The 57,671-nt window shown below is 66.4% G+C and carries 40 protein-coding genes and 1 tRNA gene (2 of these 41 running past the window's edge); 21 read left to right on the top strand and 20 right to left on the bottom strand.

The window, feature by feature from the left end:
- The 11 genes from kdpA to ABIC35_RS12565 form a co-directional block, all read left to right on the top strand.
- Window positions 1-1,433, top strand: partial view of a potassium-transporting ATPase subunit KdpA gene (gene kdpA, locus ABIC35_RS12615; protein ID WP_121072295.1) — the 3' portion only. The gene continues 271 nt to the left of window position 1, outside the view; only the last 1,433 of its 1,704 coding nucleotides appear in the window; the start codon falls outside the window, past its left edge; the stop codon is at window positions 1,431-1,433.
- A 10-nt stretch (window positions 1,434-1,443) separates the two neighbouring features.
- On the top strand, window positions 1,444-3,462 hold the full coding sequence (gene kdpB, locus ABIC35_RS12610; RefSeq protein WP_121072293.1) for a potassium-transporting ATPase subunit KdpB: 2,019 nt from the start codon (window positions 1,444-1,446) through the stop codon (window positions 3,460-3,462).
- Window positions 3,463-3,476: 14 nt separating this feature from the next.
- Window positions 3,477-4,301, top strand: coding sequence for a transporter (locus ABIC35_RS12605; RefSeq protein WP_121072291.1), 825 nt, complete (start codon window positions 3,477-3,479; stop codon window positions 4,299-4,301).
- 13 nt (window positions 4,302-4,314) lie between these two features.
- Window positions 4,315-4,887: a potassium-transporting ATPase subunit KdpC gene (kdpC, locus tag ABIC35_RS12600; RefSeq protein ID WP_121072289.1), complete on the top strand. Its 573-nt coding sequence runs from the start codon at window positions 4,315-4,317 to the stop codon at window positions 4,885-4,887.
- 8 nt (window positions 4,888-4,895) lie between these two features.
- Window positions 4,896-5,582, top strand: a complete 687-nt coding sequence (locus tag ABIC35_RS12595) for a response regulator (protein ID WP_121072287.1) — start codon at window positions 4,896-4,898, stop codon at window positions 5,580-5,582.
- 276 nt (window positions 5,583-5,858) lie between these two features.
- Entirely contained in the window at window positions 5,859-8,858 is a 3,000-nt protein-coding gene (locus tag ABIC35_RS12590) for a TonB-dependent receptor (protein ID WP_354278465.1), read from the top strand.
- An 89-nt stretch (window positions 8,859-8,947) separates the two neighbouring features.
- A complete protein-coding gene (locus ABIC35_RS12585) occupies window positions 8,948-10,006 on the top strand; it encodes a glycoside hydrolase family 43 protein (protein ID WP_121072285.1) in 1,059 nt (352 codons plus the stop codon).
- Between the two features lie 26 nt (window positions 10,007-10,032).
- Window positions 10,033-12,369, top strand: a complete 2,337-nt coding sequence (locus ABIC35_RS12580; protein ID WP_121072283.1) for a GH92 family glycosyl hydrolase — start codon at window positions 10,033-10,035, stop codon at window positions 12,367-12,369.
- A gap of 17 nt (window positions 12,370-12,386) precedes the next feature.
- Window positions 12,387-13,823: a glycoside hydrolase family 125 protein gene (locus ABIC35_RS12575; protein ID WP_121078957.1), complete on the top strand. Its 1,437-nt coding sequence runs from the start codon at window positions 12,387-12,389 to the stop codon at window positions 13,821-13,823.
- Between the two features lie 28 nt (window positions 13,824-13,851).
- The gene (locus ABIC35_RS12570) at window positions 13,852-16,173 is read left to right on the top strand and encodes a GH92 family glycosyl hydrolase (RefSeq protein ID WP_121078955.1); all 2,322 of its coding nucleotides are present in this window, start codon (window positions 13,852-13,854) and stop codon (window positions 16,171-16,173) included.
- Between the two features lie 316 nt (window positions 16,174-16,489).
- Window positions 16,490-19,498, top strand: coding sequence for a TonB-dependent receptor plug domain-containing protein (locus tag ABIC35_RS12565; protein WP_354278464.1), 3,009 nt, complete (start codon window positions 16,490-16,492; stop codon window positions 19,496-19,498).
- 503 nt (window positions 19,499-20,001) lie between these two features.
- Here ABIC35_RS12565 and ABIC35_RS12560 read toward each other — a convergent pair.
- The 12 genes from ABIC35_RS12560 to ABIC35_RS12505 all read right to left on the bottom strand — a co-directional run bounded on the left by ABIC35_RS12560 (window position 20,002) and on the right by ABIC35_RS12505 (window position 40,095).
- A complete protein-coding gene (locus tag ABIC35_RS12560; RefSeq protein ID WP_121072281.1) occupies window positions 20,002-21,831 on the bottom strand; it encodes an FISUMP domain-containing protein in 1,830 nt (609 codons plus the stop codon).
- A gap of 11 nt (window positions 21,832-21,842) precedes the next feature.
- Window positions 21,843-26,099, bottom strand: a complete 4,257-nt coding sequence (locus tag ABIC35_RS12555) for a hypothetical protein (RefSeq protein WP_121072279.1) — start codon at window positions 26,097-26,099, stop codon at window positions 21,843-21,845.
- Window positions 26,096-27,028: a hypothetical protein gene (locus tag ABIC35_RS12550; RefSeq protein WP_121072277.1), complete on the bottom strand. Its 933-nt coding sequence runs from the start codon at window positions 27,026-27,028 to the stop codon at window positions 26,096-26,098. The genes ABIC35_RS12555 and ABIC35_RS12550 overlap by 4 nt, the downstream gene beginning before the upstream one ends.
- A gap of 1 nt (window position 27,029) precedes the next feature.
- A complete protein-coding gene (locus ABIC35_RS12545; protein WP_121072275.1) occupies window positions 27,030-28,481 on the bottom strand; it encodes a hypothetical protein in 1,452 nt (483 codons plus the stop codon).
- Between the two features lie 16 nt (window positions 28,482-28,497).
- Window positions 28,498-33,303 (bottom strand): DUF6603 domain-containing protein, encoded by a 4,806-nt coding sequence (locus ABIC35_RS12540; RefSeq protein WP_354278463.1) that lies wholly within the window; start codon window positions 33,301-33,303, stop codon window positions 28,498-28,500.
- A 16-nt stretch (window positions 33,304-33,319) separates the two neighbouring features.
- A complete protein-coding gene (locus ABIC35_RS12535) occupies window positions 33,320-34,921 on the bottom strand; it encodes a hypothetical protein (protein ID WP_121072271.1) in 1,602 nt (533 codons plus the stop codon).
- A gap of 68 nt (window positions 34,922-34,989) precedes the next feature.
- Window positions 34,990-36,159 (bottom strand): hypothetical protein, encoded by a 1,170-nt coding sequence (locus ABIC35_RS12530; protein ID WP_183049258.1) that lies wholly within the window; start codon window positions 36,157-36,159, stop codon window positions 34,990-34,992.
- Window positions 36,156-37,487 carry a hypothetical protein gene (locus ABIC35_RS12525; RefSeq protein ID WP_147425805.1) on the bottom strand — a complete coding sequence of 444 codons (1,332 nt, stop codon included), beginning with the start codon at window positions 37,485-37,487 and terminating at the stop codon, window positions 36,156-36,158. The genes ABIC35_RS12530 and ABIC35_RS12525 overlap by 4 nt, the downstream gene beginning before the upstream one ends.
- Window positions 37,488-38,144: 657 nt before the next feature.
- Window positions 38,145-38,221: transfer RNA gene (locus ABIC35_RS12520), tRNA-Arg, on the bottom strand.
- Between the two features lie 70 nt (window positions 38,222-38,291).
- Entirely contained in the window at window positions 38,292-38,957 is a 666-nt protein-coding gene (nth, locus tag ABIC35_RS12515; protein ID WP_121072267.1) for an endonuclease III, read from the bottom strand.
- The gene (gene dapB / locus ABIC35_RS12510) at window positions 38,954-39,682 is read right to left on the bottom strand and encodes a 4-hydroxy-tetrahydrodipicolinate reductase (protein ID WP_121072265.1); all 729 of its coding nucleotides are present in this window, start codon (window positions 39,680-39,682) and stop codon (window positions 38,954-38,956) included. The genes nth and dapB overlap by 4 nt, the downstream gene beginning before the upstream one ends.
- 41 nt (window positions 39,683-39,723) lie before the next feature.
- Window positions 39,724-40,095, bottom strand: a complete 372-nt coding sequence (locus ABIC35_RS12505; protein WP_121072263.1) for a hypothetical protein — start codon at window positions 40,093-40,095, stop codon at window positions 39,724-39,726.
- Window positions 40,096-40,171: 76 nt separating this feature from the next.
- Here ABIC35_RS12505 and ABIC35_RS12500 point away from each other — a divergent pair, with 76 nt between their 5' ends.
- The 3 genes from ABIC35_RS12500 to ABIC35_RS12490 all read left to right on the top strand — a co-directional run bounded on the left by ABIC35_RS12500 (window position 40,172) and on the right by ABIC35_RS12490 (window position 42,305).
- A complete protein-coding gene (locus tag ABIC35_RS12500; protein ID WP_121072261.1) occupies window positions 40,172-40,876 on the top strand; it encodes an NAD-dependent deacylase in 705 nt (234 codons plus the stop codon).
- A 95-nt stretch (window positions 40,877-40,971) separates the two neighbouring features.
- The gene (locus tag ABIC35_RS12495; protein ID WP_121072259.1) at window positions 40,972-41,766 is read left to right on the top strand and encodes an SDR family oxidoreductase; all 795 of its coding nucleotides are present in this window, start codon (window positions 40,972-40,974) and stop codon (window positions 41,764-41,766) included.
- Window positions 41,767-41,831: 65 nt separating this feature from the next.
- The gene (locus ABIC35_RS12490; protein WP_121072257.1) at window positions 41,832-42,305 is read left to right on the top strand and encodes a YbjN domain-containing protein; all 474 of its coding nucleotides are present in this window, start codon (window positions 41,832-41,834) and stop codon (window positions 42,303-42,305) included.
- 17 nt (window positions 42,306-42,322) lie between these two features.
- On the opposite strand, the gene ABIC35_RS12485 is transcribed toward ABIC35_RS12490, so the two are convergent.
- On the bottom strand, window positions 42,323-44,023 hold the full coding sequence (locus ABIC35_RS12485) for a methyl-accepting chemotaxis protein (protein ID WP_121072254.1): 1,701 nt from the start codon (window positions 44,021-44,023) through the stop codon (window positions 42,323-42,325).
- Between the two features lie 269 nt (window positions 44,024-44,292).
- Here ABIC35_RS12485 and ABIC35_RS12480 point away from each other — a divergent pair, with 269 nt between their 5' ends.
- Window positions 44,293-46,167 (top strand): ABC-F family ATP-binding cassette domain-containing protein, encoded by a 1,875-nt coding sequence (locus tag ABIC35_RS12480; protein ID WP_121072251.1) that lies wholly within the window; start codon window positions 44,293-44,295, stop codon window positions 46,165-46,167.
- Window positions 46,168-46,225: 58 nt separating this feature from the next.
- On the opposite strand, the gene ABIC35_RS12475 is transcribed toward ABIC35_RS12480, so the two are convergent.
- Window positions 46,226-47,011: an SDR family NAD(P)-dependent oxidoreductase gene (locus ABIC35_RS12475; protein WP_121072249.1), complete on the bottom strand. Its 786-nt coding sequence runs from the start codon at window positions 47,009-47,011 to the stop codon at window positions 46,226-46,228.
- Window positions 47,012-47,108: 97 nt separating this feature from the next.
- Between ABIC35_RS12475 and ABIC35_RS12470 the strand changes: the two genes are divergently transcribed.
- The 4 genes from ABIC35_RS12470 to ABIC35_RS12455 all read left to right on the top strand — a co-directional run bounded on the left by ABIC35_RS12470 (window position 47,109) and on the right by ABIC35_RS12455 (window position 51,323).
- Window positions 47,109-47,996, top strand: a complete 888-nt coding sequence (locus ABIC35_RS12470) for a LysR family transcriptional regulator (protein WP_121072247.1) — start codon at window positions 47,109-47,111, stop codon at window positions 47,994-47,996.
- A gap of 64 nt (window positions 47,997-48,060) precedes the next feature.
- Window positions 48,061-48,639 (top strand): 2OG-Fe(II) oxygenase, encoded by a 579-nt coding sequence (locus ABIC35_RS12465; protein ID WP_183049257.1) that lies wholly within the window; start codon window positions 48,061-48,063, stop codon window positions 48,637-48,639.
- Window positions 48,640-48,700: 61 nt separating this feature from the next.
- Window positions 48,701-50,287, top strand: a complete 1,587-nt coding sequence (locus ABIC35_RS12460) for an MFS transporter (RefSeq protein WP_121072243.1) — start codon at window positions 48,701-48,703, stop codon at window positions 50,285-50,287.
- A 10-nt stretch (window positions 50,288-50,297) separates the two neighbouring features.
- On the top strand, window positions 50,298-51,323 hold the full coding sequence (locus ABIC35_RS12455) for an alanine racemase (protein WP_121072241.1): 1,026 nt from the start codon (window positions 50,298-50,300) through the stop codon (window positions 51,321-51,323).
- Between the two features lie 60 nt (window positions 51,324-51,383).
- On the opposite strand, the gene ABIC35_RS12450 is transcribed toward ABIC35_RS12455, so the two are convergent.
- Both ABIC35_RS12450 and ABIC35_RS12445 read right to left on the bottom strand, forming a co-directional pair.
- Window positions 51,384-52,559: an acetyl-CoA C-acetyltransferase gene (locus ABIC35_RS12450; protein WP_121072239.1), complete on the bottom strand. Its 1,176-nt coding sequence runs from the start codon at window positions 52,557-52,559 to the stop codon at window positions 51,384-51,386.
- Window positions 52,560-52,586: 27 nt separating this feature from the next.
- Window positions 52,587-53,597: an alpha/beta fold hydrolase gene (locus ABIC35_RS12445; RefSeq protein ID WP_121072237.1), complete on the bottom strand. Its 1,011-nt coding sequence runs from the start codon at window positions 53,595-53,597 to the stop codon at window positions 52,587-52,589.
- 71 nt (window positions 53,598-53,668) lie between these two features.
- Between ABIC35_RS12445 and phaR the strand changes: the two genes are divergently transcribed.
- Window positions 53,669-54,256 (top strand): polyhydroxyalkanoate synthesis repressor PhaR, encoded by a 588-nt coding sequence (gene phaR, locus ABIC35_RS12440; protein ID WP_121072235.1) that lies wholly within the window; start codon window positions 53,669-53,671, stop codon window positions 54,254-54,256.
- Between the two features lie 178 nt (window positions 54,257-54,434).
- On the opposite strand, the gene ABIC35_RS12435 is transcribed toward phaR, so the two are convergent.
- Window positions 54,435-55,244, bottom strand: coding sequence for a class I SAM-dependent methyltransferase (locus tag ABIC35_RS12435; protein WP_121072233.1), 810 nt, complete (start codon window positions 55,242-55,244; stop codon window positions 54,435-54,437).
- 51 nt (window positions 55,245-55,295) lie between these two features.
- On the opposite strand from ABIC35_RS12435, the gene ABIC35_RS12430 reads away from it, so the two are divergent.
- A complete protein-coding gene (locus tag ABIC35_RS12430; RefSeq protein ID WP_093297316.1) occupies window positions 55,296-55,484 on the top strand; it encodes a hypothetical protein in 189 nt (62 codons plus the stop codon).
- A 3-nt stretch (window positions 55,485-55,487) separates the two neighbouring features.
- Here the strand turns inward: ABIC35_RS12430 and ABIC35_RS12425 are convergent, their stop codons facing one another.
- The 3 genes from ABIC35_RS12425 to atpD all read right to left on the bottom strand — a co-directional run.
- Complete coding sequence (locus ABIC35_RS12425; RefSeq protein WP_121072231.1) at window positions 55,488-57,041, bottom strand: CpaF family protein; 1,554 nt, start codon at window positions 57,039-57,041, stop codon at window positions 55,488-55,490.
- 136 nt (window positions 57,042-57,177) lie between these two features.
- Complete coding sequence (locus ABIC35_RS12420) at window positions 57,178-57,429, bottom strand: ATP synthase F1 subunit epsilon (protein ID WP_121072229.1); 252 nt, start codon at window positions 57,427-57,429, stop codon at window positions 57,178-57,180.
- Window positions 57,430-57,581: 152 nt separating this feature from the next.
- Window positions 57,582-57,671: the final stretch of a F0F1 ATP synthase subunit beta gene (atpD, locus tag ABIC35_RS12415; protein ID WP_121072227.1), read on the bottom strand. The gene runs 1,383 nt beyond the window's last position; the window shows 90 of its 1,473 coding nt (coding positions 1,384-1,473); its start codon lies beyond the right edge, outside the window; its stop codon occupies window positions 57,582-57,584.

The following is a 57,671-nucleotide window of genomic DNA, read 5'->3' as shown; positions in this document are numbered from 1 at the left end:
TGCCGTGGAACCCGCGCGGGCTTGCCGGCATGGGCGCGGACGGTGCGTTCAACACCGCGATCAGCTTCGCCACCAATACCAACTGGCAGGGCTATGCGGGCGAATCGACCCTCTCCAACCTGTCGCAGGCGCTGGGGCTGACGCTGCATAACTTCACTTCGGCCGCGACTGGCATCGCCATCGCGTTCGCGCTGTTCCGCGGTTTCGCGCGGAAGGAAGCGCGCGGCATCGGCAATTTCTGGGCCGATTTCACCCGCATTGTCCTATACCTGCTGCTGCCGATCTGCCTCGTCTACGCGCTGTTCCTGGTGGCGAGCGGCGTTCCGCAGACGCTGGCCAGCAGCATCGATGCGACCACGTTGGAAGGCGCGCGCCAGACGATCGTGCTGGGCCCCGTCGCCAGCCAGGAAGCGATCAAGATGCTTGGCACCAACGGCGGCGGCTTCTTCAACGCCAACTCCGCGCATCCCTTCGAGAACCCGAGCGCGCTAACCAATCTGGTGCAGATGCTGTCGATCTTTCTCGTCGGCGTCGGGCTAACCTGGACCTTCGGCAAGGCGGTGGGCGACACCCGTCAGGGCTGGGCCATCCTCGCCGCGATGGCGGTGCTGTTCCTCGGCGGCGTCGCGGTGACCTATGCGGCGGAGTCCGCCGGTAACCCGGCGCTACACGCGCTCCATGTCGCGGGTGCGAACATGGAGGGCAAGGAGACCCGCTTCGGCATCGTCGCCAGTTCGCTGTTCGCCGTAGTGACGACGGCAGCCTCGTGCGGCGCGGTCAATGCGATGCATGACAGCTTCACCGCGCTGGGCGGGCTGATCCCGCTGTTCAACATCCAGCTTGGCGAGATCGTCGTCGGCGGCGTCGGCGCGGGTATCTACGGCTTCCTGCTGTTCGCGATCCTCTCGGTGTTCGTCGCCGGGCTTATGGTGGGGCGCACCCCCGAATATGTCGGCAAGAAGATCGAGGCGCGCGAAGTGAAGCTGGCGGTGCTCGCCGTCGCGGTGCTGCCGCTGTGCATCCTGGGCGGCGCTGCGCTGGCCTCGGTGCTGCCGGCCGGCCTTGCAGGCATCGCCAACAACGGCCCGCACGGCTTCTCGGAAATCCTCTACGCCTTCACCTCCGCGACCGGCAACAACGGCTCGGCCTTTGCCGGCCTCTCGGCGAACACGCCCTTCTACAACGCCATGCTGGGCATCGCGATGTGGCTCGGCCGCTTCTTCGTGATCGTGCCGGTGCTGGCGATCGCCGGCAGCCTCGCCGCCAAGAAGCAGGTGGCGGGCGGCGTCGGCGCCTTCCCGACCACCGGCGTGCTGTGGGTGGGGCTGCTCGTCGGCATCATCCTGATCCTGGGCGGGCTCACCTTCCTGCCGAGCCTGGCGCTGGGGCCGATCGCCGATCACGTCACCCTGCTCCGCGGCCAGCTCTTCTGAGGACACGACCATGTCTGCACCCAAGTCCATTTTCGCGGCCGAGCTGATCGGCCCGGCCATCGGGGACGCGTTCCGCAAGCTTTCCCCACGCGAACTGATCCGCAACCCGATCCTGTTCACCACTGCGGTCGCAGCGCTGCTGCTCACCGTCCTGCTGGCGATCGGCGGCGAGCCGCTGCCGGTGGGGTTCCAGGTCCAGCTGATCGTCTGGCTGTGGCTCACCGTGCTGTTCGGCACCTTCGCCGAGGCGCTGGCCGAGGGCCGCGGCCGCGCCCAGGCGGCGTCGCTGCGCGCCACCAAGTCCGAGCTGGAGGCCAAGAAGCTCACCGGCGTCGGCGAGACCTGGCGCAAGGTCGAGGCGCATCTGCTCCAGCGCGATGACCTAGTCCTGGTCGAGACCGGTGACCTGATCCCGGCCGACGGTGAAGTCGTCGAGGGCGTCGCCTCGGTCAACGAGGCCGCGATCACCGGCGAAAGCGCGCCGGTGATCCGCGAGGCAGGTGGCGACCGCTCCGCCGTCACTGCCGGCACCCGCGTCATCTCGGACAAGATCATCCTCCGCGTCACCCAGGATCCCGGCAAAGGTTTCCTCGACCGGATGATCGCGCTGGTCGAAGGCGCCGAGCGCCAGAAGACCCCGAACGAGATCGCGCTGACCATCCTGCTCGTCGGCCTGACGATCATCTTCCTGATCGCCGTGGGCACGATCCCGGCCTTCGCCACCTATGCCGGCGGCGCGATCCCGGTGGCGGTGCTGGCCGCGCTGCTGATCACGCTGATCCCGACGACCATCGCTGCGCTCCTTTCCGCGATCGGCATCGCGGGCATGGACCGGCTGGTGCGCTTCAACGTGCTCGCCAAGTCCGGCCGCGCGGTGGAGGCGGCGGGTGACGTCGACGTGCTGCTGCTCGACAAGACCGGCACCATCACTATCGGTGACCGCCAGGCGAGCGCCTTCCATCCGCTGACGGGCGTCGAAGAACGCACGCTGGCCGAGGCTGCGCTCACCGCCAGCCTCGCGGACGAGACGCCCGAGGGCCGCTCGATCGTGACCCTGGGCCGCGAGAAGTTCGCCTTCGACGCGAAGCTGGATGCCGCGGCGGAAGTGATCCCTTTCACCGCGCAGACCCGCAGCTCGGGCGTGCGCCAGGGCGACACGGTGATCCTGAAGGGCGCGGTGGACTCCATCCTCAAGATGGATCCGGACGCTGCCGGTGCCGCCGAACTCAAGCGCATCACCGACGGCATCGCACGCGGCGGGATGACCCCGCTGGCGGTGGTCCGGAACGGCCGTCTGCTCGGCGCGGTGGCGCTGAAGGACGTCGTCAAGGCCGGGGTGCGCGAGCGCTTCGCCGAGCTGCGCCGGATGGGCATCCGCACAGTGATGATCACCGGCGACAACCCGCTTACCGCAGCCGCCATCGCTGCCGAGGCGGGCGTGGACGATTTCCTTGCGGAAGCTACCCCCGAGGACAAGCTCGCGCTGATCCGCCAGGAACAGCAGGGCGGCAAGCTCGTCGCGATGTGCGGCGACGGCACCAACGACGCACCGGCGCTCGCCCAGGCCGATGTCGGCGTGGCGATGAACACCGGCACCCAGGCGGCGCGCGAGGCGGGCAACATGGTCGATCTCGACAGCGATCCGACCAAGCTCATCGAAATCGTCGGGCTGGGCAAGCAGCTGCTGATGACCCGCGGCGCGCTCACCACCTTCTCGATCGCCAACGACGTCGCGAAATATTTCGCGATCATCCCGGCGATGTTCGTCGCGCTCTATCCCGGCCTCGGCGTGCTCAACGTGATGGGCCTGTCGAGCCCGACCAGCGCGATCCTGTCGGCGGTGATCTTCAACGCGATCATCATCCCGTTCCTGGTGCCGCTGGCGCTCAAGGGCGTGACCTACAAGCCGATGGGCGCTGGCCAGCTGCTTGCCCGCAACCTCGCAATTTATGGCCTGGGCGGCCTCATCGCTCCGTTCATCGGCATAAAAGTAATCGATGTGGCGGTCGCCGCGCTCCACCTCGCCTGAGGATTTTAACTCCCATGTTCCGTACGTTTCTTTCGTTCGCGTCGCTCACCGTCGCCGCCGCTCCGGCCTTCGCGCAGGACAGCGTGCCTGCCGGTCCGGCGGCCGCGCCGGCAGCTCCGTCGCTCTGCACCGACCGCCCGACCAAATCGAACTTCGCGTGCACCGTGCCCCAAGGCATGGTCCAGCTCGAGACCGATCTCGGCAACTGGACCCGTACCGATGCAGGCGACACCCGCGTCGACACGATCCTCTACACCAACCCGACGCTCAAATACGGTCTCACCGGCTCGACCGACATCGAGGCGAGCATCGCGCCCTATGCAACCGTCCGCACCCGCACCGCGGAGGGCACCCAGACGCTGCACGGCGTCGGCGACCTCACGCTGCGGCTGAAGCAGCGGCTCACCGATCCGGCGGGGCAGGTGCAGATTGCGCTGCTGCCCTTCGTCAAGATCCCCACGGCGAGGACGGGCATCGGCAATGGCCAGACCGAGGGCGGCGTGGCCGTGCCGATCAACATCGCGCTGCCCAAGGGCTTCACGCTCACCTTCGGCCCGGAAGGCGATGTGCTCGCCGACAGCGACGGGCATGGCCATCACGCGCAGCTCGTCGGCACCGCCAATCTCGGCAAGGCGATCACGTCGAAGTTCACGCTGATCGGCGAGTTCTGGGTGGCCCGCAACTTCGATCCGGCGGCCTATGTCACCCAGACCTCCGCCGATGTCGCTGCAAGCTATCTGCTGCGGCCGACGCTGCAGCTCGATCTCGGCGCCAATTTCGGCCTGAACCAGTCCACCCCCGATGCCCAGGTCTATCTGGGCGTCTCCACCCGCTTCTGAGGAGGCTTTCGCCATGCGTTCCGATCTCGTTTCCGGCCTCCGTCCGACGCTTCTGTTCACCCTGATCTTCGCCGCGCTGCTGGGGATCGTCTATCCGCTCGTGGTGACCGGCGCGGGGCAGCTGCTCTTCCCAGCCCAGGCCAATGGCTCGCTGGTGCGCGACGATGCCGGCACGCTGCGCGGCTCGATGCTGCTGGGGCAGAGCTTCGCCGGGCCCCGCTATTTCCAGGGTCGGCCGTCGGCGGCAGGCAATGGCTATGACCCGCTGGCCTCGAGCGGCTCCAACCTGGGGCCGGCCTCGAAGAAGCTGGTCGACCGGGTGACCGCCGACCAGAAGCGCCTCGGCGCCGATGCCCCGGCCGATCTGCTTCAGGCATCGGGCTCGGGCCTCGATCCTGAGATCAGCCCCGAAGCGGCGCGCTTCCAGGTCGCCCGCGTCGCCAAGGCGCGCGGCATCGCGCCCGATCGCGTCGCGCAGCTGGTCGACGCCAACGTGCAGGGCCGCCTGTTCGGCATTATCGGCGAGCCGCGGGTCAACGTGCTCGCCCTCAATCTGGCGCTCGACCAGCAGGGCGGCGCTCGCTAAGCGACGCTATGGCGAGCGCAACCAAGGTCCTGATCGTCGAGGACGACAGCCATATCCGGCGGCTGCTGCGCGGGGCGCTCACCCGCGCGGAGCACCAAGTGATCGAAGCGGCGACCGCGCGCGAGGCGATCGCCGCCTTCGGCATCGACAAGCCCGACGCCGTGCTGCTTGATCTCGGCCTGCCCGATCGCGACGGCATCGAGCTGATCCAGCAGGCCAAGGCGGGCGGGGCGGCGGTGATCGTCGTCTCGGCGCGTACCGACACCAGCGAGAAGGTCGCCGCGCTCGACCTGGGGGCGGACGATTACTGCACCAAGCCGTTCGACACCGAGGAACTGCTCGCCCGCCTGCGCACCGCGCTGCGCCACCGGATCGCCGGATTGGCCGAGCGCGAGCAACTGGTGGTGGGAAGCGTCGAGATCGACCTGCTCCATCGTCGCGTGCGCAAGGATGGGGAGGCGGTGCATCTGGCCCCCAAGGAATATGGCGTGCTGGCGCTGCTCGCGGCGCATCCCGATCGGGTGATCGCGCATGGCCAGCTGCTCCGCGACGTATGGGGCCCTGCGCATGTCCAGCAGCTCGACTATCTGCGCATCGTCGTGCGCAACCTGCGCCAGAAGCTGGAGGCGGACCCGAGTCGGCCGCAGCTGATCGTCAACGAGCCCGGCGTGGGCTACCGGCTTGTGGTGGCCTAGGCTCCGTATCCTCCGGGGGAGGATAGGTGCGCACAGCGGCCTCTTCTTCTTACCCGTTCTTTCCCCGAGCCGCGCGCGAATGACAACGTTTGCACAACAAACTCAGTTTGTTGCTGCCCGCTGCTGAAAAGCCACAACAGCCCGCTCGCATTTAATTGACAATTTGTTTTTCTATTGCGAAACCCTCCGCAAGAACCGCGAACTCAGATCTGACAGCGCGGTCACAAACAACCGACCGGGCCTGGGGGTCGTCGGGTGCAAAGAGGGAGAAGGATCGTGTCCTACGGCAATCTGTTTCGTTCGTCGGTGTCTGCGCGCCAGCGGCTGCTGACCCAGCTGATGCTCGGCACCAGCCTGTGTGCCGCGCTGCCCGGGCTGGCCTTCGCCCAGGCCGCGACGCAGCAGCCGCAGGCCGGCAACACGTCCGCGCCGCAGAACGCCGCGCCCGGCGACAGCGAGGGCGACATCGTCGTCACCGGCTACCGCGCCTCGATCGAGACCAGCCTGGCGCAGAAGCGCGATGCCAATGCGTTCGTCGACGTGATCACCGCCGAGGATGTCGGCAAGTTCCCCGACAAGAACGTGGCCGACGCGCTCCAGCGCGTGCCCGGCGTGGTGATCGAGCGCGACGGCGGCGAAGGCAGCCGGGTGAGCATCCGCGGCCTCAGCTCCGACCTGACGCTGACCGAACTCAACGGCAACTTCATCGCCTCCGCGGATTCGGGCGATCCCTCGCGCAGTTTCAATTATCTGCTGCTCCCGGCGAACCTGATCGGCAGCGTCGAGGTGTTCAAGTCGTCCGAAGCCCGGCTCGACGAAGGCGGCGTCGGCGGCGTGATCATCAACCACACGCGGCGCCCGTTCGACCTCAAGCCCTGGTCGGGCAACGTCCAGGTCGAGGGCACCTATTCGGACGTCACCAAGAAGGTCGAGCCCAGCGTCTCAGGCTTGCTCTCCTGGCACAACGAGGCAAAGACCTTCGGCTTGTTGCTTGGCGCCACCTACCAAGTGCGCACCAACCGCACGCTGAGCGCCGCCACCGAGAGCTGGCACTGGTGGACGGACAAGGCAAATCGCAAGGCGGCGACAGACGTCAACGGCAAGACCTACGCCAATGACAGTGCCATCTCCTATTGGGACGGGGGCGTGACCACCCAAGGCGGCACGCATTATAATGGCTATTGGGCGCCGCAGTCGGTCGACGAGACGGTGCTGATCGAGAAGCGCAAGCGGCTGGGCATCCAGGCGACCGCGCAGTGGCAGCCGTTCGAGGGCCTGAACCTCACCGCCAACTATTTCCGCTTCCAGCTCAACGGCGACAACGTCTCCAACCTCATTAAAATCCCAGAATGGGGCTATGACAACTTCTTCACCGGCGCGAAGTTCGACAAGAGCGGCACGGTTCTAACTTCGGCGACCTTCCAGGTGCCGCCGGACGGCACCGCCTGCCGTACCGGCGACGATGCCTGCACGATGGAAACCCCGGCTATGCAGAGCTATTATGCCCGCCAGAAGACGGTCTCGAACACCTACGACCTGCACGGCGACTATACGCATGATCGCCTGACCGTGTCGTTCGCCGGCGGCAAGACGCGTGCGACCGGCGGCCCGTCGTTCCAGTTCTATGCCCAGGCCAAGCCACGGCTGGTGGTCGGCAATGGCCTTGCTAATCGCGTCAACGGCAACATGCTCAGCCAGTGGAGCTTCACCGACCAGTCGGTGGCGATGCAGTTCTCGCCGGAACTGCAGCAGAACCTGATGAAGGGCATCTCGCAGGTCGACCTCGGCTCGACCGGCTCGGGCTATACCAACAGCGCGATCGAGCAGAAATATGCCCAGATCGACCTGACCCGCCGGTTCGACAGTTTCATCGACTCGATCCAGGTCGGTGCCAAGTGGCGTGAGGGCAAGGTGGAGCGCCAGACCGGGCGGTTCGAATGGTACTCGGATGCGGCAGGCACGCTGCGCTACCAGGATACCGCGGGCGCCGCGGTCACCCAGCCGGCCTTCTTCCAGACCCAGCCGATCGGCAACATCGCGGGTGGCTTCTCGACGAGCGTTTTCCCGGCGTTCAACATGGACAACTACCTGGCCTATCTGAACAAGACCTATAACGGTCCGGTCCGCGTGCCCGAGCCGGAAAACCGCTACGACATCAAGGAGCGGATCTGGGCGGGCTATGCCCAGGCGAACTTCAAGATGAACAATGTGCGCGGCAATATCGGCCTGCGTGTGGTGAGCACCAAGCAGTCGGGCGTCTCGACCGACGTGATCTATTACGAGAATGACTATTGCGAGAATCGTAACGGTGACCCGTTCACGCCGCCCGAGGTTGGCCCCGACGGGAACTGCAAGGTGCTGAAGCTCGATCAGCGCGAAGTGAAGGTGTTCAGCCCGAATGACGAGTCCAAGCGCTACACGGACTTCCTGCCTAGCTTCAACATCTCGTGGGACGTTACGCCGAACCTGCTGGTCCGCGGTGCGGCATCGAAGGTTATCGCGCGGCCGGGCTATGGTGATCTGGCCGGCTCGCGGTCGCTGACGTTCAATTCCGACGCGTTCGTCTATGACCGCGCCCAGTTCGGTGCGCGGCCCGGCTGGTTCGGCAGCGGCGGCAACTTCAACCTTAAGCCGTTCAAGGCGTGGCAGTATGACGTCGGTGTGGAATGGTATTTCCACCGTGGCTCGGTGCTAGGCGGCACGCTGTTCCGCAAGGACGTGTCGGACTTCATCGTGCCGCTGGTGCTCGACGTGCCGAGCACCGTTGCCGGCAACACCGTGACCGTGCAGCAATATTCGACCCAGGCGAACGGTTCGAACGCCGTGTCGCAGGGCGTCGAGCTCTATGCGCAGCACACGCTGCCCTTCGGTCTCGGCGCGCAGGTGAACTTCACCTATAACGACACTTCGGTCGCCGAGATCACGCTGGACGGCAAGAAGGTGGGCGACTCCCCGCTGGTCGGCAGTGCCAAGACGCAGATCAACGGTTCGATCTTCTACGAAAACAAGAAGCTACTGCTGCGTGCTTCGTATAATCGTCGCGGCGAGCGGGTCGGCGGCATCCAGTCGGGCCTGAACGTCTATTCGGATCCGTACGAGCAGATCGATCTCAACGCCTCGTACAATTTCTTCGAGAACCTGCAGCTGACTGCCTCGGTGATCAACCTCACCAAGTCGGAGGAGCGGGCGCATCTCGGCAACGACACCGACGCCCGCTTCATCAGCAACCAATATACCGGGCGCCGCGCCTATCTGGGCCTCGCCTACAAATTCTGATCAACCCCCCCTCTGGCGGGGCGGCCATGTGCTGCCCCGCCACCTTTTTAATCCGCTTTTCACGCCGCGGATCGGCCAAGGAGAGGCTCATGCGATCGAAGCTCCGCCGGGCGCTCGCCCTTCTCGCCCTGATGGCGCCGCTCGCCGCCTCCGCGTCCAACCCGATCGTGCGCGGCTGGTATGCCGATCCCGAGATCCGGGTATTCGACGGGCAATATTGGATCTACCCCACCTATTCCGCCGATGACGGCGCGCCCGATCGCACCCGGCGCTTCACCCCTGGGCAGGAAGAGGCACGCAAGCGCAAGACGGTGCGGCCCTCCTACGCCTACCAGACCTTCTTCAACGCCTTCTCGTCGCCCGATCTCGTTCACTGGACCAAGCACCCCCACGTCCTCGACGTGACGCGGATTTCCTGGGCGGCCTATGCGATCTGGGCGCCCTCGGTGATCGAGGCGCAGGGGCGCTATTACATGTTCTTCTCCGCCAACGACATCCAGAGCGACAAGGAAGAGGGCGGCATCGGCCTCGCGGTGAGCGACAAGCCGGGCGGACCATTCCGCGACGCGCTCGGCAAGCCGCTGATCGGCGGATTCCACAATGGCGCGCAGCCGATCGACCCCTTCGTGTTCCGCGACACCGACGGGCAGGTCTATCTCTATTATGGCGGCTGGCGGCACTGCAACGTGGTGCGGCTGAGCAAGGACCTGCGCCGCGTCCTGCCCTATCCCGACGGTTCGACCTGGAAGGAGATCACGCCGCCGGGCTATGTCGAGGGCTCCTTCGTCATCAAGCGCAAGGGGGTCTATTATTTGATGTGGTCCGAAGGCGAATGGACGGGATCGGACTACCGCGTCGCCTATGCGACCGGGCCGAGCCCCATCGGTCCGTTCACCCCGCGCGGCACCATCCTCCAGGAAGATCCCAGTATCGCACGCGGGGCGGGGCACCATTCGGTGGTCAACGTTCCCGGCACCGATCGCTGGTACATCGCCTATCACCGCCGTCCGCTCGCCGACCAGCAGGGTGAGCATCGCGAGCTCGCCATCGATCGCATGACCTTCAATCCGGACGGCTCGATCCAGCCGGTTCGGCTTACCAACGACGGCGTCGCGCCCGAACCGCTCCGCCGTACCCGCACCCATTGACGACGCGCCCAGCCAAAGGAACCCTCGTGCCCCTTTTCTCCGCCAAGCCGCTCCGCGCCGCCGCCTTCGCGCTTCTCGCCAGCGTCGCCACGCTGCCCGCGATCGCGCAGCAATCCGATCGCAGTGAGGCGCTGGTCGATCTGGTCAACCCGCTGATGGGCACCGATTCCACCTATGAGCTGTCCTACGGCAACACCTATCCCGCAGTAGCCGTGCCCTGGGGCATGAATTTCTGGACGCCGGTCACCGGCAAACCCGGGAGCGGCTGGGGCTATATGTACCATGACAACAAGATCAACGGGATCAAGCAGACCCACCAGCCCAGCCCGTGGATGAACGACTATGCCGCCTTCTCGCTGATGGCGGAGACCGGCCCGGTGCGGATCCGCGAGGCCGAGCGTGCCTCCTGGTACAGCCACAAGGCCGAGGAGAGCCACCCGTACAGCTACCGCGTCTACCTCGCCGACTATGACGTGACCGCGGAAGTGGCACCCACCGCGCGCGCCGCGCAGTTCCGCTTCACCTTTCCCAAGGCCGACGACGCGCACATCGTGCTCGACGCGTTCGCCGGCGGATCGAGCGTCACGATCGATCGCGCGCGGCGGCGGATCAGCGGCTGGGTGCGCAACAACCATGGCGGAGTGCCGGGCAATTTCCGCAACTATTTCGTCGCCGAGTTCGACCATGACTTCACGGTCAGCCGCAGCTGGGACGACAATTGGCAGCTCACCGCCGACGCGCAGCGCGAAGGCAACCATGTCGGCGCGGTGGTGAGCTTCGCCACCCGCGCGGGCGAGCAGGTGCACGTCAAGGTCGCCTCGTCGTTCATCAGCCCCGAACAGGCCGAGCGCAATCTCGCCAGCGAGATCGGCGGCGACGGCTTCGAGCAGACCAAGGCCAAGGCCAAGGCGGCATGGGAAAAGGAGCTCGGCCGCGTCCGCGTGACCGACCCCAATCTCGACAATCGCCGCACTTTCTATTCGGCGCTCTACCGCATGCTGCAATTCCCGCGCATGTTCTACGAGATCGATGCGCAGGGCCGCCAGGTCCATTACAGCCCCTATGACGGGCAGGTGCATCCCGGCCCGATGTATACCGACAACGGCTTCTGGGACACGTGGCGCGCGGTCTTCCCCTGGTTCGCGCTGATGTACCGGGAACGCGACGCCGAGATCATGCAGGGCCTCGTCAACACCTACAAGGAAGGCGGCTGGCTGCCCGAATGGGCGAGTCCGGGCTATCGCGACGTGATGATCGGTTCCAACTCGGCGAACCTGATCGCCGATGCATACCTCAACGGCGTGCGCGGTTTCGACATCGAACCGCTCTACGAGGCGATGGTCAAGAACGCGACGACCAGCCAGGGCCGGCCGAAGGACAAGAACGGCAATGTCGTCGGCGCGGTCGGGCGCGAGGGCGTCGAGTACTATAACCAGCTCGGCTATGTGCCCTATGACGTCGGCATCAACGAGAATGCCGCGCGCACGCTCGAATACGCCACCGCCGATTTCTCGCTGTCGCGACTCGCCGCGGCGCTGGGCAAGAAGGACGATGCCCGCCTCTATGCCGAGCGCGCGCAGAACTTCCGCAAGCTCTACGATCCCGAGAGCGGCTGGATGCGCGGCCGCAACAAGGACGGGTCGTGGGAGACGCCGTTCAATCCGTACAAATGGGGCGACGCCTTCACCGAGGGCAATGCGCTGCACTACAGCTGGTCGGTGATGCAGGACGTCCAGGGCCTTATCGACCTGATGGGCGGCGACGCCAAGTTCGTCGACCGGCTGGACTCGGTGTTCGCCACCGCACCGATCTTTGACGACAGCTATTACGGCCAGGTGATCCACGAGATCCGCGAGATGCAGATCGTCGACATGGGCCAGTACGCCCATGGCAACCAGCCGATCCAGCACATGATCTATCTGTACGACTGGGCCGGCGCGCCTTGGAAGACGCAGGCCCATGTCCGCGACGTGATGCGCAAGCTCTATGCCGCGACCCCGGACGGCTATCCGGGGGACGAGGATAACGGCCAGACCTCGGCCTGGTACGTCTTCTCGGCGCTCGGCTTCTATCCGGTGACGCCGACGGTCGGGCAGTATGCGGTCGGCAGCCCGCTGTTCCGCAACGTGAAGCTCACCATGCCGGGCGGCAAGGTGCTGACGATCGAGGCGACCAACAACAGCGCCGAGAATGTCTACATCCAGTCCGCCACGCTGAACGGCCGCGCCTACACCAAGCCCTGGCTGTCGCGCGAGGCGCTGCAGGCGGGCGGCACGCTGCGCTTCGTAATGGGGCCGACGCCGAACAAGGCCTGGGGCGCGCGCAAGGCCGATGCGCCCTTCTCGATGAGCGCGCCCAAGTGAGCGCGGGGGAGAACAAGATGCACTTCGATCGACGTTCGCTGATGGCCGGCGCCGCGGCGCTGGGTGCCGCCGCCGCGCTGCCGGGCGCCGCGCGCGCGGCTTCGGGCTTCGTCAGCAAGCGCCCGCCGCTGGCCAAGCGTCGCTTCGTCAGCAAGGCGGTGGAGGCCGAGATCGCGCGGGTGAAGGCGCGCATCGCCGATCCCGAACTCGCCTGGCTGTTCGAGAATTGCTACCCCAACACGCTCGACACCACGGTGGAGATCGGCACGCTCGACGGCCGGCCCGATACCTTCATCATCACCGGCGACATCAACGCGATGTGGCTGCGCGACAGCTCGGCCCAGGCGCAGACCTATGTCCATCTCGCCGGGCAGGATCCGGCATTGCGCCAGCTGTTCGTCGGGCTGATCCAGCGCCAGGCGCGCTGCATCCTGGTCGATCCCTATGCCAATGCGTTCGAGAAGAACCCCAAGGCAAAGTCGTCGCTCGAATGGTCGCAGGTCGACGTCACCGACATGAAGCCGGGCGTCGCAGAGCGGAAATGGGAAATCGATTCGCTGTGCTACACGATGCGGATCGCGCATGCCTATTGGACCCATACGCGCGACAAGACGCCGTTCGACGATCTCTGGTCGCAGGGTGCCAAGCTGGCGGTCGCCACCTTCCGCGTGCAGCAGCGCAAGGCCGGGCCGGGGCCATACCACTTCCAGCGCCAGGCGGTGGCGCCTACCGACAGCGTGCCGATGGGCGGCTATGGCGCGCCGACGCGCAAGATTGGGCTGATCCACTCGATGTTCCGCCCCTCGGACGATGCCTGCGTCTACCCGTTCCTGATCCCGTCCAATCTCTTCGCGGTCTCGGCGCTGCGCAAGGTCGCGCAGCTGCACCGCGAAACGCGCGGCGATGAGACCGCGGCGAAGGACGCGGAGGCGCTTGCCGACGAAGTCGAGAAGGCGCTGCACGAACACGCGCTGGTGCCCGACGGCAAGGGCGGCAAGGTCTGGGCCTATGAGATCGATGGCTTCGGCAACTGGATCTTCATGGACGACGCCAACGTCCCCAGCCTGTCCGGCCTCGCGCTGATCGACGCAGCGCGCCGCGACGATCCGCTGTTCCGCCGCACCGCCGACCTCGCCTGGAGCGACCGCAACCCCTATTATTTCGAGGGCAAGGCCGCGAAGGGGATCGGCGGTCCGCATATCGGGCTCGACATGATCTGGCCGATGTCGATCATCACCCATGCGCTGAACAGCGACGACGATGCCGTGATCGCCCAGTGCCTTACCTGGCTGAAGACCACGCATGGCGGCACCGGCTTCATGCACGAGAGCTTCAACAAGGACGATCCCGCCAAGTTCACCCGCGCCTGGTTCGCCTGGACCAACGGGCTGTTCGGCGACCTGATCCTCGATCTCGAGCGCCGCCGCCCCGCGCTGCTCGCCCGCACCTACTGATCCCCTTGCTTCTACGGAGCCGATGCCGATGACCGTCGCCACACGCCGCCAACTTCTGCTGGGCAGCGGCACCGCCGCGATCGCCGCAGCGCTGCCGCGCACCGCCTGGTCCGCCGCCTTCGAAGCGGCGCGGCCCGATCTGTTCATCGGCACCGGCGGGCACGGCCATACCTTCCCCGGGCCGGCGCTGCCCTTCGGCATGGTCCAGCTGGGGCCGGATACCGACAACAGCCGCTGGGACGCCTGTTCGGGCTACCACAAGGACGATGCGACCATCATGGGCTTCTCCCATACGCATCTGTCCGGCACGGGCATCGGCGACATGCTCGACGTGCTGGTGGTGCCCAGCCGCGGGCCGCTCAAGCTCACGCCCGGCACGCTGGAAAAGCCCGAGGGCAGCTATCGCCAGCGCTATTCGGACGAGCATGCCGAGCCCGGCTATTACCGCGTTCGGCTGGAATCGGGCGTGCTCGCCGAGCTGACCGTCACCGAGCGGACCGGCCAGCACCGCTACACCTTTCCCAAGGGCGAGGGGCATATCCTGATCGATTTCGCTCATGCGATCATCGACAGCTGGGACAAGGGCACCTTGGTCGAGGACGCGTCATTGACGCTCTCCCCGGACGGGCTGCTGACGGGCAGCCGCAAGGTCAATCGCTGGGCCAAGGGGCGGCACATCCATTTCGCGATGCAGCTGTCGCGCAAGCCGAGCCGCGTGCAGTTCTTCGGCGACGATGATGCGCCTGCGCCTGCAGGGGCCACCGGCGTCACCGGCAAGCGGCTCAAGGTCGCCTTCTTCTTCGACGATGCGGGTGCCGCGCCGATCGAGATCAAGACCGGCATCTCGGCGGTCGACGTCGCCGGTGCCAAAGCGGCGCTCGCGGCCGAGGCACCCGGCTGGGCGTTCGACGCCACCCGCGCGGCGGCGGCCCGGACCTGGGCGCGCGAGCTCGACAGCATCCGCGTCGAGGGCGGTACGCCCGCGCACCGCACGATCATGGCAAGCGCGCTCTACCATGCCTCGCTGTCGCCGACGCTCTTCACCGATCGCGACGGCCGCTATGTCGGGCTCGACCGGCAGGTGCACCGGACGACCGGCGACGCGCCTGCCTACAGCACCTATTCGCTGTGGGACACCTATCGCGCGCTGCATCCGCTGCTCACCCTGATCCGCCCGGACATGGCGGCGCGCTTTACCCAAGACCTCGTCCGCCAGACCCAGCAGAGCCCCTATGGTCCGCCGGTCTGGCCGCTCCAGGGCGTCGAGACCGCGTGCATGATCGGCTGGCACGCCGTGTCGGTGCTGGCGGAAGCGCGCAACAAGGGCATCCAGGCCGACTATGCCGCCGCCTGGCCGAAGATCCGCGCGCGCGCCTTCGACCGCAATTTCCCGGACATCGACAGCACGCTCGGCCGCGGCTTCTATTACGATCTCGGCTATGTGCCCGCCGACAAGATCTGGGAGTCGGTCAGCCGCACTCAGGAATATGCCTATGACGACTGGGCGATGGCGGTGCTCGCCGAAGCGGCCGGGGCGCACGACGATGCCGCGGCCCTGCGCAAGCGCGCGCAGAACTATCGCAACGTGATCAGCACCGAGATCGGCTTTGCGCGGCCCCGCTTCGCCGACGGCAGCTGGTGGAAGGACTATGATCCGATCCAGCTCGGCCACAACCCCGACAAGCAGCGCGACTATACCGAGGCCAATGGCTGGCAGGCGACCTTCCTCAACCAGCACGATGTCTACGGCCTGATCGATCTGTTCGGCGGCGACCAGAAGTTCGAAGCCAAGCTCGACGCGCTGTTCACCGCGCCGTCGACGCTGCCCAAGAACGCGCCGCCGGACATCTCCGGCCTGGTCGGCCAATATGCGCATGGCAACGAGCCCAACCAGCACGTCGCCTATCTCTACGCCTATGCCGGCGCGCCGTGGAAGACGCAGGCGATGGTCCGCCGCCTGTGCAACGAGATGTACAAGGCCGATCCGGACGGCGTGATCGGCAACGACGATTGCGGCCAGACCAGCGCCTGGTTCATCCTCAGCGCGCTCGGCTTCTATCCGGTCGATCCGGTGAGCGGCGTCTATGTGTTCGGCTCGCCGCTGTTCGACCGGGCAGAGATGCAGCTGGGCGGCGGGCGGAGCCTGCGCATCCGCGCGGCCGGCAATGCTGCGGACCGGCCTTATGTCCAATCGGTAACCTGGAACGGCAAGCCCTGGACCCGCAACTGGATCGGCCATGCCGATCTCGCGCGCGGCGGCGAACTGGTCTTCACCATGGGTGCCAAACCGTCCCGCTTCGGTGCTGCCAAGGCGGACCGGCCCCCATCCTATGGCCGCCTGTCGCGCTGATGAAGGCACGGGGCGTCCATGGGACGCCCCGTAATCGTTTGCATGGAAACCAGATTGTAACCTTTCGGCAACGCTCCGCGAAATATCGCAATCAAATTGCTTTTTTAGGTAACCTGCTTGTTGCCCAGATGAAACCAGCATGACACCTTCTTGGAACCAAGCCCGGTAAGGCCGCTTGGGGCCCTAGACGCGAACACCGCGCAGCCGCGCTCCCCGGAGCATGGCGGTCCCGATCGGCCGGATGTTTCCGAGGCCTTGGCCAGCAAGAGGGGACTTGTTCATGATGCTACGGGGAGTTTGGGCCAGCAGTTGTTGCGTGGCCGCGTTGATGGCGGTGCCTGCCGCCGCGCAGACCAATGACAATCCGCCGGTCTCGATCGGCGATCCGGTCGCTTCGGCCAAGCTGGCGGACACGCCGGACCAGGATGCCGCCGGCGGCCCCATCGTGGTCACCGGCACGCGCATCGTCCGGCTCAACAACCGCTCGGCCGCGCCGATCGTCACCACCACTGCCGCCGAAATCGCCGCGCAGGGCGCGACCACGATCGAGGAAGTGACCAACCGCCTGCCGCAGGTGCAGGTCAATTCCGAACAGAATTTCAGCGACTCCGAAGGTCGCCAGCGCATCAAGCTGCGCAGCCTGGGCTATGAGCGCACGCTGATGCTGATCGACGGCCTGCGCATCGGCCTGCCTAACTCGGTCGACGTCGGCATCATCCCGAACGCGCTGGTCGATCGCATCGACGTGCTCACCGGCGGCGCCTCGTCGGTCTACGGGTCGGACGCGGTCGCGGGCGTGGTGAACTTCGTTCTGAAGAAGAACTTCACCGGCATCCGCATCGACGGCAACTACAGCTTCTTCAACCACAACAACCGCAGCAGCGCAGTGACCGATGCAGCGGAGCGCGCTGGCTTCAATGCGCCGACCGGCATGACCAATGATGGCGGCCGCGCCGATGTGAGCATCGCCGCGGGCACCAATCTGTTCGACGGCAAGGTCAACATCTCGGCCTTCGCCGACTATCGCCAGTCGAGCCTGGTTCGCCTGCGCGACCGCTCGAACGCCGTCTGCGAAGTGATCACCAGCAGCCGCACCTCGCCGCTCGCCTGCTCGCGCGCCAGCTACACGCCGGCCGGCACGATCATCCCGGGCGGGGTCAACGGTACGCAGTACGTCAACAACCCCAATGGCAATGGCACCTTCATCCCGATCAACAGCGGGGGCCCGGGCAGCTCGGCCAATCCGTATGACGACTTCGCGTTCCAGCGGCCGTTCCACCGCGTCAACGCGGGCGGTTTCCTCACCGCGCAGCTCGACGATCACATCGAGCTGTACAGCAACGTGCTGTGGTATCGCGACAAGTCGTACAACACCCAGCTCAACCGCACGCTTTCCTACAGCGCCTTCGGCAGCACGCCCTACCAGGTGAATTGCGACAACCCGTTCCTGTCGGCCTCGCAGGGCCAGACGCTGTGCGGCGCGAACGCTGGCCTGGCCGGGCAGTTCGCATCGCTCGACGTGCGCTATCGCTTCGATTCCCAGCCCCTGGTGCAGGACCAGTATATCAATGCAGGCTATCGCATCACCGCGGGTCTGCGCGGCCGGGTGCTGGACAATGTTTGGTCCTATGACGTTGCCGGCATGCTGTCGCGCGCCCAGCTCGATACGATCGACGAGCCCTTCGCCAGCCCGGTCAAGATCAATCGCTCGCTCAACGTCGTGAACGTCAACGGTCGCCCGACCTGCCGTTCGGTGATCGACGGCAGCGATCCGGCCTGCGTGCCGTTCAACGCCTTCGCACCGTTCAACAACGATTCGGCGCTGAACAACTATCTGTACGGCGGCGCGACCGGCGGCATCGCCAAGCGCATTCCGCGCCTGCTGCAGTTCGTCGGCACCGTGAGCGGCGATCTCGGCAAGTACGGCGTCACGTCGCCGCTCGCCGAACAGGGCATCGCGATCGCGATCGGTGCCGAATATCGCGACGAGATGGATCGCACCGACTACAACGAGATCTTCCGTCAGAACAACGGCAGCGGCGACAACGTTCGTGCCACCCAGAACATCCTGGAAGGCAATATCGAAATCCAGGCGCCGCTGGTCGAGCACCAGTCCTGGACCAACCTGCTGCAGCTGAACGGCGGCTATCGTCTGTCCAAGTACAACCGGCTGGACGACAAGTTCGGCACGTGGAAGATCGAGGGCATCTGGTCGCCCGTCGAAGACATCACCTTCCGCGCGTCGATCAACAAGTCGCAGGCGGCGCCGGGCGTCGGCGCGGCAGCCAGTGCTTCCAACGTGTTCTGGAACACGGGCTTCTATGCGGATCCGTGCGCCCCGCAGATCAATGCGTCGAACCCGAACGGCCCGCGCGTCGCGCCGTCCTGGACGCCGCAGCAGTGCGCCCGTACCGGCCTGCCGACCAACCTCTACAACAGCACGACGCTGATCTGTCCGAACGACGCCTGCACCGTGCGTGAGGGCGGCTTCTCGCTGCGGCCGGAAACGGCATACAGCAAGACGTTCGGCGTGGTGCTCCGCCCGCGCTTCGTGCGGGGGCTCACCGTGTCGGTTGATCGTTGGCTGATCGACCTCCAGGACCAGCTCGAGTTCTTCAACCCGCTCGACTGGCTCAACGGCTGCCTGACCACCGGCAATGACTATTACTGCCGGGGCATCAAGCGCAACGCGGACGGCACGCTGTCGAGCTCGCCGGCTACCAGCCCTGCGACCGGCTGGGTCTCGCGCGGTTCGACCAACGGCTACAAGTCCAAGTCGCATGGCTGGGATTTCCAGGGCCAGTACAATACCGGCCTGGGCAGCATCGGTTCGCTCGACGTGAGCTTCAACGGCACGCTGATGACGCTGGTCGGCAGCCAGGGCGCGCCCGACATCGAACCGCGTGACTGCACCGGCTATTTCGACAGCGGTTGCGGCGAGAGCATGCCGACCTGGGCGCACCAGTTCCGCACCACCTGGACGGCGCCGAGCCGCGTCGCCAGCCTGTCGCTCAACTGGCGTCACCGCAGTGGCATGCCGCGGACGGTCTACGCGCCGGCCAGCACCGGCATCCCGGCGCTGCCGGAAGCCGACAAGCGCGATGCGTTCCAGGGCATCAAGGCCTATGACTGGTTCGACCTCGCGCTCACCTTCGACATCAACAAGCGCATGACGTTCCGCCTCGCGGCGAACAACATCTTCGATCGCGATCCGCCGATCGTGCCGGACAGCCGCAGCCGCATCGGCCTGCTGCGCGGCAACACGATCATGGGCTACGACCTGCTGGGCCGCCAGCTGGTCGCGGGCGTCTCGCTGCGCCTCTGACGCACGGGTTGCGTTCCTCCGGAACTTCGGTTCCGGGGGAACGTACGCAGCAGGGCTTCACCCTGCGACGGACGACCGTTCCAGTCCCAAACGCAGCAGATACTCGCCTGTCGGAATCATTGGCTAGCGGCGAACAACATTCGTCCGCTCTCCGATAGCCAGCAGCTTGTCCGACTTGTCTGCACGAGGACGGCGGCGAGTTCCGCGAGCGCCTCACGGAACAACAGGCTCGTAAGAACATCGTGCGCGTCGTGGCGCTGCCCGACCAGAGCCGCGCCAGCCGGGCGACCCCAGCGTTTGCACAATCCACATTGATACGCCCTTCGGCGCTCAGCATCGCAACGCGGGTGGCGCTTGCCGCCAGGTCGATGACATTGCCGGCGATCTGCGACCGCGCCGGGGAAGCGTGCTCGCGACACCCCAGCGCCGCGAAGCACGGGGCGTAGAGCACCCCCGGGCGGTCCGTTCATCCGGCAACGGTGCGGAACATGGCGAAGCTTCTTTCAAAGGTCGCGGACATAGCGGAGCGCCAGCGCGCCATCGGCCTCGATTGGCAGTCCGTTGGTATCCGCGATGCCCGAGGTGCCCTTCGCGATGAACTCGGCCGAGGCCGGGTTGCCGGCGATATGGTAATAGCCGACCGCCGCCAGACTGACATAGCTGCCGAATTCATATTTGCCGCCGAGCTGCGCGCCCAACGGTCCGTCGGTCAGCTGGTCATAGGCTTTGTCCGGTGAGGGGAAGCTGTCGAACAGTCGCTGCCAATCATCGCGTGACGGGACGCGCCAGCCAGCCGGGGGCGACAGCACCGAAGCCGATGTGGGATTGTATAGCCGGCCGTAGATCGCGCCATTGCTGTCCATGTCGTTGTATACGCGCGAGCCGGGCTCGGCGTAGTCCAGATTTTTTGCCATCCACAACAGATTGTTGAGCAGCACGATCGGGTAGGTCTGGTTATCGCGCGGATCGACGAAGACCATCATCTGCAGATAGACGCTGTACTGCATTGCGTTCAAATACGCGCCCTGCCCGTTCCGCGCCTGCAGCGTGAAAAGCACCTGCTCGCTTTGCGTGACGGTGGGTATCGTGATCGTCGCCTGATCGCTGTCGAGCGGCATCGGCGTTGCCGGAAATACTGCATATTGTCGCGAATTGGGCGCAACCAGCGGCTTGCCGTCGGATGTCGCGGTTGGGTAGCTCGAAAAAAGCTGGACGCTGTTCACGTCCGCCATCGTCCAGCGGAGGGCGATCGGCACCGGTATGTTGGGTCCCGGCACCTGCACCACCGGAGAACCGGGTCCGAAGAAGTTGAGCAGTCCGCGCGTCGGCGGCGGCGCCTGTTTGATGATGTCGAGCACCACCACCCAGGGATCGAACGCCTTGCCGTCGGATCGGCGGAAACCGCTGAAGTTGAGGACCATCTGAGTGTGCCCAATCGCCGTCATCGAGACGATCTGGCTGAGGCTGAACGTCACATTGGCCTCGGCGCCCGTGCCGAACAAATTGGTGTTGCCGCTCGCTGGCGAGATCCGCCAGATCGGCTGCGGATCGTTCGCGGTGGCCCCCACGATTCGCCAGCCTTCCGTCTGGTCGATGTAAACGCCGCCCAGGATGTTCCAGGCCGATCCTATCGGTGGATTGGCGCGATCGGCCGCGTCCGCCGGCGCGATCGCGCCGGAGGTGCTGCCGTAGACAAAGCTGACCGAGACTTGCGCCGTGGTGGGCGGCGCTTCTCCGGTGTAGAGCGGCCCCGGCCCGACATTCTTGATGTTCAGGTAAAGCGTGTTGGCGAGCGGGTCTTGCGCGCCCGAGACATAGATGGCGCCCTGATTGTCCAGCGATATCTGCAGCCAATCGGAGAGCTTGGGATTGCCCTGCTGTGATTGGGCGATCAGCGGCAGCGGCGTGGTAATCTGGCGTGGCGCATTGGCTATATTGGCGATGTTGACCTGGAAGGTGCCGTCCGCCGGCGAGGCGCTGCTGAACACGCCGACGATGTCGAAGGCGAGCTTGCCGAGCCATTGGCCGCCATCGCCGCCCTGATAGGTGAGCGTCAGCATCCCGCTCGCGGCGGCAAACTGCCAATCCGCCAGAACGATCGACATCTGCTGATATTGGCCGGCGTCGATATAATCGGGCAGGTAGATGGTGAGTTTTGATGCGCCGGGCGTTAAAGGCAGCGCAGCACCGCCGTTATCCAGTGAAACCGACACCGTGGTGTTGACGCCCGTCTGCACGGCCGGTTGGCCGGTCGCGGCGTCAACCGCGGTCATTGCGATTTGCACGGTCGCGCTGGCGGCAAGCGACGCGGCGGCGGGGTCAGTCAGATACATCGATCCTCTCCTCAGGCGTCGGACGGCTCGACGTCGGCGGCACGATCCGGCTCCTTTTGCAGCCGCGTCCAGCCTTCCAGCAGCTGCTGCGGGGTGTAGCCGAAGGCTGCCACTTCGGTACCGGCATTGGCGCTGAGCGGTAGCGGCTCGGCCTGGCCCTGCTGAATCCAGCTCCAGCCATAGCCGGATTCAAGCGGCAGCGGCAGCACCAGCCCGCCCGAGCGTCGCAGCACCGGTCGAGTAATGAAGCTCACCTCCAACCGGTTCAGCGCAGCGCCGTATTGATCCGGGGGCACCGCGATCTGCTCGACGGGAAGAATGCCCGACGTGACGTGCACCGGCGCGCGCGGGTCCATCAGGAAGGTGATCGCGATTGGCGTGGCGTTGAGCGTCACCGATAGCGTGTCGGGGGACGGCTGCACGACGCCGTGGTCACCGCTCGCCGGCGCCTCGGGCGCATAGAACGTACCATAGGGTCCGACGCTTCCCTGCCCGTCGATGAAGAAACCGATCATGCCATCGTCGATATTGGCGAGGTTGCCCAGTTGCAGCGGAATCGCGAGCGATTGCAGCCCGGCCGCGCCAGTCGCTTCCCGGTCGGGATAGCGGAAGCGGTTCGCCTCCACATCGTTGGTGAAGTCGGGATGGACGCTCGTGTCCGCTTGGCTCACCGGTAGCACCCCGCCCGCGGTCTCGATACCGATCACCGCCCGCGTGATTACCAGCGGCTGGCCGATCAACACGGCGAGGTTGACGTTCTGGGCGTAATTCGCCGGATTGATGAAGCCGGACGAGGCCGCGATCGTGGCTAGCAGATCGCTCAGGAAGTCGGCGTCCTGCCGGTCGATATGCCACATCAAATCATAGAGGTGTGGGTTGACCTTGGGTGGAGTCTGCCAGGCGCCGATGTCGATCGCGAGCGAATCCCCCGGATTGTCCGAGTTGTCGGCACGGGTGCGATAGACGAGCGCGCCATGTTCGACGCCGAAGGAACCGATCTCCTCGCCGCCCGGCTGATAGAAGACGAGCGTTTCGTCGAGGTGATTGGGCAGAACGATACCGCAAATCGGCGAGGTTGCCGGGTGACTGTTCGTCTCGACAAAGTCGGCGCTGAGCGAACTGTCGTGCGTTGCGGAGAGGAACTTGAACCAGACGCGCGCGGGCGGGATCAGCCGCGGGGGCAAATACAGGCTCTGCGCATGGGCGGTGTCGCCGGCCACGGGCGCCAGCGGGAAGGCGGGGATCGCGTCCTGCGAGCCGTCCGCCCGCATCGCCGTGGTCTTCAGCGTCATGCGCTGGCCGAACACGTCGACCACCTCGAGCGAGCGGATCGTTGCGAAGCCTCCCCGCAACGGCCCGAAATTGGCCTCGGCGAGCGGCCCGAACGATATGGGCGCGACCGCGTTGAACGCGTAACTGTACCAATTGTCGTAGCGCACCGCGCGGGCCGCGTCGTCAAGGTCGCTGGTGACGGTGTCGCGGCCGCCCTTGATGAGATCCTCGACCGGCACCCGCGCGATCTGCGTCCGCAGCAGCATCTCCTGATTGTAGCCGCCAATACCCTGCGACATGATCCGCGCCTGCGAATAGAGCGCCCGTGCCTTGTTCAGCGTGTCGTTACTCGGGTCCTTAGGGTAAAATCTCTCATATTGGTCGATCTGCGCGGTCAGGCTGCGCGTCGTCTGCCGCGATAGCGTGACCGAGCCGCTATAGGTGAGCGGCGTGCCCGTCGTGAAGTTCGCGCCCGGCGCGTAGGTGTAATCGACGCGGTCCCCATTCAGAGCGAAATTGGTGGTGATCGTGCCGGGCGCGTAGGTCCAGCCGGAAGCGCGACTGAGCGGATCGAGGGTCGCTTCCCAGATCAGGAACACCGGTAGGAACGGATCCACGCGCGTCGGCGTGAACTCCGGCAAGGACGTTTGCGCGCTGAGCGCCGTGCCATAGGGCGTCCAGCCGGTGCCGGCGGCGTTGGTGAAGGTGAAGCCGAGCGCGATTGGCGCGGTAACCTGTTGCACGGCATTTTCGATCGGTGGCGCTCCTGGCGCCTGCAACCGCGTATAGAGGCTTTCGGGCTGACCCGTGGGCGATGGCGGATCCAGTGGGCTCAGGCCGCCTTGCGCCGCGTTGAGCGCGGCGACGAAGCCGGCCGGATCGGATATGGCCGGGTTGCCGTCGCCGGGCAAGGCCGCGGCTGCCGTGGCGACATTAGCGGCGAGCATCGGAATCAGCAGCGCGCCTTCCGCGACCAATGCCTCAACCTGCCGCCGCATCGGTGTCGCCGCGGTGATCACCGGTTGGCCAGGCACGGCCGCCGCCGCCAGCGTGAAACCGGCGGTACCCGCCTGGATGTCCAGCTGATCAAGGATCTCCGCCGCGATCCGCGCCGGGGTGTTGGTGGCGTCGCCATTGCGGCGAACGGGCTCGATCCGGTCGCCTTCCATCACCAGTACGGGATCGGTCGGCGCCCAGAACGGGCGCTCCGGGGTGGCCTGCAATACCCAGTCACTTTGATCCGGCAGCGCCGCGCGCACCGCCTGCCATGCGGTCCATACCTGCGCGGCGAGTGCGGGGCCACTCGACCCGCTCGGCGGCGGGTTCATGCTGGTGACCGCGCCGGTGGTCGCGTCGACGACATAGTCGAGCATGCCCACCGCTTCGCCTCGTGCCTGCACATAGCCCAGTTCGCAATCGGGGCCGTTACTGTCGATGAAGGCGGCGAGGTCGTCGATCGTGACCTTGAGCAGATTGCCGTTCGGGTTCACGTAAGCGGCGACATAGCGCAGCCAGTCCATGAACAATTGCCGCCGGATCGTATCCAGCTCTGCGCGGCCCTGATCGTAGGCTTTTTGCGCGGTGTTGAGTTGGGCGAGCAACTCGGCAAGCGCGAGCGGCAGCGTGACTTCGTCCTGGCCCGGTGTACCGAGCGTGGCGCGTGATTGGATCGCCCAGACATAGCCGCCGAACTCTTTGGCGAAGCCGCGGCTGTGCAGCGTTTCGTCGAGCACGATCAGGCTGTTGCCTGCCTCCTCCAGATCGTGGAGCAAGCCGAGCTGTAGCGCGTCGAGTAGTTGCTCGACGTCGCTTAGCTGCTGCGCGGTCGCATCAGGTGGTGCCAATTGCGACTTGATCAGCGCCGACAGTCCCTCGATCGCGGTGTTGCCGGCCGCGAGGGTGATCTGATCGTCGCTCCACACCGCATTGGGCTGGGGTCCGTCGGGATTGTTGAGAAAGTAGGTGGTGCCGGGTGTGGCCAGCATGTCCCACACCAGCTCCTGCGCGATTCCCGAACAGAGGCCCTGTTCCGGCGCGTCGAGCGTCGCGATCGTCTTGTCGGGGTTGATCGTCCAGGCGATGTCGGCGGTGTTGAACGCGAGCCGCCAGTTTTGCTGCGCCAGCCGGGCGAGTTCGTCGGCCGGCGTGATCGCGACGGTCGCATTCTGCGCATTCGCCGAGGCGACATACGCATCATACGCTTTGATGACTTGCGCACCGAAGCCCGCGAACACGTCTTTGGTCGGATCGCGCAGCCATCCGATCACCTGGTAGGAAACACGAAAGCGGATCGCGCTGTTGTTGTTGATGGCAGCCGCGATGTCCGGCGCGTCGGCGAAGCTGTCCCAGAAACCGAAGACGGAATTGCATTCCGGATAATAGGATGAAAAGGACGGGCCGACGAAACCGATCGAGTTCAGATAGCAGGGCGGGTACGCGGTCAGATAAGATCCGGCGCCGTCCGGCCCGTTCCAGTCGGCATAGTCGCGGACCCGGCCCATGTAGCGGAACGGCTGCTCGCCCGCCTTCGGCGCAAGCGGCAGCGGAACCGTGATCGCCGGCCGAGTGACGCCCCAGGGGTCGGGGGCCAACTGCGGCTGGACGAAGTCGCTCTCCACGATGAAGGCCTTCGCCTCGACCGGGCCATAGCTTTGCGCGTTCGTGTCCCAGCGTTGGAGGTAGCGGATCACCAGCCAGGTGTCCGGCGCGGCCGGGAAAACCGGATCGCCGCCTTCCGGTCCCTGTACGCCGCGGCGATAGACGTCGGGCAATTCCCAGTGCAGGTGCATGCCCGCCTTTAGCGGCGCGATCGGCGTCGCGTCGCTTTCCAGAGGCTGGAAGATCGCAGCGCCGGTGCTCGGTACGGTCGAGCTGCTGGTATACGGCATGGATTCGAACTGCGCGACGCGGCCCTTGTAGTTGCTGGTGAGCAGCTGGGCGTCGTTGAGGTTGACGCGCAGCGCGCGCACGTTGAGCGGCAGGATCGCTTGCGTCATGAGCCGTAATCCTTGATGAAGCTGACCGAACCGACACCCTGCGTCATCTCGAAGCCCATTTCAGCGGCGTCGATCTGGGCACGACCGTTGACCTTGGCGATGCAGCCGGCGAGCGCGGTCATGTTGGCGACGCGCAGGTGGTTGCCGCGAAAATCGTCTGAGACGTTCTTGGTGACGAACTCGGGACTGAGCGTCACCTCGCCGTCCTGCACGGTGAAGGTGTGGATGTTCTTGCAGGCGTTCACGCTGCTGCTGCTCTGGCTGAAGGCGTCGAGGCCATAGTGAAGTTGTTCTGGCGGCTGATGAATGTCGACGCGAAAGGCGTCGCCTTTCACAAGACAGATCAGCACGTCCGACTGGTCGCCGAGCGTCTCGTACCGCAGAATGTCGAGCAGGACGATCTTGACGGAAGGATCACGGTCGTGGTCGGCGGGCGTGTTACCTTTGGGATAGACGTTGACGCCCATGCCCGGCGTGTTGGAAACGAGTTTCGAACGGAGCAGAAAGCCGGTGATCACGCTTTCCGGCGGATCGACCGCGGGTACGCCCAGCGCGCGGGCGCGCAGATTGGGCGTACCGGCGAGCCCGAGCGGCGTCGCGTGCGCGGTCGCAGCTGCCTCGATCGCTTGGCGGGAGACCTGGGCCTGACGGCCAAGGGTGCGGCCGATGCTGAGCGCGCCGTCTGCCAGCGTTTCCGTCCAACCGAAATCCAGCGTGAAGAAGCGGATCGATTCCGGCGGCAGCATGCGCTCGTCCGGGACCAGATAGGCGAACGGCACGCCCTTCAGCAGTTGCAGGCGCGATAGCCAGTCCTGCAGTTTCTTGGGCAGCGGCAGCTCCTCGGCGGCGGCTGCTGCGCGCGGAGGGCTGGCAAGCGCCGCCCGGGCGGTCGCGACGAAGGACAATCGTGCTTGCAGATGATCGGCCATCTCACTCCCTCCCGGCGAGCGCGTGCATCAGCAGGGGATATGCGCGCTCGAAGCTGGTGACGCCAGGTTGCTCCAGCCGCAGCGAGACATGTTCCGGCAGCACCGGCGGTGACAGGGACGCGAGCCGCTCGGCGAGTATCTGGCCGGACACGTGCGTCATCAGCTGCTGATGCAGCCCCTGTTTCCAGCTGTAGAGCGGCACCGAAAAACTCTGGTCCTGAAGGGCGACGAGGCGCCCGATCGTCCAGGCTGCGGCATAGGACATGTCGAACATGCCCGTCGTCGGATCGAAGATCAGCCCGGCATCGGGGGCGGGCAGGGGGAGCACCGGCGGCGCGGCGGGATTAGGATACGGCGCGAGAGGGCCGCGATACCAGGAAATGGTCTGCTCCCCGGTGCGCATCACGGTATCGACCGGCACATAGCCCATCTCGAAACCCGCCTTCAGGGCCGCATTGTCGCCGGCATAGGGAAGCTGCAGCACGGTACGCTTGTGCCCATTCGGGCCGATAGCACCCTCGTTGAGCGCAAGCAGAGAATCGACAAAGCTGGCCGGGCTGCCGGTGCTGCGGAAGCGCCACGCACGGAGCACCGCCAAGCGGATCGCCCGCCCCTCGTCACCTGTCTGCACCTCGGCCTTGCAGTCCGCCGGGAGATAATCCTGCAGTCCCTCCAGCGACACCAAATAGCAGCGGGTATTGGAGCCGTCCTGTGGCAGTCGGTTCCCGAATACGATCGAGAAAGCGCCGGCGGGCTGGCCGACATCGGTCACCGACGTGATCGTCGGCTTGGTGAGGAAGCTGACTTCGCGAACATGCGCCATCAGCCGCAGGTCATCGATGGTGGGCGCGATCTGGCGGAACAGCGCCAACGGCACATCCACGAACTGGATCGCGCTGTCCATCGCCTGGCCCGGCTCGAGATCGGAGGCGTCGCCGCCATTCGAAAAATAGGAGACGTTGCCGCCCAATGTGCTCTGCGGGTAGACCGAGATGGGGAACAGATCGCCGATCACCCCGGTTACCGGATCGAGCACGAAGCTGCCATTGTTGGCCGCATCGACATCGTCGAGCAGCATGACCCAGAGCCACGTGGGGATGTCGCCCACCGCGTCGGGCTCGGGATGCGTCTTGGTGGGGCTGCGCAGCCAGGGCAGGTTGGTGAGCGGGAACACCGCATGGGGGAAGACGGTGTCATATTGGCCGCTGGAATTGTCCGGCGGAAAGACCGCGAAAACCGCCGAATCCGGCTTCGCGAAGGCGAAGCGATCGCCCGCGACGGCGAAGTCATAGTGCAGGTCGATCGGCTCTTCATTGATCGTGGCGCCGTTCGAGTCGGTCAGCGTCTGGGCGATTTTCAGCCGATAGGTGCCTGCCTCGAAGCCGGGTATGTCGTTCTGGATGAAGGTCACCACTTCGTTCAGAAGCTGGTCGGTCGAGCTCGTGTCGCTCATCGTGAAAACGCTCCTGTCAGGCCCCGAGCTGGCGGATCATCGGCCAGCCGGTAAGGGCCTTCACTTTGGCCATGGTGGTGAGATCGATGGCATCGGCCGGCAACGTGCCGAAGCCGGCGGCGACGAGATCGGTGGCGACGGCGGCGCGCTGCGCTATAACCCATGGGTCGACGAGCGATTGGAGATGGTAGCCGTCGTTTTCGAGCGTGTGCGTTTCGTTGCCGCCGATCTTGATCTTCAGATCAGGGGCGCTCCGGTCGGGCGGATCGAGCGCGATCGTCCAGCCCGGCACGATCGCCTGCTCGGCATCGTAAAAGCCGGTATCGTTGCCTTGCGCGAAAAGCAGCTCGATCATCGGCACCGCGCTGACCCTGTCTGGCTTGCGCGGCACCGGCGTCAACGTCAGCCCGACCAAGCTCTGCGGCAACAACGCCGGCAGGTTCGGGTCGGAAGAGACGTCCTGGACCTTCCACATCGCGGTGTTGGATGCCAGCAGCACCGGGGCGACTTGAACGTCGGTGATCGGATCGGCGAAGCCGTCGCCATCGTGTTTGAGCAACGAGATCGACAGTTCGGAGGTGACGTTCTTCTTGTTCATCGGCCCAACATCGAGCGTCGGATACCAGACTTGGGTGTCGCTGTAGGTCTTGAGGCCCGTCGGCAGGGACAGGAAAGGCTGACCGGGCGTCGGATCGGACACGCGCCAGGCGGCGACATCGTTCTGCAGCTGGAACTCGGCATTCTCCGGCTGCTGCCATCGCGCGGCATTGGCCGGGATCGTCGTCGAGATCTCGATCGAAAAGCCGTTGGCGGCGATGATTGCGTCGTACCCGGGTACCGCCGTGCTGACGAGGCCGGACGACACCGTCACCTTCGCGATGTTGGTGGTCGGTGTGGGGTTCGGATCGGTCGCGAGCCGGAGCGCCCGGCTCGGCGCGGCCGCGAGCGCGATTGGGGCCGGGCCGGGCGTGGGCGACGGAGTCGGCGTCGTATCCGGTGGGAGAAAGCTTTGCTGGAAGCTCGACCAGCCGACCGGTTGCGGCGCTGCAGGCGCTGCACCGAAGTTGATCGTGAAGGAGACGACGTCGAGATCGACATCGGCCTTGCCGCCGAACTCCGGCCCCCAGATGAACAGGTCGGCGCCTGCCTGCAGCTTGATCGTGAACAGGCCAAGATCGACCGAAACGCCCAGGCTGACATAGCTGTCTGCCTCGTAATGGAAGGGCGCCCAGGCGATCAGCAGATCGATGCCAGCGTCGAACCAGGCGCGGATCGGACCGCCATCGAACACGGCGTTCATCTGGAAGCCGGCCATCAGCATCGCCGGCGTCAGCGCGAAATATGCGCTGCCACTGACGCTGAGCGGCCCGAGCGCATAGCCGATCTTGATCCGCGGCACATTCGGATAATGATCGGGCCGCTTGAAAGAGGGGAAATAGCCCCCGACCGAAACGACGAAATCTCCGGCATTCGCGCCGCTGAACCACAAGCAGAGCGCAAACCCGCCCTGCACTTTGACGAAGCCGCCAAGCACATAGGATTGCGGGGACAGCACGCCTTCGAACGACAGCAGCCCGCTCGCTGGCGCGAAGCTGGCGACGAGATCGGCTTCGATATAGGCGATCGGTGTCGCGCCATCGGTCGGGAGAGTCGCGGCGAGGCTGCCCAAAATGCCAATCTGGAAATCGACTCCGAACGAGACCGTGACCAGAGCGAACGCCTCGATCATCTCGAACGAGCTGAACTCGATCCCCACCGCGATCCAATATTCGCCGGGCTGGTCGACGAAATACTTCTGCAGCTTGGGCAAGACGCTCTGGACCGTTGCCACGGGCGTGGCCGCAGCCGGAGGCGCGTTCTTGGGCAGCAAGACGTAGCCGGCGAGATCGTCGATCGTCGGCAGGATCAGGCTGCGGTTGATGCCGATGCCGCCGGCGATCGCCTTCAGCTGCAAGTAGGGCGGACCACCCAGCGGAATCTCGACATTGGCGTAAAGGAAGAACGATGCCGGATCCGCATCAGGGCTCCAGCCGCCAAGCGCCGAGAAGCCGATATTTGCGACCTTCACGGTCACCTGGCCGTAATAAGAGGTTCCGCTCGTCTCCTGGACCTTCAAGAAGCCGCCGGCGATCTGGATGGGCGGCCTGGAGAGAGTGAGGCCAAGTCCGTTCAGCGAAAAAACGGGCGCGAACTTGTCCAGAGGGCTGCCGACCGACAGCCCGATCATCGAGAAGGTAAGCGGCCCGAGCGAGACGCCTGCGTCGAGCGCGAGCGTCAACCGGTTGTCGATATAGCCGGCACCGATCCGGTCGAACTGGAAGATGCCGATTTGCTTGTTGACGTTGATCCACTTGTAGGACGCGTCTCCGGGCGTGGGCGTGGGCGTGGGCGTGGGCGTGGGCGTGGGCGTGGGCGTGGGCGTGGGCGTGGGCGTGGGCGTGGGCGTGGGCGTGGGCGTGGGCGGGACCAATGCGCCGCCGCTCGAGCTGGGCGTGGGCGATGGCGCTGGTGCGGGCGTGCCTCCGCTCGGCGGCGGCGTGCCGGCGAGTTGGAAATGCTGCGTCCAGCTGCCCACCCGCACGTCCGCGGTGACGTTGACGCCCGCCCCCAGACCGTCCGCCGGAAACGGCACCACGCCCAGGGGCAGCAGCGCGTTCACCTCCCCAGCCACTGTCTTGTCGAAAGCAGCCGTCGCGTAGACGCCTTGCAGGTCGGTTACCGCCAAGGCGAAATCGGCAGGCAGCTTGTTGCCGACGATCGGAATGTTGGAAAGGTCGATTGGAATCCCGACGTCCAGCCCGAAGGCCATCCGGTTTTGGGTGTCTCTATAGAAGACGAACTTCACATCTTTCAGGTCGATTTCGATGTCGATCGGGATATCGTCCGCCAGGCTGGGCGAAATGCCTGCGATCAGTTCCTTGAGCGTAACCGCGTCCCGACCGCCGGCGGCCGGCTGATAGGTGGCGATCAGCGTGTCGCTCTGCTGGTTCTTCGCGTCGAATACGATGTCGAACTGATATCGCGAAACCTGCAGCGTCCCGCGCAGCGTCGTCTCATATCCGCTCGCGCCTGGCAGAGGCTCGACGTCGAGCAGCACCGTCAGAGTGACGACGATGTCTTCGGAGAACGGCATGATGATCTGCGCGCCGAAATGAAAGGACTTGTCGGCGGTGTTGAATTGCAGATCGAGATTCTCGACGCCCAGCGCGGCAAGGAACCCCGGTACGTCATGTTTGCTGCCGAAGGTGTTGAAGATCGCGCCGAACAGATTGCCGACCGGGATGATCTGATCGGGGCCGGTCTGACCCGAAAGTATCCAGCCGTCCGCCCCCTGCGGCTTCACCGCCGACAGCGTGATGATGATGTCGTTGTCCGGATTGGAATCGACCTTCATGCCGAAAATACCGACGATGCCGCCGGACGTTTTTGGGGTCAGTTTGGGATCGTAGAGCGCGGCCACGTCGATTTCGGTCAGCGTGATCGAAGGAGTGTGGATGACTTCCCAGTCCGACTTGATCACCGCGTCGAAATTATACTGGTTAGTGTCGGGCAGGATCGTGAGCCCGAATGTCTCCACGTCGAACGCCGGGAAGTCCGTCAAGTCGGGTACGAACGTCTTGAGCGCATCGGACAGGTGCAGGACCGAATCCGTGGCCTGCGCGACTGACAGCTGATAGCCTCCGGTCGACATGGTCTGGAAGGAGAGGATGACGTGATAGCTGCCGTCAATCTCGATCGTAGCGGCCGCGCCGTAGGTCACGGAAACGGGCTGCGCCGCATTGTTGACGGTGAGCTGGAGATCAAGCTCCGTCACCGCCAGATCCGGTATCAGGCTGAAGATCTCGAAGCCCTTGAGATCCACGGTGACGCCGACGGCGACCGCAGGAAAACTGATCTTGTCGGTGTCGATCTGCAGTTGCAGCGATGTGAGCGCGAAGCTGTCCGTTACCTTGTCGATTTCGGTCTTGATCGGGGACGGCAGCGCATCGAACGGATCGACACCGCCGATGAAGGTGGCAAGTTCCTCGAAACTGGTCAGCGTCAGCCCGACAAAGTCGATATGCAGGGTCAGCAACGACCCGCCCGAGGGCAGGCTCGCGCGGACGGTCCCGGTCACGCCGCCGATCGTCATCCCGGCGATGAGGACGGCCCGGCCCAGCGCGATCGGGGCACCCGGCTGGTCCTGAATGTTGACGGATTCGAATGCGAATGACACTGCCGGCAGCGGCACGCCGACGAGCTCGGAATTAACGGAAACGGTGGTGAGGCTGAACAGCGGTAGCGTGAAATCGGCGATCGGCCCCGCGAGCGCCATCTGCGTCCCTGACGGCAGCACCGCCGTCAAATAGGGAAGCACCGCCAGCGGATCGATCCCGCCGGTGAGGCTGAGCCCAGGGGCAAGCGTGCGCCCGGTCCCGGCATCGGCATAAGGCAAGGACGATAGGACCAGCGCGCCTGTGCGCACCGCGATCGAGATCAACGTTCGGTCGAGGAGCGTCGGGAAGAGCGCCCCAAGCGCGGTCCCGGGGGGCAGCGCGATCGTCGCCTGCATCTGAAGCGTGCCGCCGGGCTCGGTAAGAAGCACCGTCGTTACCGCGTCTTTGATCGCTACGATACCAGTCGTGCCGCCGACCGTCAGTTGCGTGCCGTCGTTCGAAAGCGCAACCGCGGCGCCCGCCACCTTCAGCGTGCCGGTTTCGGGATAGAGCCGACCGATCAGATCCCCAAGCGCGGAGGCGCCAAGCAGGGCGCCGGTAAGCGCCAGCGACCCGTCGGACTGTATCGCGTCTTTGAGCGTCTTTTCGAGCTGTTGCAGGCTCATTGGATTGTCCCCGCAGTCACGGCTGATATCGGAAGAAATGCAGGCCGAAATGGTAGAGTTCGGTGACTGCATGGTTGGGGTTCAGATCGAGTTCCTGAAAAATACCGTCGTTGAGGAAATGCAGCCTGATGGTGATACCCTGTTGCAGCGCAAGCATCGCCGCTTCATCCACCCACAGCATCCGGCCATTGACGATGCCCTGGAGGTAGTTGAGCACCATCGCATCCCAGAAGCCGTAGACGGCGGGCGACAACCAGGCGTTGGTGAGCAGATTCTGGGCTGCCGCCAACCATGCCGGCACGCCCTGAAACTCGTTGATCATCACCGAAAGAACATGCTGCCGCACCGCGCCAAAGTTGGTCGCGATCGCATTGGCGATCCAGTTGGCGAGATTGGTTCGGCGCGTTGCCGCGGTCGCATCGACGTACACGCCGCCGAATAGTGTGCCGAACAGCGCGTGGAACAAGCAATTGTTGTCGGCGCCTGAAGTCGGCAAGATTTGCTGGTTCTGCGCCGACCCAACGCCGATGTCGAAGTCCGCATAGACCGGGAGATGATCGCTGACGCCGTAATAGGCGTGCTGCCTTTTGTAGAAGTCGAGGTAGCAGACGTACCACGCTGCATCGTTAGCGAAATAGGCCAGCTCGATCTGCGACCCGAGCTTTCGCGCCTGGTCTGCGATGAAGTCGAATGCGCCAGATGTCCCGTTGAAACTGAGGGACTGTGTAAATTTGCCCAGCCGCGAGCGTAGTACGAAAATGTTATCGTACGAACTTGACTCGGCGAACGGCTTGGAGGGATCGGCACTGTAGGTCGTGTTGACGATGTTTCCGAACGTGCTGACGCATGGTTGATAGTTAGTGGTGAGGTTATGGTAGACGACATCGGCCTTGCTCGCCGCCATCGTGAAATTGCAATCGCCGACAAAGATGGTGTCGAGCGCCGGTAGTTCGTTGACCTCGACCCAAACATAATCGCCCCAGCCACCGCTGCGATCCTTGCGCAAGACGCCGCCGATCTCGGTGAGGGTCGCCAGTTGCATCAGGGCCCGACCGGAGCTCGCGCCGTTCGCCGCCTTGCCGATCACGTTGCACGGCGTCGCCGCGTGCCACGAGATCAGATTGAAGACGACCGGCAGAGCCGAATCCTCGCCCGTGACTTCGAAGGTCATCATGCCGGGCCTGCGGCCGGGAAACAGATCCTGCTCCGGCTGCCGCAGAATGACCGGAGAGCCGAGCGCGCCGATCAGCGCGGGCGCATCCGCATGGGGGTTAGCCGAGCGGCTGGGCCGTTCCTTCCAGAAGAAGGCATAGGCGTCGCGCATCGTCTTGGCCTTGGCCGAGTTGTTGACCCCGGAAAGCTCATATTGCCAGAGCGCGTTCGGATCGGCCGCGCGAAGCTTGACCAACAGATTGTCCAGCGCGCCGACGATCGCGGGAGATACCGGGCAGCCGATCGTGGTGGTGACATTGGTCCCCGCCTGGATCTCCTGCAGGCAGATGATATCGGCCTGAAGGTTCACCAAGATTATCTCCGCCATATAGCGGAGCGCGACGTCCGGCGGAATGGGATCGCCGAACGTTCGCAGGTTCCAGCTCACGATTCTCAACTTCTTCATCGGTGTCCCCGACTGAAAGCGGCGAGATAGCCCGTCCGCGCGATCGCGGCGCGGACGGGCCGAAAGGATCAGGTCGGCTGGATGAAGATCTCGCCCGGCTTGCCTGTCACCGTGCTGGCGACCCCGATCGGGCCCTGGTTGCCTTGCCCGCCGCTGCCGCCGGCGCTGCCGCCATCATTGTGCTTGCCGCCGCTGCCCGCGCCGCCGCCGTCGCCACCGTCGCCGCCCGAGCCGCCCTGACCGCCGGCGCCAGGCGTCGCCGTCAGCTTCACCGGCGGAAAGCGTGATGCGACGGCGCTGGGGAGGAACGCGGTGACGTTGCCCGCTGCATCCACGGCATTGCTGCCCGGGCCACCCTGACCACCATCTCCGCCTCGGCCGCCCTGTGCGCCGGAGCCGCCGGAACTGCCCGTGCAGCCGCAGGTGGCACCGTTGCCACCATTGCCGCCCCGTCCGCCATTAGCCCCGTCGCCGCCGACACCGCCCGTCCCGCCGCAGCCCGACTGGGTGACGATGGGCAGGTCGATCGAGGTCGTCACCGCGCCCAATCGGATGCTGGCAAGCATCGAAGGGCTGGCCGCACCGCCCGGGTTGCCTGTATTGCCCGGAGAACCCGGGTCGCCCGGCGTTCCGTCGCCGCCCGAAGATCCCGCGATTCCTGCCGAACTGCAATCGCCCGGGCTCCCGCTCTTGGCTTGCCCGGGGGAAGCGGGCGTGGTTCCCTTGGTACCAGTTGTCCCGTTCTTGCCAAGGATGTTGAACAATCCGACGCCGCTCGGCAGCGTTGCCGTGCCGTCGCGGACCAGCGCATCGGCGGTGAAGTCGAGCGCCTGACCGTTGATGACGATATAGCCGCCGTCCTTCACCGTCAGGGTGCCAAGCGATACCACGACCGGACCGCCACCCGACTGGGCCGACAGGTTCCATTCGGAACTAATCGTCATGTTAGGGTTGGAAACGAGGTAGACGTCGAGCGGGAATACCTGATCGGCGAGCGCGCGATCCTCCGTTGAAAGCGTATCGCCGTGGATGTGCCGTGCCACCGCGTCGCTTGCCCGATCGATGAACGCGTCGCCGACCGGCGCAAGCCCTTGACGAAGCGACTCCAGGGAGGGGTTAATGCCGGACGCGGTTAAAAACGACGTCAACTTCTCGAGCGTATCGATTGTGATGATGCCGGCATAACCGGCTTCCGGTGACAGGCCGAATGCCGCCGCCCGTTCTGCGAATGATGTCATTGGGTTTCCTCCTCCTGATTGCGCTTCGTTCCGGACTGGCCACCAGGCCGGCCGTCGCCAGCCACCGCCACTTCGTTCACGTAGATCCAGGGCGCTGCGCGCCCGCGCCCAGGGGCGCCGGGGCGGCCGTCCTCGCCGGCGGGCGCGCGCTCATCCGGATGTAGCGGCCGGCCGCCGCGTCCGCCGATGCCGCCGCGCCCGCCGGAGCCGGCTGCTCCCGGCACCGAAGCGAGCGAGCGGCACGTCAGGCGCGCCGCCGCCGCTTCAGGCACGGTGATGTAGATGCTGGACGCGATGCCGCCGCTGCCCGCCGCGCCGCCACAGCCACCCGCGCCGCCCGTGCCCCCCGTCCCGGGCCGGCCGTCATCGAGCTTCGCGCCGACCAGCCGCGGTGCCGGAACCGCGTCGCCGCCGTCGCCGCCCGGGCCACCATCGCCGCCCGCCCCGCCGTCACCGCCTGCGCCCGCCTGCGCGAATACCGTCGCCGCGCCGACAAGCTCGCGAATGGCGATGTCGGCCAGCTTGCACATACCACCGTTTCGGCCGTGCAGTCCGCGTCCGCCGCCGCCACCCGGCTGCCCGTCTTCGCCGTCGAGCTGGCCTGGTTCGATCGGACCGTCGAGCGTTTGGCCAATGAAAAGCGCGCGTGTCTGGGCTGGCCGGCCATGGCCGCCTGCCTTGCCGGCTGGGCCAGGAGCGCCGGATGCGCCCTCCATCGGGCCATCGCCGAAATCGACCGAGTGCGGCGTCGGCAGGATGCCGATTTGCCATTCCGCGCGCGGCTCGTGCACGATCAGTTCCTGGCAGATCATAACGAAAACGTTGCCGCGGACGACCAGCCGTGCCCTGGGGGCGAGTTCGAGCGTGCCAAGGTTCAGGACGACATAGAGCTCCTCCATGTCATCGAGGCCCCAGACATCGCCACGCACGCTCACGTCCCAGGTCTCGCCGGGGCCGACGCGCTTCTCGGCGATACTCAGCGCCTGAACGTGGAGCGGCAAATGGTGGCCAAGCGCCTCCCGGTCCGCATCGTCGAGTGCATATTCTGCGAACACCGATGCTTCACCGCGGTCGTGGAGGCCTTGCCCCAGTCGGGCCCTGATTGCCACCGGCGGATTGAAGAAGCTGGCAGCGCGCCGACGACGCTGCTCTTGGGTGGAGCCCGGAAAAGGTCTGAACGACTCGAGATCGGGTACGAGAATTTGGCTGAGTACGCCGTCCGGTCTCCATGAATCGACGAGTTCATGGCCGAGAAGCTTTGCCTTTTCAGCATATTCGGCGCCCAGACAAACGATGTCCGGCGCGAACGAAGAATCGTTTTGCCCCATAACAACGCATTCTCCAAAAAGGAGTATTTACAATTTGTTATGTGGCCCCGATACGAGACTCGCTGATCTCGTGCCTTATCGTCCTTCATTTGGATTGCTTCTGTCAACGGGCTTTATTGCGAAAATCTAATATTCTACGAGGCGCCGAGTTCAGCCTTAGCGGATGTATCGATTTGGAAATTAAACTGTGGATCGTCGCGATTCCGGCGCCCAGGCAGCGAAATTGTCGAGGCGCGTCTGGTGTTACCTGCGAGGCGGCGATCAAGCCGGGATCGGGAAACGCGGACTCTTCTTCCATGCCACCCTACAAGTAGAAGGCATAAAACGTACGATCCTCAGCTGAGGGGCGTGACGCCTGTTTTGGCGCAATCGCCCGCGGCCGGTGCAACCGTAGTTGTGGCGCACGGCGACTACGCCGACACTGTCTTCCCGTCGCCAGCGCGCGGCGGCGATCCGCGCCGACCGCGGGGCTGTGCACACGTACTTTGGAGCCGCACCGAGGCGCACACGACCGGCAGGCTGCGCTTCGGCGTTCATCCTAATCGGCGTCGCTTGGACGTCGGACCACCATGTGCGTCCGTAGCGGCAGGCGTGCTGCAATGCGCATCCGACGCGTCGTTGACAGATTTTGCGCCGGGCCGGCCAAGCCATGAAAACTGGCGCACCCGACAGGATTCGAACCTGTGGCCTCTGCCTTCGGAGGGCAGCGCTCTATCCAGCTGAGCTACGGGTGCCTGGAAAGCGGCGACTAGCAAAGCCTTTGGCCGAACGCCAGCCCGTTTCGGCAGGCCGCTGCGCAAAAGCTCAGGCCGGCTCGGCGGCCTTCTTCGCCTTGGGGGCGGGGGTCTTCGGCTTGAAGGCGCAGAGCTCGGCCACCGGGCAGCGCCAGCACTCGGGGGTGCGCGCCTTGCAGATGTAGCGGCCGTGCAGGATCAGCCAGTGGTGGGCGTGCAGGCGGAAGGGCTGGGGGACGACCTTCTCCAGCTTCAGCTCCACCGCCAGCGGCGTCTTGCCCGGCGCCAGGCCGGTGCGGTTGCAGACGCGGAACAGGTGGGTGTCGACCGCGAAGGTCTCCTGCCCGAACGCCACGTTCATCACCACATTGGCGGTCTTGCGGCCGACGCCCGGCAACTGCTCCAGCGCGTCGCGATCGGGCGGCACCTCGCCGCCATGCTCGCGGATCAGCGCCTCGGAAAGGGCGATGACGTTCTTGGCCTTGGTGTTGAACAGGCCGATCGTCTTGATGTGCTCTTTCAGCCGCGCCTCGCCGAGCGCGACCATCTTTTCGGGCGTATCGACCTCGGCGAACAGCGCGCGCGTCGCCTTGTTGACGCCGGCATCGGTCGCCTGGGCGGAGAGCGCCACGGCGACGAGCAGGGTGTAGGTGTTGACCGACTCGAGCTCGGTCTCGGGATGCGGATTGTCCGCCGCCAGCCGCGCGAAGAACTCGACGACCTGCGCCTTCTTCACACGCCGAGCACCTCGGCCATGGTGTAGCGGCCTGCGTCGCGGCCGGGAAGCCACAGCGCCGCGCGGATCGCGCCCTTGGCGAAGATGGCGCGATCATCGGCGCGGTGGGTGAGCTCGATCCGTTCGCCGTCGCTGGCGAAGACGGCGGTGTGGTCGCCGATCACCGATCCGCCGCGCAGGCTGGCCATGCCGATCGTGCCGGCGGCGCGCGGGCCGGTGAGGCCGGCGCGGTCGCTCACCCCTGCTTCGGCCAGCGTGGTGCCCATCGCTTCGGCGGCGGCGGCGCCCAGCATCAGCGCGGTACCCGAGGGCGCATCGGCCTTGTTGCGATGGTGCATCTCGACGATCTCGATGTCCCAGTCCGCTCCGAGCCGTGCGGCCGCCTCCTGGACCAATCGGGAGAGCAGGCCGATGCCGAGCGAGGTATTGCCGGTCTGCAGCACGGCGATCTCAGCCGCAGCGGCGTCGATCATCCGGTGGTGACGCTCGGCGAGGCCGGTGGTGCCGATCACGATCGGGGTGCGCGCGGCGCGGGCGGCGGCGAGGTTCGCCTCCAGCGCGGCGGGGGCCGAGAAATCGACCAGCACATCGGCCTTGCGGGCAAGCTCGGCGGGATCGTCGCCCACGTCCGCGCCGCCTGCGAGGCGGGCGCCGAAATCGGGAAGGGCGGCGGCGATCGCCTGGCCCATCCGCCCCATGCTGCCATAGATGCCGATGCTGGTCATGCTGCGGGCTGTTGCACGATCCTGCGCTCAAGCGACAGAGGCTATTTTTGCGGATCGTCCGGCTTTTTCTTCTTGCCCCCCAGCGGAATCCGCACGCTCACAAAGGCCGCGGGGGCCGAGGCGATGCCGGCGCTGTGCTGCTGCGCCTCGGCGCGCACCTCGCCGCCGCCGGGCAGCCGGATGCTGGGATCGAGCGCGCGTCGCTGCGGCGGCGCCGCCAGCTGCGGGCCGATGCGGTAGCGATCGGGCTCGTCGCGCTTGCAGACGACGATCTCGTCGGGATCGGTCGGCACCGGGCAGCGCTGCCGGGTGATCGGGCGGGAGACGATGCCGGTGCCGTCGTCATCGCCGACGGGGCCGCGCGCCTGTTGCGGCAGCAGGATCGCGAGGACGGCGAAGGCGAGCAGGGCCATGGATTTGTCTCCGATCCTTGAGGCATCAGAGAAACCAGACTTTGCGGCGCTGGCATGGCGGGCCTAGGGTCGCGGCATGGCCAGCCTTCGCAATCTCGTGATTCTCACCGGCGCCGGCGTTTCCGCCGAAAGCGGCATCGCCACCTTTCGCGGCCCCGGCGGGCTGTGGGAGGGGCACCGCGTCGAGGATGTCTGCACGCCCGAGGCGCTCGCGCGCGATCCCGAACTGGTCCACCGCTTCTACGATCTGCGGCGCGCGGCGCTGGAGACGGTCGAGCCCAACGCCGCGCACCATGCGCTCGCGCGGCTCGATGCGGCATGGCCGGGCGAATTGCTGATCGTGACGCAGAATGTCGACGACCTGCACGAGCGCGCCGGGGCGACGCGGCTGCTCCACATGCATGGCGAGCTGCGCTCGGCGCTGTGTGCGGCCTGCGGCGTGCGCGAGCGCTGGGAGGAGGCCCTGCCGCCCGAGAGTGAATGCCCCAATTGCGGCATGCTCGCGCTGCGCCCCGACATCGTCTTCTTCGGCGAGATGCCCTACGAGATGGAGCGGATCGAGGCGGCGCTGGCGGACGCGGACCTGTTCGTCTCGATCGGCACCTCGGGCGCGGTCTATCCGGCGGCGGGGTTCGTCCAGACCGCGCGGCACTATGGCGCGGCGACGCTGGAGATGAACCTGGAGCCCTCCGGCGGCAGCCACTGGTTCGAGGAGAGCCGGATGGGCCCGGCGGGCACGCTGGTCCCGGCTTGGGTCGACGAACTGCTCGCCACAGCCTGAGCCTGCGCAACATCGCGCTAGCATTGCGCAGCATCCTGCGGAAGGATGCGGCCAAGGCGTCGCGACAGGCGCCAGCGATATGGGAGAGGCGGGCTATGCCCCAGCAGGCGATCTTCATTACCGGCGGTGCGTCGGGCATCGGGCGGGCGGTGGCCGTTCTATTTGCGCAGCGCGGCTGGCGCGTCGGATTGGCCGACGTAAATGCGGCGGGGCTGGCGGAGACGCTGGCGATGCTCCCGGTGGGCAGTGCCACGACGCACCCGCTCGACGTGCGCGACCGGGATCAATGGGTTGCGGCGCTCGCCGACTTCGCGGCAGCGAGCGGCGGGCGGATGGACGTGCTGTTCAATAATGCCGGGATCGGCACCAGCGGCCCCTTCGCCACGACGCCCCCGGCCGAGCTGGAGCGCTGCGTCGCGATCAACCTGCTCGGCGTGGTCCACGGCGCGCATGCCGGCTTCGAGCTGCTCGCCGCGACACCGGGGTCGGCGATGCTGATCACCAGCTCGGCGGCAGGGATTTACGGTGCCTCGGGCGCGGCGATCTATTCGGCGACCAAGTTCGCGGTGCGCGGGCTGGCCGAGGCGCTGGACGGCGAATGGGCGTCGGCGGGGGTGAAGGTGCGCACGCTGATGCCGTCGTTCATCGATACCCCGCTGCTCGACCAGCCGGCGGGCGGCTCCAACCAGCATATCCGCGAGAATGTGCGGCGGGCAGGGCTGGAGATCACACCGGTCGGCGACGTCGCCGAGGCGGCATGGGCGGCGGTGCATGGGCAGGTTCTCCACACCCGCGTCGGCAAGACCGCGCGGAAGCTGTGGTTCGCGGCGCGCTGGATGCCGGCGGCACTGCGCGAGCAGGCGCAGCGCAGCAGGCTCGGGCGGCGCTAGGGTTGGCAGTCGTGCCGAGTTCGCGATACGGGCGACGCTCGCGTAACGACGGGAAGGGAAAGCGCATGAAGATGGGGGTGCTGATCGGCCTCGGCCTGCTGGCGGCGGTGCCGGCACAGGCGCAGGTGAAGTCCACCGATCCGCAATCGGTAGTCAAGGCGCTGCAGGACGCGGGCTACAAGGCGGAGCTTTCGAAGGACAGCGACGGCGATCCGATCATCCGCAGCGGCGCGCAGGGCTATAAATACACCATCTTCTTCATGAGCTGCGAGAAGGGTCGCAACTGCGGCGACATCCAGTTTTACGCCGGCTGGACCAACAAGCTGTCGGCCGAGCGCGCCAATGCCTGGACGCAGAAGCATCGCTTCGCCCGGGTCTATGCGGACGACAAGGGCGAGGCGGCGATCGAATATGACCTGAACTTCGAGGACCAGCCGATGACCACCGCGCTGTTCCGCAAGAACCTGGAGCTATGGGACTCGCTGGTCGGCAGCTTCGTCGACTATATCAACGAGCCGGACGAGACGGCCAAGAAGTGACGAGGCGGACGGGCTGTTCAGAACAGCCCGTCCTCGTCCTGCTGTCCGGGGCTCGACGCGCCAGAGCCGGGCAGCGCGAAGCGGCCATGGATCTCGCGTTCGCGCGCCATGGTGTAGCTGCGCGCCATGCCGTCGAGCTGGCTTGCAAGTGCTGCGGCGACATCGCCCTGCGGCGCCGCGCAGGGGCTGCCGAACAATTTCAACTGGAGCACCGCGCTGCGCAGCGAATCGCCGAACGCGGCTTCGCAATCGACGTGCTTGGTGCTGCTCTCCAGGATGCGGTGCACGGCCGCGGCATCTTCGCCCAGCCCAGCCAAGCCCTCGCGCATGCGCACGGCGCCTTCATGAATGCAGGCGAGCGATTCGGTGAGCGCCGCGGCGGGGTCGGCGCCTTCTTCCGCCTGCGGATCGCGTAGCGCCGTCACCGCGGCGACCATCGCCTCCACCGACTGGCGGATCTCGCCCGAAATCGTCGCCAGCGTCGTCGCGAAGCCGCGGATCTCGGAGGCGACCATCGCCAGTGCCTTGCCTTCGTCGCCGAGGCGGTGGCAGCGCAGATCGGTGTTCCACGCCATCAGGTGCACGTCCTCGTTCACCCGGTGCACCACGCGCAGCCGCTCGGCCAGGCGTTCGGCGCTGTCCGAGGTCGAGCCGCCCAGCGCTTGTGCCTTGGCATCGGCGTCGCGCAGCCGCGCGGTGACCTGCGCCACATCGGCGACGCTCTTTTCCAGCGCGGCGAGGAACACGCCGCCATCGTCGCGCCGCTCGCGATCGCCTTCGGCCTTGATCTCCAGCAGCTGCGCCGCGCTCGGCGCGATGCCGCGCAGGCTGTCGGCGAGGCGCTGCGACTCGCGGTGGAAGGCCTCGACCGTGTCCGAAGTCTGGGCGGCGAACAGCGCGACCATATGGCCGACCACAGAAATCGCTGCGGCGGGATCGGCGCGGTCGCGATAGGCGATCAGCGCGCGGATGCCGGCGGCGATATGCTCCAGCCGCTGGCGGGTGATGTCGCCGATCTGCATCGCGTCGATCGCAGTCGCCACCTGGCCGTGGATTTCGCGCGCGACGACGGCGATGCGGGCGGCCCGGGCGGCGTCGGCCGCCTGGTGGCGCTGCAGCGCCTCGGCATCCTCGGCGAGCTTGCGCGGGACGTGCGGGATCACCTTGGCGCATTCCGCCGCCAGCTGGCGATCGACGTCGATCAGCGCCGGGATGCTGGCGGTGAGCCGTTCGATCTCGGTGCCGATGCCGCCGATCTCGATCTCGCCCACGTCGAGCCGGACGTTCATCGTGTCGGCGAAATCGGCAAAGCCGTTGCGGCCCGCCGCCGCCACCTTGATGTTGAGCCCGCAGATCCGCAGGAAGTCGAGCGTCCGCTTGATCTGCGCGATGTGGTTGGCGAGCGGCCGTGCGCCGGCGGCAATCCGCTCCAGCCCGGCCTGTCGCGTCGCCTGCACCGCAGGGAGCCGCTCCAGCCGTTCGGCGGTGGTCCGCATGTTCCGCACGGCTGCTTCGGCGGCATCGCGGCCCAGCGCATGGGTGATGCTCTCCAGTGCGCCGATGAGCCGCTCGACGATCGCATGCGCCTGCGCCAGCGCTTCGCTTGCGGAGCCGAAGCGCGAATCGAGATTGCCGGCGACCTGGCGCAACGTCGCCTCGATCTCCGCCAGCGACAGCTCCGATTCGGGATTGGGATCAGGAATGGGCGCGGCGTACATGGCCGTCTCCTTGGCAAGCGGTCCTGGGGCCGGGGCGGGGGGACGGATCCAGCGCTGGTACTGCGGACAAGGGCTGCTCCGTGGGGCGTCGGCATCCGCGCGGGCGGGGTGCCCGTGCAGCATCCGACGCAAGGATCGTCGGTCTGGCGACTAGCAGTCCGAATCCTTAGGACCGCTTAACGCGTCGGCAGAATGCGCCGAAGAATGCATGGGGGAGGCTCTGGTGCTGCTGGCCCTTTGGCTGCGCATCGGCTAGGCGGTGCGCAATCATGCTCAATCTGACCGACATCACGGTGCGCCTGGGTGGCCGCACGATCATCGACGGCGCCACCGCCAAGCTGCCGCCGCGCGGGCGCATCGGCCTGATCGGCCGCAACGGCGCCGGTAAATCGACGCTGGTGAAGGTGATCGCCAGCCAGCTCGAACCCGATGGCGGCAGCGTCGACATGCCGCGCGGCGCCAAGCTCGGCTATATCGCGCAGGAGGCCCCCGGCGGCACCGCGACGCCGTTCGAGACGGTACTCGCCGCCGATGTCGAGCGCGCCGCGCTGCTCGAGGAGAGCGAGACCAGCCACGATCCCGATCGCATCGGCGAAATCCATGAGCGGCTGATCGCGATCGACGCGCATGCCGCGCCCTCGCGCGCCGCGCGCATCCTGGTCGGCCTCGGCTTCGACGAGGAGATGCAGCATCGCGAGCTGGAGAGCTTCTCGGGCGGCTGGCGGATGCGCGTGGCGCTGGCTAGCCTGCTCTTCTCGCAGCCCGACCTGCTGCTGCTCGACGAACCGTCGAACCACCTCGATCTCGAAGCGGTGCTGTGGCTGGAGGACTTCCTGAAGTCCTATCCGGCGACCATCCTGCTGGTCAGCCACGAGCGTGATTTCCTCAACAATGTCGTCGATCACATCCTGCACCTGGAGCGGGGCAAGCTGACGCTGTACCCGGGCGGTTATGACGCGTTCGAGCGCCAGCGTGCCGAGCGCCAGGCCCAGCTCGCCGCCGCGCGGGTCAAACAGCAGGCCGAGCGCGAGAAGCTGCAGGATTACATCGCCCGCAACTCGGCGCGTGCCTCGACCGCCAAGCAGGCGCAGAGCCGGCAAAAGGCGCTGGCGAAGATGCAGCCGATCGCCGAGCTGGTCGACGATCCCTCGCTCAGCTTCGACTTCCCCAATCCGGACGAGTTGCGCCCGCCACTGATCACGCTCGACATGGCGAGCGTCGGCTATGGCGAAAAACCGATCCTGCAGCGGCTCAACCTGCGCATCGACCCGGACGACCGGATCGCGCTGCTCGGCCGCAACGGCAACGGCAAGACCACGCTCGCCCGGCTGCTCGCCGCGCAGCTGACGCCGATGGACGGCGGGATGAACAGCAGCGGCAAGATGAAGGTGGGGTACTTCACCCAGTATCAGGTGGAGGAGCTCGACCGCGACGACACGCCGCTGCAGCACATGACGCGCAACATGGCCGGGGCCAGCCCCGGCGCGGTGCGCGCGCAGCTCGGCCGCTTCGGCTTTTCGGGCGACAAGGCGACGACCAAGGTCGGCAAGCTTTCGGGTGGCGAACGCGCGCGCCTGGCGCTCGCGCTGATTACCCGCGACGCACCGCACCTGCTGATCCTCGACGAGCCGACCAACCACCTCGACGTCGATGCGCGCGAGGCGCTGATCCAGGCGCTCAACGGCTATTCGGGCACCGTCGTCGTGGTCAGCCACGATCGCCACATGCTCGAGATGACAGCGGACCGGCTGGTGCTGGTCGACCAGGGCACCGCGAAGGAGTTCGACGGCAGCCTGGACGATTACATCGCCTTCGTGCTCTCGAAGGATTCGAGCGGCGGCGGCAAGGGCGGCGCCTCCAAGGCCGATCGCAAGGAAGCCCGCCGCGCCGCCGCCGAAGCGCGCGAGAAGGGCACCGCGCTGCGCAAGGCGGCCAAGGCGGCGGAGACCGAGCTTGCCCGGCTGCAGGCGCAGCTTTCGGCGCTGGAAAAGGCGATGTTCGATCCGGGCAATGCCGATGCCGCGCTGACCAAGCTGACGATGACCGATCTGATGAAGCGGCGGGCGGAAGTGAGCGCGCTGATCGAAACGGCCGAACTGACCTGGATGGAAGCCAGCGAGGCGCTCGAAGGGCTGGGGGGCTGATACGGACCTTTATCCCCCTCCCGCAAACGGGAGGGGGACGAGAAGGGAGGACCTTGCCTCAAGCGATCGTCGGCACGATTCCGCCTTCCACCCGGATCGCCGCGCCGTTGGTGATCGCCCCCAGCGGGCTGGCGAGCAGCGCCACCTGCGCGGCGATCTCGTCGGCCTCGATCAGCCGGCGGATCAGCGAGAGCGGGCGCATCTTCGCGAAGAACTCGGCTTCGCGCTCGGCCTCGGGCGCATCCTTGTTGTCGACCACCGAGCGGATGAACTCCACGATGCCTTCCGAGCGCGTCGGCCCCGGCAGCACCGAATTGACCGTCACGTTCGTGCCCCGGGTCTGCTCGGCAAGGCCACGGGCGATCGCCAGCTGGGCGGTCTTGGTGGTACCGTAGTGGATCATCTCGCTGGGGATCACGAGCCCGCTCTCGCTGGCGATGAACAGCACCCGGCCCCAGTTCCGCGCCAGCATGCGCGGGAAATAATGCCGCGCCAGCCGCGCGCCGCTGACCACGTTGACCTCGAACAGATGGTGCCAGTCTTCGTCGGTGATCTCGGTGAACGGCTTGGCTTCGTAGATGCCGAGATTGTTGACGAGGATGTCGGTGTCCGGAACCGCCGAGATCAGCGTCGCCGCGCCGTCCGCAGTCGCGGGGTCGGCGAGGACGGGGTTTACGGTGCCGAGCTTGGCGATGCGCGCGGCGGCCTCGTCGAGCTTGGCCTGGCTGCGGCCGGTGATCGTTACCGCCACGCCTTCCTGGGCGAGCCGTTCGGCGATGGCGAGGCCGATGCCGGCGGTGGAGCCGGTGACGAGGGCGGTCTTGCCGGTAAGCTGCAGGTCCATGGGGTATCTCCTTCCAATGTCGAAGCGGAAGGTAGGCGCGCGCGCCATTGCTGATTAGATTGCCGGGAAGCATCACAGAAGTGCATGGGAATCACGGATGGACAATCGGCTCGGCGAGATGGAGATGTTCCTGGCGGTAGCAGCCGAGGGCAGCCTTGCGGGTGCCGCCAAGGCGCTGCGCATCACGCCCTCCGCCGTCAGCCGCGGCATGGCGCGGCTGGAAGCGCGGCTCGGCGTCCAGCTCGCGACCCGCACCACCCGCGCGCTGGCGCTGACGCCGGAGGGCCAGGCCTATCATGCCCGCGTCGCCGGGCTGATGGCCGAAATCGACGCGATCGAGCACAGCTTCGAGCGCGACCAGGTCCCGCGCGGGCCGCTGCGGGTCAACGCCTCGGTGCCGCTCGGCATGCAGTTCCTGATCCCGATCCTGCCCGCCTATCTGCGCGCGCATCCGGGGGTGACGGTGGACCTCACCTTGTCCGACGCGCTGGTTGAGCTGGTCGAGGAGCGGGCCGATGTCGCGATCCGCGTGGGGCCCTTGCGCGACACCGGCATCAAGGCGGCCAAGCTCGGCCGCAGCAATATGGTGGTGGTTGCCAGCCCCGACTATCTCGCGCGCTGCGGCACGCCGCAGCATCCGAACGACCTGGAGCGGCACACCTGTCTGCGCTTCAATTTCCGCCGCTCGATCGACAGCTGGCCGTTCCGCATTGACGGCACCGCGGTGCAGCGGACGATGGACGGCCCCTTCCTCGCCAATTCGGGCGAAGCGGTGCGGCTGATGGCGCTGGCGGGCGGCGGCATCGCGCGGATGGGGCGCTTCCATGTCGCCGCCGATTTGGCCGCGGGGCGGCTGGTGGAACTGCTCGCGCCGTTCAACCCGGGCGACGGCGAGGACATCCACGCGCTGTTCGTCGGCCATGAACGGCTGGCGCTGCGGGTGCGCTCCTTCGTCGATTTCCTCAAGGCCAATCTCGTCCTCTAACCCGCCGTTAACCTTGTTCCGCTACCCCGAAGCGGCCCTGCCGGGCGTGTTTAAGGACCGGCCGTTGAACGACATTCGCGTACTCGACAATTTTCTCGGCGACGCGCGCCGCCAGCGCGTCTGGGACTATCTCGACCAGCCGGGCTGGGCGCATGGCGCCTATTCCTCGGGGGCACCCGATGCGCCGCGCTATTTCTACAAGCATTTCGCCGGGTATCAGAAGAGCGCGCAGGAGGATCGCAATCCCGATGCGATCGGCAACGAACTCCAGGCCGCCGCGCCGCTTATCGCCGAGGTGTGGGAGGCGCTGCTGCAAAAGCCGCTGCGCGCCCAGCGGCTGTCGCGCTGCTATGCCAACCGCATGCCGGCGGGGGTCGGCGGCGGGGTGCATCTCGATTCGGACTGCAAGGACCACCTCACCGCGATCTATTATCCGCAAGGAGACTGGAACGCCGACCAGGGCGGCGAGACGCTGTTCTTCAATCGCAGCGGCAGCGAAGTGGTGAAGGCGGTGGTGCCCAAGCCGGACCGGCTGGTGATCTTCCCCGGCACCATCCCGCACGCCGCGCGGCCGATCTACGCGGTCGCGCCCGAAGCCGCGCGGATCACGCTGATGTTCAAGACGCTGGGCCGCCGCGCCTGACAGATTGCTCCCCCGTACGACTCCTGTAGAAGCACAGCGAGACAAGCGGGGGACATAGAGGATGGCCGACGAGGTTTGCGAACCCAGCGCCAGCGAGATGCGAATGGTGATCAGCGCGTCGTCGCTGGGTACCGTGTTCGAATGGTATGATTTCTTCATCTGGGGCACGCTGACCGCCACCGGCATCCTTGGCCGCACCTTCTTTCCCTCGGGAAATGAAAATCTCGCGACGCTGCTCTCCTGGGCGACCTTTGCGATCGGATTCGGATTCCGCCCGCTCGGCGCGGTGGTGTTCGGCTATCTCGGCGACAAGATGGGGCGCAAATATACCTTCCTCGTCACCATCACGGTGATGGGGCTGGCCACTGCCGGCATCGGCTTGATCCCCAGCTATCGCGAGATCGGCGCCACCGCGCCGATCATCATTCTGGTGCTGCGCATCGCGCAGGGACTGGCGCTGGGCGGCGAATATGGCGGCGCGGCGATCTTCGTCGCCGAACACTCGCCCGAGGGGCGCGCCGGTTTCCACACCAGCTTCATCCAGGCGAGCGTGGTCGGCGGCTTCATCCTCAGCCTGGCGGTGGTGCTGCTGTTCCGCTTTGCCGCGGCGGACGTGTGGGAAAGCTGGGGTTGGCGGCTGCCCTTCCTCTTCTCGCTGGTGCTGCTCGTCATTTCGCTGTGGATGCGCTTCCGCCTGTCCGAAAGCCCCGTGTTCCGCGCCATGAAAGAGGCGGGCGAGACCGCGGGCAATCCGTTCGTCGAAAGCTTCACCTATCCGGGCAACAAGAAGCGGCTGCTCGTGGCGCTGTTCGGCATCGCCGGCGGCCTGACCGTGGTGTGGTACACCGCGATGTTCTCGGTCCTCGCCTTCCTCTCGGGCCCGATGCGGCTCGACCAGACCGCGGCACAGCTGATCACCGGTGCGGGCGCGGTGATCGGCGTGGGTTTCTTCATCTTCTTCGGCAAGCTTTCCGATCGGGTGGGGCGCAAGCCGCCGATCGTGATCGGCTATGCGCTCACCCTAGTGCTGCTCTTTCCCTGTTTCTACGTGATCGGCAGCGCCGCCAATCCCGGCCTCGCCAAGGCGTCGCGGCGGGAACCCGTCATCGTCGCCGGGCCGCACTGCACCTATGATCCCTTCGCCACCACCCAGGCCGACGACTGCTGGCGAATGCTCGACGATCTCTCGCGGCTGGGAGTCAGCTACAAGACCGCCAAGGCGCCCACCGTCGTCGTCACCATCGGCGGCCAGGTGGTCGAGAGCAACGATCCCAAGGCCGTGAAGGCCGCGCTCGAGGATGCCGGCTATCGCTTCGATCGCATTGTGCCCGAGCCGATCGACATTGCGATGATCCTGGTGGCGATGACGGTGCTGATGGCGCTGTGCGGCGCCACCTATGGCCCGGTGGCGGCGCTGCTGAGCGAGATGTTCCCCAGCCGCATCCGCTATTCTTCGATGTCGATCCCCTATCATATCGGCACCGGCTATTTCGGCGGCTTCCTGCCCTTCATCAGCCATTACATCGTCGCGCGGACCGGCAACCCCTATGCCGGGCTGTGGTACACCTTCGCGGTGGTGGCGATGGCGCTGGTGGTGACGGCGATGGGCCTGCGCGAGACGGTGGCGCTTCGCACGTCGCGGCGCTAACCGACGGGGGATGACCGACTCCCCCCTCCGCCTCCGCCTCGACGCTGCCGCCCTTGCTGCCAACTGGACGCTGCTTTCGCGCCTGAGCGGTGCTGCGGCGTGCGGCGCGGCGGTAAAGGCGAACGGCTATGGGCTGGGCGCGCGCGGCGTGGTCGAGCGGCTGGCGGCGGCAGGCTGCCGCGACTTCTTCGTTGCCACCTGGGCCGAAGCGCGGGACATCGCCGATCTTGGCATGCCCGTATCGGTGCTCCACGGCGTCCGGGCCGAGGACATGGCCGATCGCCCGGCGAACGCACGGCCCGTGCTGGCGAGCGCCGAGCAGGTCCGGCGCTGGCGCGAGGCGGGCGGGGGCGCGTGCGACGTGATGGTCGACACCGGCATGAACCGGCTCGGCGTGTCGCCGCAACAGGTGGCGGACGGACTGCTCGACGGGCTGGCGATCGACACGCTGATGAGCCACCTCGTCTCGGCCGACGAGGACGTGCCGCTCAACGCCCGCCAGCGCGACAGCTTCGCAGCCCTCGCCGGTCGGACGTCCGCACGGCGAATGAGCCTCGCGAACAGCTCTGGGATCGCGCTGGGTCCGAACTATCACTTTGACCTCACCCGCCCCGGCATCGCGCTCTATGGCGGCCGCCAGCGCGGCGCGCATGACGGCATCCGCCAGGTCGTCACGCCCGAGGCGCAGATCCTCCAGCGCCGCCTCGTCCGCGCCGGCGAGACGATCGGCTACAATGCCACCTACACGGCGCCGCACGACATGGACGTGGCGATCCTCAACCTCGGCTATGCCGACGGCTATCTGCGCTGCTTCTCGAACAAGGGGCACGCGCGCGCAGGCGATGCGGTGCTGCCGGTGGTCGGCCGCGTCTCGATGGACCTGACCGCACTTTGCGTCGACAGCGCGCCCGATCTGGCCGAAGGCGACTGGGTGGCGATGGACTATGCCTTGCCGGAGACCGCGGCGCTGAGCGGGCTGTCGCAGTACGAGCTGCTTACCGGGTTGGGCGCGCGGTTCGATCGGGTGTGGGCTTAGCCCAAAGAAAAAGGGCCGGGGATGGCGCCCCGGCCCTCCTTTCGCGAAGCGAGGCGCGACTCAGTCGCGCTCGACGCACATCGCGATGCCCATGCCGCCGCCGATGCACAATGTCGCGAGGCCCTTCTTGGCGTCGCGCTTGTTCATCTCGTGGAGCAGGGTGGTGAGGATGCGCGCGCCCGAGGCGCCGATCGGGTGGCCGATCGCGATCGCGCCGCCGTTCACGTTCACCTTGTCGGCATCCCAGCCGAGTTCCTTGCCGACTGACAGCGCCTGTGCGGCGAACGCTTCGTTTGCTTCGATCAGGTCGAGGTCGCCGATCGTCCAGCCGGCCTTTTCCAGCGCCTTGCGGCTCGCGGTGACCGGGCCGATGCCCATCACCGACGGGTCGACGCCGGTGCTGGCCCAGCTGCGGATGGTGGCGAGGATCGGCGCGCCGCGCTTCTCGGCTTCCTCGCGGCGCATCAGCACCAGCGCCGCGGCGCCGTCGTTGAGGCCCGAGGCGTTGGCGGCGGTGACGGTGCCATCCTTCTTGAAGGCCGGGCGCAGGCCGGCGACGCTGTCCACCGTCGCGCCGGCGCGGATATATTCGTCGTCGGCAACGATCGTCTCGCCCTTGCGGGTCTTCACCGTCACCGGCGCGATCTCGTCCTTGAAGCGGCCCTCGGCGCGCGCCTTCTCGGCGAGATTCTGCGAGCGCACCGCGAACTCGTCCTGCTCGCCGCGCGTCACCTGATATTGCTCGGCGAGATTCTCGGCGGTGATGCCCATGTGATAGCCGTTGAACACGTCGGTCAGGCCGTCCTTGATCATCGTGTCTACCAGGCTCAGATCGCCCATCTTGGTGCCCGGGCGCAGCGACTGGGCGTGGGTGCTCATCGACATCGATTCCTGGCCGCCCGCGACGATGATGTCGGCATCGCCGTTGCGGATCGACTGGAAGCCGAGCGCCACCGCGCGCAGGCCCGAGCCGCAGACCTGCTGCACGCTCCACGCCGGCACTTCCTTCGGAACGCCGGCGTGCATCGAGGCCTGGCGGGCGGGATTCTGGCCCTGCGCGGCGGTGAGCACCTGGCCGAGAATGACTTCGGAGACTTCCTCGCCCTTCACACCGGCTTCGGCGAGGGCGGCCTCGATCGCGACGCGGCCAAGCTCGTGCGCGGGGGTGGCGGCGAAGGCACCGAGAAAGCTGCCCACCGGGGTACGCTTGGCGGCAGTGATCACGACGTCGGTCATGCGGGTCTCCTGGGGTGTGTTTGGTCGTTATCTAGTGCGGGGAAGTGCAGTTAACCAGTCGGCAAGCGGCTCCCATACCGCCTTTCGCGCGCGGCCGCCGACGATCATGCCGACATGGCCCAGCGTCATCTCGCGCACCTCGCCCAGCCGCGCGGCGCTGGCGGCGGGGACGATGCGATCGGTGGTGGAAATCAGCGAGAGCGCAGGGACGGCCAGCGTCTCCGGCCGCGCGGTGATGCCCGCCACCTGCCAGCGGCCGGTTCCGGGCAGGTCGGCCGAGAGGAAGTCGTCGAACAACTGGCGCCCGGCCCCGAAGCTGAGCGGCGCGCCGGCATTTGCCCAATCCTCGAGCACGACGAAGGCGCGCGCTTCGGGATCGCGTGGGCGGAGGCGGCCGAAGCGTTCGTACTTCAGGATCGTGCGGCGCGGGTCGAGCTGCCAGAAACCGGTCTGCAGCACTTCCATCGGCACCACGCCCAGACGTTCGCAGGTGGGATAGGCCCCGTCCCACAGCGCCGCGAACCGCTCCAGCGCGGCGCCATAGCCGGAAAAGTGCCAGGGCGCGGCGATGGTGACGAGGCCGGCGGTCTCGATCGCCTGCGCTGCCGCGATCGCCATGGTGCCGCCCAGGCAATAGCCGGCGAGCACCGGCGGGCGCCGCAACTGGCGCAGCAAAGGGAGCAGCAATCGCTCGACATGGCCGTTGACGTCGAGCAGCGCCTCGTCGGGTGTCGGGCTCCCCCAGTCGACCAGCAGCGGCCGCACGCCCTGCCGCGACAGCCAGCGCAGCAGCGAATTGCCGCGGGCGAGATCGAGCACCACCGGCGGGTTGATCAGCGAAGGGACGAACACGACAGGCTGCCCATGCCCGCCATAATCGCGCAGCACGGCGCGACCGGCGCGCGCGACGATCGGCTTTTCGGGGCGCGGCGCGGGGCGGGGCGCGCGCTGATAGGCGGCCAGTCCCGCCAGCGCCGCTGCCCGCCTTTCGGGCGATGCTGCCGTTTCGTTGCGCAGCAATGCAAGAAAAAGCGGCAAAGGACGCGGTCCGTGTTGCGGCGCGTCAGAAACTGTAGTTAGGTGCGCATCTGTCACGCGCGGGGTTCCCCATGAAGAAAGCTGCACCTGGAAGCGGTCCGGTCATTATCAAGAAGTACGCGAACCGCCGGCTCTATAACACCGAGACCTCGTCCTACATCACGCTCGAGCATCTCGCAGCGATGACGCGCGAGGGCCGCGACTTCAAGGTCGTCGACGCCAAGACCGAGGAGGACATCACCCATAACGTCCTCACCCAGATCATCATGGAGGAGGAAGCGCGCGGCCAGACGATGCTGCCGGTGAACTTCCTGCGCCAGCTGATCTCGCTGTACGGCGATTCGATGCAGGCGATGGTGCCGGGCTATCTAGAAGCGTCGATGGACAGCTTCCGCCGCAACCAGGAACAGTTCAAGTCGGCGGTCGAGGGCGCTTTCGCCAACTCGCCCTTCGCCGAGATCGCCAAGCGCAACATGGCGATGTTCGAAGCCGCGGCGAGTGCCTTCCAGCCGGGCGGCGCGGTCAACCCGACGCCGGGTGCTGCGCCTGCGGCCGCGCCGGCTGCGCCCGAAGCGAGCAGCGCCGGCGACGGCGACGTGTCGTCGCTCAAGGCCGAGCTGGCCCGGCTGCAGGAAAAGATCGAGAAGCTGGGCAAGTAACGCCCGCGAGGGCCGTGTGGTGACTCCGTTTCCTCTCCCGCCAGGGGGAGGTGGGCCGCGGAGCGGCTCGGAGGGGGAGGAAGCACGACGGTCACGAGGTTCTGGCATCCTCCCCCTCCGTCGCGCGTCGCGCGCCACCTCCCCCTGGCGGGGGAGGATACGCTTTTCCCTTTCGCCCTTAAGGCTTGCGGAACTTGAGTGTCATGCGGTCGCTCTCGCCAATCGCGGCATATTTCGCGCGATCCTGGTCCTTGAGCGCATAGGTGGGCGGCAGCGTCCACACGCCGTTCGGCCAGTCGGCGGTGTCGGCCTTGTTGGCATTGACCTCGGACGCGCCGACGTACTTGAAGCCCGCCGCCTCGGCCAGCCGGCGCACGGTCGACACCTTCAGATAGCCGCTCTTCGTCTCGCGCTCGTCGCTGGCACTCTCGGGCAGGCGATGGTCCTCGATGCCGAGCGTGCCGCCCTTCTTGAGCATCGCGTACATCTGCTTGAACGCCTCGGGCGAATAGTCCTTCCCGTCCTGGCCGCCCATCCGCCAGTTGTGGACGTTGCGGAAGGTAAGCACCACGTCGGCGGTGCCGTCCGCCACCTTGGCCTGGCCCGCCGCGGCGGGGAAGCTGACGACGCGGATCGGACCGTAGAGCGCGGCGTCCTTCGCCTTCAGCGCCTCGATGCCCTTGGCGTTGCCGCTCGGCACCGCGGCGTAGAGCGTGCCCTTGCCCTTGGTGAGCGGGGCGAGAATCTCGGTGTACCAGCCGCCGCTCGGCCAGATCTCGACCACCGTGTCGCCGGGCTTCACCCCGAAAAAGGCGAGCGTGTCGGCGGGGTGGCGATATTTGTCGCGCGCGGTATTGGCGGGCGTTCGGCTGGGGGCTGCCACCGCGGCGTCGATCGCCTGGCGCAGCGACGCGGGTTGCTGCGCAGCAACGCTGGCGACGGCGGCGAGGGTGGTGACGACGGCGGCGGCGACAAGACGATGGCGCATAAGCGATGGCTCCCTGCTATCGGTGCGCGACTGTGACGCAACGGGATGACGATGCAACTAGAATTCTGGATCGGCGCCGGGGTTGCGCTGCTGGTCGCGATCGTGGCCGGGGTGGCCGAGCATCGCCGGCGCAAGCGGCGGAATCTCGAACAGGTTGGTTGGGTGCCGTGGATGGCGATCCAGATGGCCGGGCTGTTCGCCGCGCTGGTGCTGGTCAGCGTCGCGCTGCACGCGGGCTGAGGCTTACAGGCACGCCTCCAACAGCGCCTGGTCGAAACCGAACTGCTTGGCCTTGTCCAGCGTATAGGGCCGCAAGCCCATCGAGCGATATTCGCCGATGATCTTCCCGTCGGTGCCCTCGTCGAGATATTCGAACTTGAACAGCTCCTGGGTGACGATCACCGGGCCTTCCATGCCGATCACCTCGGTGACGTTGGTCACCCGGCGGCTGCCGTCGCGCAGGCGCTTCACCTGGATGATCAGGTCCACCGAATCGGCGATCTGGCGGCTGATCGCTTCCTTGGGCACCTTGATGTCCGACATCATCACCATGTTCTCCATGCGCGCCAGCGCCTCGCGCGGGCTGTTCGAGTGGAGGGTGCACATCGAACCGTCGTGACCGGTGTTCATCGCGGCGAGCATGTCGAAACACTCGGCGCCGCGGATTTCGCCGAGGATGATGCGATCGGGGCGCATACGCAGCGCGTTCTTGACCAGGTCGCGGATCGAGATCTCGCCCTGGCCTTCGAGATTGGCCGGCCGCGTCTCCAGCGGCAGCCAGTGCGGCTGCTGCAGGCGGAGTTCGGCGGCGTCCTCGATCGTCAGCACGCGCTCGCCGGGGTCGATCATCTTCGAGATCGCATTGAGCATCGTCGTCTTGCCCGAGCCGGTGCCGCCCGAAATGACGATGTTGAACCGGCTCGCCCCCGCGATCTTGAGCGCGGTCGCCATCTTCTCGGACATTGATCCGCCCTTGGCCATCATGTCGAGCGTGATCGGCTTGGCGGAGAATTTACGGATCGAGATGGCGGTGCCGCGCAGCGAAAGCGGCGGCACGATCACGTTGACGCGGCTGCCGTCCTTGAGGCGCGCATCGGCGAGCGGGGTGGTCTGGTCGACGCGGCGGCCGACCGAATTGCAGATCCGCTGGGCGATCTGGAACAGATGCTCCTCGTCGCGGAACTGGATGTTGGCGAGCTCGAGCTTGCCCTTGCGCTCGACATAGGTCTGCTCGGGGCCGTTGACCATGATGTCGGTGATCGCCGAGTCGGCGAGCAGCTCCTCGAGCGGCCCGAGCCCCAGCAGCTCGTCGACCAGCACCTTTTCCAGCGCGAACTGCTCGCGCCGATTGAGGGTCAGCTTGAGCTCGGCGAGCACCTCGCCGATGATCGGGCGGAATTCCTCGGCGAGTTCGTCCTTGCTCAGCGTCGCCGCCGCCTCGGGATCGACGCGCTCGAGCAGGCGCGGCAGCACCTGTTCCTTGATACGGTGGATCGAGGCTTCGAAGCCCTCGTTGCGCGAGCTGCCCTGGTCCGCAGGTGCAGCCTGACGATCGGCGAGGCGCTGCATCGCGTCGGCGCTGGCGGCGCTGGGCCCCAGCGGGTCACGCTCCAGCATCGGATCGGCGAAGTGCTGGCCGGGCAGGGGCACCGAATCGAGCGGCGGGAACTGCTCGCCGCCCAGCGGCAGCGGCTCGGCGCGCTGGAAGCCGCCGCCCTGCATCGGCCGCGCTACCCCGAAGGCCGGACGCCCTCCGGTTCCGCCCCCAATGCCGCCACGACGCCCGAACGCGCTCATCGAACTTCAGTCCTCCACGAAGCTACGGGGACTAAAGGAGAAGCCTTGCGATTTGGCTAACTATGCGGGGGAGCCCCAAACGCAAACAGCCCCGCTTGCGCGGGGCTGTCTGACGGCCAGCGGCTGGGAGCCGGGCTTATTCGGCGCGTTCGGCCAGCACGGTCAGCCCGCGCTCGTTGACCTCGGCGAAACCGCCTTCGACGCGGATCAGCTCGGGCGTGGTGGCGCCGGGCTTGTACAGCTCGATATTGCCGTCGCGGATCGTCGACATGATCGGCGCATGGCCTTCGAGCACGCCAAAATCGCCCTCGCTGCCGGGGACGACGACCATGTGGACCTCTTCCGAGCGGACGAGACGTTCCGGAGTGACGAGTTCGAAGTGCAGCATCTTCTCTATCCTAAGCCCCTCTCCTTCAGGGGAGGGGTTGGGGTGGGGGACACTGCCCCCGACGTCGGTATTCGCTGGGGTTACCGGACGCTCGCTTGCGCTCGCGCCCCACCCCAGCCCCTCCCCTGAAGGGGAGGGGCTAGTAGTCGTTCTTACGCCTCGTCGGCGAGCTTCTTGGCCTTGGCGATCGCGTCGTCGATGCCGCCGACCATGTAGAAGGCCGCTTCCGGCAGATGGTCATA

The organism is Sphingomonas trueperi (assembly GCF_040545965.1).
Lineage (GTDB): Bacteria > Pseudomonadota > Alphaproteobacteria > Sphingomonadales > Sphingomonadaceae > Sphingomonas > Sphingomonas trueperi_C.
Note: the sequence above shows the minus strand (reverse complement) of the source record. Positions and strands in the feature narration are given on the sequence as shown.

What these genes read in the sequence shown, in the direction of transcription:
- ABIC35_RS12545 (WP_121072275.1), bottom strand. Translation starts at nt 28,481, where the DNA reads ATGAGCGACACGAGCTCGACCGACCAGCTTCTGAACGAAGTGGTGACC.
- ABIC35_RS12535 (WP_121072271.1), bottom strand. Translation starts at nt 34,921, where the DNA reads ATGAAGAAGTTGAGAATCGTGAGCTGGAACCTGCGAACGTTCGGCGAT.
- ABIC35_RS12480 (WP_121072251.1), top strand. Translation starts at nt 44,293, where the DNA reads ATGCTCAATCTGACCGACATCACGGTGCGCCTGGGTGGCCGCACGATC.
- ABIC35_RS12455 (WP_121072241.1), top strand. Translation starts at nt 50,298, where the DNA reads ATGACCGACTCCCCCCTCCGCCTCCGCCTCGACGCTGCCGCCCTTGCT.
- ABIC35_RS12490 (WP_121072257.1), top strand. Translation starts at nt 41,832, where the DNA reads ATGAAGATGGGGGTGCTGATCGGCCTCGGCCTGCTGGCGGCGGTGCCG.
- dapB (WP_121072265.1), bottom strand. Translation starts at nt 39,682, where the DNA reads ATGACCAGCATCGGCATCTATGGCAGCATGGGGCGGATGGGCCAGGCG.
- ABIC35_RS12430 (WP_093297316.1), top strand. Translation starts at nt 55,296, where the DNA reads ATGCAACTAGAATTCTGGATCGGCGCCGGGGTTGCGCTGCTGGTCGCG.
- phaR (WP_121072235.1), top strand. Translation starts at nt 53,669, where the DNA reads ATGAAGAAAGCTGCACCTGGAAGCGGTCCGGTCATTATCAAGAAGTAC.
- ABIC35_RS12470 (WP_121072247.1), top strand. Translation starts at nt 47,109, where the DNA reads ATGGACAATCGGCTCGGCGAGATGGAGATGTTCCTGGCGGTAGCAGCC.
- ABIC35_RS12425 (WP_121072231.1), bottom strand. Translation starts at nt 57,041, where the DNA reads ATGAGCGCGTTCGGGCGTCGTGGCGGCATTGGGGGCGGAACCGGAGGG.
- kdpC (WP_121072289.1), top strand. Translation starts at nt 4,315, where the DNA reads ATGCGTTCCGATCTCGTTTCCGGCCTCCGTCCGACGCTTCTGTTCACC.
- ABIC35_RS12550 (WP_121072277.1), bottom strand. Translation starts at nt 27,028, where the DNA reads ATGGCCGATCATCTGCAAGCACGATTGTCCTTCGTCGCGACCGCCCGG.
- ABIC35_RS12435 (WP_121072233.1), bottom strand. Translation starts at nt 55,244, where the DNA reads ATGCGCCATCGTCTTGTCGCCGCCGCCGTCGTCACCACCCTCGCCGCC.
- ABIC35_RS12570 (WP_121078955.1), top strand. Translation starts at nt 13,852, where the DNA reads ATGACCGTCGCCACACGCCGCCAACTTCTGCTGGGCAGCGGCACCGCC.
- ABIC35_RS12605 (WP_121072291.1), top strand. Translation starts at nt 3,477, where the DNA reads ATGTTCCGTACGTTTCTTTCGTTCGCGTCGCTCACCGTCGCCGCCGCT.
- ABIC35_RS12575 (WP_121078957.1), top strand. Translation starts at nt 12,387, where the DNA reads ATGCACTTCGATCGACGTTCGCTGATGGCCGGCGCCGCGGCGCTGGGT.
- kdpB (WP_121072293.1), top strand. Translation starts at nt 1,444, where the DNA reads ATGTCTGCACCCAAGTCCATTTTCGCGGCCGAGCTGATCGGCCCGGCC.
- ABIC35_RS12420 (WP_121072229.1), bottom strand. Translation starts at nt 57,429, where the DNA reads ATGCTGCACTTCGAACTCGTCACTCCGGAACGTCTCGTCCGCTCGGAA.
- ABIC35_RS12585 (WP_121072285.1), top strand. Translation starts at nt 8,948, where the DNA reads ATGCGATCGAAGCTCCGCCGGGCGCTCGCCCTTCTCGCCCTGATGGCG.
- ABIC35_RS12560 (WP_121072281.1), bottom strand. Translation starts at nt 21,831, where the DNA reads ATGTATCTGACTGACCCCGCCGCCGCGTCGCTTGCCGCCAGCGCGACC.
- ABIC35_RS12450 (WP_121072239.1), bottom strand. Translation starts at nt 52,559, where the DNA reads ATGACCGACGTCGTGATCACTGCCGCCAAGCGTACCCCGGTGGGCAGC.
- ABIC35_RS12500 (WP_121072261.1), top strand. Translation starts at nt 40,172, where the DNA reads ATGGCCAGCCTTCGCAATCTCGTGATTCTCACCGGCGCCGGCGTTTCC.
- ABIC35_RS12595 (WP_121072287.1), top strand. Translation starts at nt 4,896, where the DNA reads ATGGCGAGCGCAACCAAGGTCCTGATCGTCGAGGACGACAGCCATATC.
- ABIC35_RS12505 (WP_121072263.1), bottom strand. Translation starts at nt 40,095, where the DNA reads ATGGCCCTGCTCGCCTTCGCCGTCCTCGCGATCCTGCTGCCGCAACAG.
- ABIC35_RS12540 (WP_354278463.1), bottom strand. Translation starts at nt 33,303, where the DNA reads ATGAGCCTGCAACAGCTCGAAAAGACGCTCAAAGACGCGATACAGTCC.
- ABIC35_RS12530 (WP_183049258.1), bottom strand. Translation starts at nt 36,159, where the DNA reads ATGACATCATTCGCAGAACGGGCGGCGGCATTCGGCCTGTCACCGGAA.
- ABIC35_RS12555 (WP_121072279.1), bottom strand. Translation starts at nt 26,099, where the DNA reads ATGACGCAAGCGATCCTGCCGCTCAACGTGCGCGCGCTGCGCGTCAAC.
- ABIC35_RS12495 (WP_121072259.1), top strand. Translation starts at nt 40,972, where the DNA reads ATGCCCCAGCAGGCGATCTTCATTACCGGCGGTGCGTCGGGCATCGGG.
- ABIC35_RS12485 (WP_121072254.1), bottom strand. Translation starts at nt 44,023, where the DNA reads ATGTACGCCGCGCCCATTCCTGATCCCAATCCCGAATCGGAGCTGTCG.
- ABIC35_RS12525 (WP_147425805.1), bottom strand. Translation starts at nt 37,487, where the DNA reads ATGGGGCAAAACGATTCTTCGTTCGCGCCGGACATCGTTTGTCTGGGC.
- ABIC35_RS12475 (WP_121072249.1), bottom strand. Translation starts at nt 47,011, where the DNA reads ATGGACCTGCAGCTTACCGGCAAGACCGCCCTCGTCACCGGCTCCACC.
- ABIC35_RS12460 (WP_121072243.1), top strand. Translation starts at nt 48,701, where the DNA reads ATGGCCGACGAGGTTTGCGAACCCAGCGCCAGCGAGATGCGAATGGTG.